Here is a 54,036-nt window from a genome sequence, read left to right on the forward strand (position 1 = left end):
TTTTCCCGATTTTTCCCCGACCCCTGGGGGGAGTGGGCCCAAAAGAGATTCGGCTGCGAGGCCCCCCCGCTGGGCGGGGGGGGGGTCCACCCCCGGGCCCCCACCCCGCCCCGACGGCCCTCCGACCCGGGGGCGGGCCGGGAGGGAGCCGACCTCAGGAGGTCAGCGAGGTCTTGCGGGTGGAGATGATCTGGTCGATCAGGCCGTACTCGGCGGCCTCCTCGGCGGTCAGGATCTTGTCGCGCTCGATGTCGTCGCGCACCTGCTCCGCCGTCCGGTTGGAGTGCTTGGAGAGCATCTCCTCCAGCTGCTCGCGCATCCGGAAGATCTCCTTGGCCTGGATCTCCAGGTCGGACACCTGGCCGCGGCCGGTCTCGGTGTACGGCTGGTGGATCAGGATGCGGGCGTTCGGCAGCGCCATCCGCTTGCCGGGGGTGCCGGCGGCGAGCAGCACGGCCGCGGCGGAGGCCGCCTGGCCCATGCAGACCGTGGTGATGTCCGGCTTCACGTACTGCATGGTGTCGTAGATGGCCGTCAGGGCCGTGAACGAGCCGCCGGGCGAGTTGATGTACATCTGGATCTCGCGGTCCGGGTCCATCGACTCCAGGCACAGCAGCTGCGCCATGATGTCGTTCGCCGAGACGTCGTCGACCTGCGAGCCGAGGAAGATGATGCGCTCCTCGAACAGCTTGGCGTACGGGTCGTACTCGCGGATGCCCTGCGTGGTGCGCTCGACGAAGCGCGGGACGATGTAGCGGCCCTCGGCGCGCATGTCCTCGACGCGGGCCTGGGCGGCCGACAGGCTGGGGATGTTCATGGGGTCCTTGTCCTCCGGGGCGTTGGGGCTGTGGTCTCGCGGGCCGGGCCGAGGCTCAGGCAGCGCCCGTGCCGCCGCCGCCGGGGACGTCCGCGGCGCTGTGCATGATCGCGTCGATGAGGCCGTACTCCAGGGCCTCCTCCGGGGTGAACCAGCGGTCGCGGTCGGAGTCGGCGGTGATCTGCTCGAAGGACTGGCCGCTGTGGTGGGCGATCAGCTCGGACATCCGCTTCTTGGTGCGGAGCAGCTGCTCGGCCTGGATGCGGATGTCGGTGGCGGAACCGCCGAGGCCCGCGGAGGGCTGGTGCATCAGGATGGTCGAGTTCGGCAGCGAGAAGCGCTTGCCCGGGGCACCCGCGGTGAGCAGGAACTGGCCCATCGAGGCCGCCATGCCCATCGCGATGGTGACGACGTCGTTCTTGATGTACTGCATGGTGTCGTAGATCGCCATGCCGGCCGAGATCGAGCCGCCCGGGGAGTTGATGTAGAGGAAGATGTCCTTGTCCGGGTCCGCGGCCAGCAGCAGCAGCTGCGCGGTGATCTTGTTGGCGATGTCGTCGTCGACCGCCTGGCCGAGGAAGATGATCCGCTCGTTGAGCAGCCGGTTGTAGACCTGGTCGCCAAGGCCGCCGAGCACGTCACCAGCGGCGGCGTGCGGCGCCATCGGGCCAGGCATCTGCATCTGCGGGAACGTCACTTAGCCACCTGCTCAGTCGGTTTGGACGGTCGCTCCACGGCCGTCACGATGTCGCACAGCTTCCGGGTATCACGTCGTGATTGGTGCTGTCCAAGGACCCTAACGCGCAGGCCGGGCCGCAGAATCCCTCACGCAGAACTGTTCGCTGTGAGCGCAGGGTCGCGGTGGTCGCGGGCGGGGACGACAGCGGGCCCGGACACCGTACGGCGTCCGGGCCCGCTGCAGCCTGGAGGGGCTACCGGGGCGCTCAGGCCTCGGTCTTCTCCTCGGCGGAGGTCTCCTCGGCGGCGGCCTCGACGGTCTCGGCCGTCTCGTCCTCGTCGTCGAAGTCGATCTCGTTGCCCTCGGTGTCGACGACCTTGGCGGCCTCGACCACGGTGGCCAGCGCCTTGCCGCGGGCGACCTCGCCGACCAGCAGCGGAACCTGGCCGCCCTGGACGACCTGCTGGGCGAACTGGTCCGGGGTGAGGCCGGAGCCGGCGGCGCGGCGGATGAGGTGCTCGGTCAGCTCCTCCTGGTTAACACCCAGCTCCTCGTCGGCGACGATCTGGTCCAGGACGAACTGGGTCTTGATGCCCTTCTTCGCCTGCTCCTCGATCTCCGCGTCCCACTCCTCGGCGGTCTTGCCCTGGGTCTCCAGGTAGGCGTCGAGGGTGAGGCCCATCGGCTGGAGCTGGTGGTGCTCCACGTTGTGCTTGCGGGTCTCGACCTCGTCCTTGAGGAGCTTCTCGGGGTACTCGATCTCAACCAGGGCGAGCAGCGCGTCCAGGACCTTCTCCTGGGCCTGGGTGGCCTGGTCGTACTCCTTCATGCGCTCCAGGCGCTTGCGGGAGTCGGCGCGCAGGTCCTCCAGGGTGTCGAACTCGCTGGCCAGCTGGGCGAACTCGTCGTCCAGCTCGGGCAGCTCCTTCTCCTGGACGGCGGTGACGGTGACGGTGACCTCGGAGGTCTTGCCCGCCTGGGTGCCACCCTTGAGCTCGGTCTCGAAGGTCTTCTCCTCGCCGGCCGACAGGCCGACGACGGCCTCGTCGATGCCGTCGATGAGGCGGCCCGAGCCGATCTCGTAGCTGACGCCGTTGGCGGTGCCGTCGTCCGGCACCTCGCCGTCGACCTTGGCGACCAGGTCCACGACCACGATGTCGCCCTCGGCGGCGGCGCGCTCGACGTCCTTGACCGAGGAGAAGCGCTCGCGCAGCTGCTCCAGCGACTTCTCGATGTCCTCGTCGGAGACGACGATCGGGTCGACGGTCACCTCGATGGACGAGAACTCCGGCAGGGTGACCTCCGGACGGACGTCGACCTCGGCGGTGAACTTCAGGTCGCCGCCATCGGCGATCTTCTCGACACCCTCGATGTTGGTGATGTCGGGCTGTCCGAGGACCTCGATCTTGCCCTCGTCGACGGCCTGCGTGTAGAAGCGCGGCAGGGCGTCGTTGACGGCCTCTTCCAGCACGGCACCACGGCCGAAGCGCTGGTCGATGACCCGGTTCGGGATCTTGCCCTTGCGGAAGCCCGGGACCGAGACCTGCTGGTTGATCTTCTTGTACGCCGCGTCGAGGCTGGGCTTGAGCTCCTCGAAGGGCACCTCGACGGTGAGTCGAACCCGGGTCGGGTTCAGAGTCTCGACGGCGCTCTTCACGGTTAGGTCTCCTAGGGGCTTGCGGTCAGGTTGTCTCCGCCCGTCCCCATCACCCGGCCGGAGCCGGAAAGGGGGTCGGACGAGACGGGCGATGGGCGGTTGGAGCTGCATCTCCCGTGGGGTGGACGGTGAGCTTGACTCCTCGCCCTCGTGCGGTTGACCTGGGTGGACGCCACAGGGACTACCGCCAGCGCCCCATCCTACCGGTACCACGAAAGGCGGACGCCAGGCGCCACCGTACCGCCGCCGGAGAGCTCCCACACAGAACAGGGCCCCGCCCCCGTCGGGCGAGACCCTGCCGCACTGTCGGGGTGACCGGATTCGAACCGACGGCCTTCCGCTCCCAAAGCGGACGCGCTACCAAACTGCGCCACACCCCGTGGTGCCGAGAGGAAGCGTACACGCCGGGCCTGCACGGCTCGCCGAGTTGTTCCGCGCGGGCGCGACCGCGACATATACCGCGCGGGCGCGAGGGGGTGCGCGCAGGGCGCCGGGCGAGGGGGCGTGCGCTCGGGCGGCCGGACCAGGTACGCTGTCCCCCGGACTTCCGGCCGGTGACGGCTGGGAGCGTCGTGCGGGCGTAGCTCAATGGTAGAGCCCTAGTCTTCCAAACTAGTCACGCGAGTTCGATTCTCGTCGCCCGCTCTCCGATCCGGCCCCGGTGCGCCCAGCGCACCGGGGCCGTCGGCGTTCCCGGGGCCGTCGCGGCCCCTTCCGCCTCAGAGTCCGAGCCGTGCGGCCCGGGCGGCGGCCCGGTCCAGCAGCTGGTGGACGTCGCCCTCCCGGGTGGTCGGGCGGTCGTTGTACTCGTCCGGGGAGCGCGCGGGGCGGCCGGTGGCGTGCAGCACCTCCATCAGCTGGACCCGGGCGGTGCGCACGGTGTCCGGGGTGCCGTAGCCGTGCGCCAGGACGGCGGCCTGCGCGCCGAGCAGGCAGACCCGGCCGGCCGCGTCCCACATCGCGCCCTGGAGCCAGCCGTGCGCCCCGATGTAGCGGGAGGCGAGCCGGAGGTGGTCGGCCGCGCCGACCGGCACGGGGCGGGCGGGCCGGCCCAGCGCCCGGTCGAGCAGGGTGGCCCGGGGCTCGGGGTGGCCGGCCTGCCAGGGCCGCAGGACGCTGCCGTGGGGGCAGACGTACGGCACCGGGGTACGCGCGGGGGCGGGCAGCGAGGCGAGGTAGGCCTCGATCTCGGCGACCAGTCCCGGGCCGGCCGGGCCGAACGGCGGCGGCCCGGGGGCGAGGAGGACGGGCGGGGGCGGGGCGGTGGTGCGGGGCATGCGGGTCCTCCGGGCGGACGGCCTTCAGGTTCCGCTGCCCAAAGTGGGGCATCCGGGACGTTTCCGCGACCGGAGGACCGCGGGGTCCGCATGGTTTCCCGGCGGGCTGTCGGGCCGATAGCCTCGGCGGCGTTCGAGCGCAGTTCGAGCGCGAGCTCAGCCGCCGCGCTCCCGAGGTGGAGGAGTCCCGGTGCATCCGCAGGAGCGACTGGCCGTCATTCAGCGCTGTGTGGTCCGGGAGATGGCGCGACTGGGCCAGGTGTTCCGCCCGGACGGCGAGGTGGTCCGCGGCCCCGGCACCACCGCGGTGGCGGTGCGCGAGCACCCCGGGGACGACGGCGCCGGGCACGTGGACCTCGGCTTCGCGCTCCACCTGGGCCGGGCGGACGCCCCGGTGGTGTGGGACTGCGCGGCAGGCCTCGGCAAGACCGAGGAGGAGAAGCTCGCCAACGCGGTGAAGATGTGGGCGACCACCACCGCCCCGGTGCTGGTCGAGGTCGCGGGGGGCCGCGGGATCCGCGCCGACCGCCCGGCCCTGCCCGGACTCCCGGGCTGGCACGCGGTGCAGGGGCCGGCCGCGGTGTTCGGCTTCGGCAACGAGCACCTGGCGGGCTGGCTCGCCGAGCACCGGGTGCTGCCGGCGCTGGCGCCCGCGCTGCGCGCCGGGTTGACCGGGCCCGGGCCGGTGGGCGTCAAGCTCTTCCTGGGCGGGAAGGCGGGGGACGACGTCGCCGAGGTCCGGGTGGGCGGCGAGGTGTCGGAGGCGGCGTCGGCGGCGCTGCGCGCGCTGGACTGGCCGCGGGGCGAACGGCTGTGCTGGGCACGGCTGTTCGTGCTGCTGACGGCCGAACCGACGGCATCGGGGCAGCACACGCCGGCGGGTGCGGTGGCACCCGCGCCGATGCGTGCCCCGGCCCCGGCGGCGCGCCCCCGGGGACTGTTCGCTCGCTGGCGGGAGGCCAGACGGGCCGACCGGTGACCCCTGGGCGAGGGTGCGGACGGCCCGGCCGGGTCAGCCGCCGGTGATGCCGGAGATGCTGTGCGCGAGGTTGGCCAGCAGGGAGTTGATGGAGCCGGCGACCGTGGTCTCGTGGAGCATGAAGCCGAACAGGGCGGCGACGATCGCGTGCGGGATCTTCATCTGCTTGTTGCGGATGAAGATGATGCACAGGATCGCGAACAGGACCAGTGCGGAGACGGAGAGTGCCACCCGGACTCACTTCCTCGTTTTCATAGCGGGGTGCCGCCGCCCGGCGGCACCTGCGAAAGCCGGACCCCGGCCTGTCCGACGGTCCCGAGGCGGAATCGCGGACCGTCCGGCGCAGCGCCGGCGAGGGAGCCCACAGTCGACCGCTGTCTGTCGTGCCGCACGTGACGCCCCCAATCCCCCGAATCCTGAACAGTCCCGCCCGGACTCAGTGTGGTCGACCGTGCCGATTGCGTAAAGGTCTGAAAGTCAGCCCAACGCCGATATCCTGCGATGCGAGACGAGTTTCCGCCGACCGGGACGATAGCGGAGCCGTCCTGACGAATCGTCGGCGGGGCCGTGCTGAGCGGCCGGAAAACGGCCGGGGGCGGGGAACGGAAGCCGCTGGTCCGCTCCGTCGACGGGGCCTGCGAATTGGCCGAAGATCAGCTGCCGGGCTTGACAGCGGCGGCTGCCCTTGGCATGTGCCCCGACGGCACCGTCAGTCGCGCCAGAGCAGCAGCACGGCGCGGTCGTCGTTGATGTCCCGGGCGACCGTCTCGATCAGCGCGGCCGCGGTGCCCGTGCCCGTCCCGGGTCCGCCGCCGGGCACCAGCCGGTCCGCCTCCCCCATCAGCCGGTCCATGCCCTCCCCGAGGTCCCGGCCCGGGGCCTCGACCATGCCGTCGGTGCACAGCATCAGCACGTCGCCCCGGTTCAGCCGGCCGCGCACGCCCTCGAACTTGGCGCCGTCGTAGATCCCGAGCAGCGGACCCTCGGCCTGCTTGACCTCCCAGCGCCCCTCCCCGGCCAGCCGCTGCATGCCCGGCAGGTGCCCGGCCGAGAGCAGCTCGTACTCCCCGGTGTCCAGGTCCAGCACCAGGTGGACGGCGGTGGCGAAGCCCTCCTCCCAGGACTGGCGCAGCAGGTAGCCGTTGGCGGCGGGCAGGAAGTCGTGCGCGGGCAGCGAGCCGACCAGGCCGCCGAAGGCGCCGGAGAGCAGCAGCGCGCGGGAGCCGGCGTCCATGCCCTTGCCGGAGACGTCCGCGAGGACCACCTCCAGCAGCCGCTGGCCGGGGCCGGTGCGGGCGGCGACCACGAAGTCCCCGGAGAAGGACTGGCCGCCGGCCGGGCGCAGCGCCATGTCCGCGTGCCAGCCCTCCGGCAGCTCGGGCACCCGGCTCTGCACCCGCAGCCGCTCGCGCAGGTCGAACAGCATGGTGGAGCCGCCCCACCAGGGCACGCCGACCCGGGCCCGGAACTGGGCGAGCAGCAGGCCGCCCACCCCGGCGGCGCCGACCACCAGGGCCGCGCCCGGGGTCACGCCGTAGATGTACGCCTCGGGGTTGTCGCTGGCGACCCGCTGGCCGGTGTGGATCACGGACTCGGAGGAGAGGCCGAGCGCGGCCAGCGCGTAGAGCACCACCAGGCTGCCGGGGCGCAGCAGCAGGGCGCCGGCCAGGATCGGCAGGACCAGGGAGGTGGGCGGGGCCCAGTCGGGCATCCAGATGTTGAGCAGGATCAGCAGCGGGACGAGCAGGGCGAGCGCGCAGAGCACCGGCCAGTCGGCGGCGCCGCCGCGGAAGTAGTCCACACCGGCTGTGCGCAGCCTTCGGCGGACCCGGCGGACCCTCTTGCGCAACCGGGCCGTCACGGACTCGGACGCCGTGGCGGCGCCGGGCCTCGTCGCAGTCGTCTGGGGCGGTGTGCCCGGCGCTCTGCCAGCCATGGGGTCCGACCCTATCCACGGGCACGGCCCGGCGTCGACGGGCCGGGGGCGGGCGCGGGTGCCGGAACGCGGGGCGCCCGGCGGGTTTCGGCCGATCGGCGGGGTTGCGGGCGTGCCGTCAGGAGGCGTACGCCGGTTGGGCGTACGGAGCCGTGCGGGCGGCGTGCGCGCCCCGCGTACGGGGGTGTCCGAGCGCCGGGGCCTGTGGCCGATCCCACAGGCGGAGTGGGCCGCCGCGGGCCCGTCGGGCGAGGTCCGGGGGCGTCCAGGGCCGTCCGGAGGTGTCCGGACACGGCGGCGGCCGGTCGCACGGGAGCGTGCGGCCGGCCGTCGGGGAGGGTGGGTGGCGGGATCAGCCCTGCGGGTGGTGGGCCGGGATCGGCGGGAGCTCGCCGGTGGTCTCGTACTCGCTCAGCATCTCGATCCGGCGGGTGTGCCGGGGCTCGCCGCTGTACGGGGTCTTGAGGAAGACCTCGACGAACTCGGTGGCCTCCTCCTGGGTGTGCATGCGGCCGCCGATGGAGATCACGTTGGCGTTGTTGTGCTGACGGCCGAGCTCGGCGGTCTGCACGCTCCAGGCCAGCGCGGCCCGGACGCCCTTGACCTTGTTGGCGGCGATCGCCTCGCCGTTGCCCGAGCCGCCGATCACGATGCCCAGGGCGTCCTCGTCGGCGGCGGTGCGCTCGGCGGCACGCAGGCAGAACGGCGGGTAGTCGTCCTCGGCGTCGTAGATGTGCGGCCCGCAGTCGACCGGCTCGTGGCCGGCCCCCTTGAGCCACTCCACGAGGTGGTTCTTCAGTTCGTATCCGGCATGGTCTGAGCCCAGGTACACGCGCATGCCATGAGTGTGGCATGCGCGTGCGCCCGGGCCCGACAACGGGGGCGCCGACCGGGTGGGACGGCGGCGCGGGGCGGCCGGGCGACGCGGGCCGGCCGGGCGGATCAGCGCCGGCCGAGCAGCTTCCAGGCCAGCGGCAGGGCGCCGGCGGCGAAGGCGGCCTTGACGGCGTCGCCGACCAGGTACGGGTAGAGGCCGAGCTCGGCGGCGCGGGCGAGCGACACGTGCAGCGACAGGGCGAGGTACGGGACGCCGACCGCGTAGATGGCGAGACTGCCGAGGACCATGGTGACGGCGGTGTTGACCGGGGTGCGGTCGGCGCCGCGGCGGGCCAGCGCACCGGTCACGGCGGCGGCGAGGACGAAGCCGATCACGTAGCCGAAGGAGGCCGTCGCCCAGCCCGAGGTGCCCTCGGCGAACCAGGGCAGGCCCGCCATGCCGGCCAGCAGGTAGAGCACCATCGAGGCGACGCCGCGGCGGGCGCCGAGCGCGGTGCCGACCAGCAGGGCGGCGAAGGTCTGGCCGGTGACGGGCACCGGCGAGCCGGGGACGTTCACCGACAGCTGGGCGGCCAGGCCGGTCAGCGCGGCGCCGCCGGCCACCAGGGCCAGGTCGCGGGCCTGGGCGCCGAGGCGGGTGGAGGCGGCGGGCAGCAGGTCGGCGAGGACGGTGCGGCGCGGTATCGGGGTGGTGGCAGTGGCCATCGGGGCTCCTCCGTGAGAGTCCAGGTGAGTGAACACCTGTGAACCTACGCGGTGATCCACTGGGCGAACGGCACGGTTTCGGACAAACCCCCGCCCTCGGGCATTGTCGGAACCGGACCGGAACAACTCCTGGTCACAGCATGATCACAGTAGGTTTCGGCAGGGTCCGCATGGTGGGCCCGAATCGAACATTCTTGGCATGGACAGGGGTGCCGCCGGATATTGGACAGCTCATGTCGCATACCGCACAGTCTGGAACCACCCCTATGGCCCCCACTTCCGCCCCGACGGCGACCGGGACCCCCAACGGCACCCAGCCGGCCGCAGGCCCGGCGTCGGGTGGTCAGCAGCTCTCGCACGGCCTGAAGCAGCGCCACCTGTCCATGATCGCCCTCGGCGGCGTGATCGGCGCCGGCCTCTTCGTCGGCTCCGGCGCCGGCATCGCGGCCGCCGGCCCGGCGATCATCCTGGCGTTCGTGCTCTCCGGCCTCCTGGTCATGCTGATCATGAGAATGCTCGGCGAGATGTCCGCCGCCCGCCCCGCCTCCGGCTCGTTCTCGGTGCACGCCGAGAAGGAGATCGGCCCCTGGGCCGGGATCACGGCCGGCTGGATGTACTGGGTGATGCTCTGCTGCGGCGTCGCCGCCGAGGCCACCGCCGCCGGGAAGATCGTCAACGGCTGGATCCCCGGCGTCTCCGCCTGGGTCTGGGTCGGCCTGTTCATGGCCTTCTTCTGCGCCAGCAACCTCACCGCGGTGAAGAACTTCGGCGAGTTCGAGTTCTGGTTCGCCGCGATCAAGGTCGCCGCGATCATCGCCTTCCTGGTCCTCGGCGGGCTCGGCATCGCCGGAGTGATCGGCCCCGGCGCCCCCGGCACGGCGAACCTCACCGGCCAGGGCGGCTTCCTGCCCAACGGCGTCGACGGACTGATCATCGGCCTGCTCGCCTCGGTCTTCGCGTACGGCGGCCTGGAGACCGTCACCATCGCCGCCGCCGAGTCCGACGACCCCAAGAAGAACGTCGCCAACGCCGTGCGCACCGCGGTGTGGCGGATCGCGATCTTCTACATCGGCTCGATGGCCCTGGTGGTCACCCTGGTCTCCTGGAAGGACCCGAAGGTCGTCGCCGACGGCCCGTACGTCACCGTGCTGAGCCACCTCGGGGTGCCCGCCGCCGGAACGATCATGCAGGTGGTGGTGCTGGTCGCGCTGCTGTCCGCGATGAACGCCAACATCTACGGCGCCTCCCGGATGGCGTACTCGCTGGTCGGCCGCGGCCAGGGCCCCAAGGCGCTGGCCAAGGTCAGCGGCGGGGTGCCGCGCAGAGCCGTGCTGATCTCCTGCCTGTTCGGCTTCGGCGCCGTGCTGGCGGCCAAGTTCTGGCCGGACACCGTGTTCACCTGGCTGATGAACACCACCGGCGTGGCGATCCTGGTGGTCTGGCTGTTCATCTGCGTCGTCCAGCTGCGGATGCGCCGCCGGCTGGAGCGCGAGGCGCCCGAGCTGCTCACCGTGAAGATGTGGGGCTACCCGTACCTCACCTGGGTCGCGATGGCCGCCGTGGCCGCCATCCTCGCCCTGATGACCACCACCGAGGGCAACCGCGACCAGCTGTACGCGGCCGGCGTGCTGGTCGCGCTGCTCACCGTCGCCGGGCTGCTCAAGCAGCGCCGGGACGCCGCCCTGCGCTGACCTTCCCGTCCACGCACGGCGAGGGCCCGGTACCGATCGGTACCGGGCCCTGCCGCGTCTGCGGGGAACTACGTACGGCTCACTCGAAGGACGGGCCGGCCGTGCGGGTGCGCTTGATCTCGTAGAAGCCCGGGGTGGAGGCCACCAGCAGGGTGCCGTCCCACAGCCGGGCCGCGGCCTCGCCCTTCGGGGCGGGGGTGACCACCGGGCCGAAGAAGGCCACCCGCTCGCCGTCCGCGCCCTCGACCGCGATCACCGGGGTGCCGACGTCCTCGCCGACCAGGGTGATGCCCTCCTTGTGCGAGGCGCGCAGGGCGTCGTCGTAGGCGTCCGTGCCGCCCGCGTCGGCCAGCTCCGCCGGCAGGCCCGCGGCCACCAGGGCGGCCTCGATGGTCTCCCGGTTCTGCGGCAGGCCCTGGTTGTGGAAGCGCACGCCCAGCTCGGTGTAGAGCCGGCCGAGCACCTGCGGCCCGTGCTGCTCCGCGGCGGCGATGCAGACCCGCACCGCGCTCCAGGCGTTGTCCAGCAGCTCCCGGTAGCTCTCCGGGAGGTCCCGGTGCTCGTTGAGCACCGACAGGCTCATCACGTGCCAGCGCACGTCGACCGGACGCAGCCGCTCGACCTCGACCATCCAGCGGGACGTCATCCACGCCCACGGGCAGGCCGGGTCGAACCAGAAGTCGGCGGTCTTGCGCTCAGTGGCAGTCGTCACTGGTGGTGTCCTTCGTGAGGCGATCCTGGGCAGGGAGGAGTTCCACCCCCGGAACGCCAACACCCGCCCGGGGCCGCTGATTCCGGCGCGAACGCGGCGGCCTGTGCAATGGTACTGACGGCGAGCGGCGTGAAAGGATGACCCCGCGCGCGGGGCACACCCCGCGCGAGACCGCACCACCCACAGGCGCACCACCGTGCGAGCCGGACAAAGGAGTACCGCCGTGCCGGGCAAGAACCTCAGCCGCGACGAGGCGCAGCAGCGGGCCAGCATCCTGACCGTGGACGGCTACCGGGTCCGGCTGGACGTGACCTCGGCCCCTGACCGGGCGGCCGGCACCTTCCGCTCCACCACCACCGTCACCTTCCGCTGCTCCCAGCCCGGTGCCGGCACCTTCCTCGACCTGCTCGCCCCCGCCGTCCGCTCGGTCACCCTGAACGGCCGAGCCCTCGACCCGGCCACCGCCTACGACGGCGCCCGGGTGCACGTCGACGGCCTGGCCGCCGAGAACGTGCTGACCGTCGAGGCGGACTGCGCCTACAGCCGCACCGGCGAGGGCCTGCACCGCTTCGTCGACCCGGTGGACGGCGAGACCTACCTCTACACCCACTACGAGCCGGCCGACGCCCGCCGGGTGTTCGCGAACTTCGAGCAGCCCGACCTGAAGGCCCCGTTCACCTTCACCGTGACCGCCCCGGCCGGCTGGAACGTGTGGTCCAACGCCCCCCACGAGAAGGTCACCGAGCAGGACGGCACCGGGCAGGACGCCGCCGAGCAGGACGGCGGCCGCACCTGGGAGTTCGCGCCGACCAAGCCGATCTCCACCTACCTCACCGCCGTCGTCGCCGGCCCGTACCACGTCGCCCGCGACCACTACCGCCGCGAGCTGGCCGACGGCACCGCGCTGGAGATCCCGCTCTCCGCGATGTGCCGCCAGTCGCTGGCCCCGTACTTCGACGCGGACGAGATCCTCGGCGTCACCAAGCTCGGACTCGACTTCTTCCACGAGGAGTTCGACTACCCGTACCCGTTCGGCAAGTACGACCAGGCCTTCGTTCCCGAGTACAACATCGGCGCGATGGAGAACCCCGGCTGCGTCACCTTCCGCGAGGAGTTCGTCTTCCGCTCGAAGGTCACCGACGCCGCGTACGAGGGCCGGGCCAACGTCATCCTGCACGAGATGGCGCACATGTGGTTCGGCGACCTGGTCACCATGCGCTGGTGGGACGACCTGTGGCTGAAGGAGTCCTTCGCCGACTTCATGGGCTCCTACGGCCTGATCGGCGCCCGCACCCGCTACTCCTCCGCCTGGGTCACCTTCGCCAACCAGCGCAAGGCCTGGGCCTACCGGCAGGACCAGTTCCCCACCACCCACCCGATCACCGCGGACATCCGGGACCTGGAGGACGCCAAGCTCAACTTCGACGGCATCACCTACGCCAAGGGCGCCTCCGTCCTCAAGCAGCTGGTGGCGTACGTCGGGTCCGAGGCCTTCTTCGAGGGCGCCCGCCGCTACTTCAAGCGCCACGCCTTCGGCAACACCGAGCTGGGCGACCTGCTGGAGGTGCTGGAGGAGACCAGCGGCCGCGACCTCAAGGCCTGGGCCGCCGCCTGGCTCCAGACCTCCGGGGTCAACTCGCTCACCCCGCAGGTCACCACCGACGCCGAGGGCCGGATCACCGAGCTGGCGGTGCTCCAGGACGGCGAGGTGCTGCGCCCCCACCGGATCGCGGTCGGCCTGTACGACCGGGACGCCGACGGCGCCCTGGTCCGCACCGGGCGGATCGAACTGGACGTCACCGGCGCCCGGACCGTCGTCGCCGAGGCCGCCGGCCTGCCCCGCCCGGCGCTGGTGCTGCTCAACGACGACGACCTGACCTACTGCAAGATCCGCTTCGACGAGGAGTCGCTGGAGAACCTGCGCGCCGGCCTCGGCGACATCCGCGACGAGCTGGCCCGGGCGCTGACCTGGTCCGCGGTCTGGAACCTCACCCGGGACGGCCTGATGCCCGCCCGCGACTACGTCGCCCTGGTGCTGCGGTTCGCCGGCCAGGAGGGCAACATCGGCGTGCTCCAGTCGCTGCACGCCCAGGCCAAGACCGCCGTCGACCTGTACGCGGACCCGGCCTGGCGCGGCGAGGGCGGCCGGCTGCTCGCCGACGGCGCCCTGCGCGAGCTGCGCGAAGCCGTCCCCGGCAGCGACCACCAGCTGGCCTGGGCCCGCTTCCTCGCCCAGACCGCGGGCGGCGCCGAGCACCTCGGCCTGGTCCGCGGCCTGCTGTCCGGCAGCGCCCGGATCGACGGACTGGAGGTCGACCAGGACCTGCGCTGGTCGCTGTGGCTGGCGCTGGCCGCCTCCGGCCAGGCCGCCGACGAGGAGCTGGCCGCCGAACTGGCCGCCGACAACACCGCGAGCGGCAAGCGGCACCACACCCAGTGCCTGGCCGCCCGGCCCACCGCGGAGGCCAAGGCCGCCGCCTGGTCGGCCGTGATCGACTCGGACGAGCTGCCGAGCGCCCTGGTCGAGGCCAACACCGCGGGCTTCTCGATCCCCTCCCAGCGCGACCTGAGCGCCCTCTACGCGGCGCCGTACTTCAAGCTGCTGGAGCGGATCTGGGCCGACCGGACCATCGAGATCGCGATGCGGATCGTCGGCGGCTTCTTCCCGATCGCCCAGACCGACGAGCAGACCCTGGCCGAGGCCGACGCCTGGCTGGCCGGGCACCCTCAGGCCGCGCCGGCGCTGCGCCGTCTGGTACTGGAGCGCCGCGACGACCTGGCCCGCGCGCTGCGGGCGCAGGCCTGCGACCGGGCCTGACGGACCGCCCCCGGGCCTGACCGGCCGTACGCCGCAACGGCCGTACGCCGAAAGGGCCTTCACCGCCACGGCCGGCTCGCCGGGACGGTACACGTCCGCGCGCGCAGCCGACGGCGTAGCGGGGGCCCGCCGCGGGTGCGTCCGCGGCGGGCCCTGGATGCGGGGCGGTCAGTCGCGGCGCAGACCGCGGTCCAGCGCGGCGATCGCGCTGCCCTGGGCGTCGTCGCCGTCCAGCGACCAGACCATCACCCCGGCCAGGTCGTTCCAGCGCGTGTACCGCGCCTTCTGGGTGAGCACCTCGGCGGTGTCGTAGCTGTAGAAGGTGGTGCCGTCGTACTTCCAGGACGCGCCGTGGTCACGGTCCAGGTAGACCTTGCCCGGCAGCGCGTTGATCTCCTGGTACGAGTGGTCGGGCGCGGCCGCGGTGGCGCTCTGGAAGAGGCCGCCGCGCTTGCCGGGGGCGACGCCGGTCCAGCCGTGGCCGTACAGCGGGGCGCCGAGGACGAGCTGCTCGGAGGGCATCCCGCGCTCCTGGTAGTGCGTCACGGCGGTGTCGGCGCTGCGCCGGCGCGGGTCCGGGTCGGTCGGGTCGGAGTACAGGTTGGCCTGGTGGTTGGCCGGGCCCTTGCCCTCCCACGGACCGTGCAGGTCGTAGGTCATCACGTTCAGCCAGTCCATCGACTCGCTGAGCCGGGGCAGTTCGAGCCGGTCGGCGACGGTCTCGTTGGCGGCCACGGCGGCGGTCAGCAGGTAGTGCTTGCCCTTCCTGCCGCTCAGGGCGTCCAGCTGGTCGCGGAACTCCTGCATCAGCAGGGTGAAGTTGCGGCCGTCCTCGGGCCGGACCACGTTGCCCGCGTCCCCGCCGCCGCCCGGGTACTCCCAGTCGACGTCGATGCCGTCGAAGACGCCCGCGGCCGCGCCCTTGCCGCCCTCCGGGGAGCCGGCCAGGACCGGCACGTCGCCCTTGAGGTAGAGGTCGATGCAGGAGGAGACGAACTTCTTGCGGGCCTCGGGGGTGGCGGCCGCGTCGGAGAAGTACTTGGACCAGCTCCAGCCGCCCAGCGAGACGACCGTGCGCAGCTGGGGGTTCTTCGCCTTGAGCTTGCGCAGCTGGTTGAAGTGGCCCTTCAGCTTCTGGCCCGGGGCGTCGGCCACGCCGTCCACCGACTCGGCCGCGGAGAAGGAGCGCTGGTAGTCGTTGTGGGCGTCACCCTGGCCGGCCTCGTTGCTCTCGAAGCAGGTGCCCTCGGCGGAGACGTTGCCGAAGGCGTAGTTGATGACGGTGAGCCTGGCCGCCTGGCCGGACTCCTGGACCCGCTTGGCGGAGCTGTCGGCGCCCCACTGGGTGAAGTAGCCGACCCGCTGGCCCTTCAGCTTCGGGCCGTGCCGTCCGTCGGCGGCGTTGGCGGTGGCGGGGGCGGCGAGCAGCGCGGCGACGGTGGCGGCGGCGAGCAGGGCTGAGGCGCGAGTGGGCATACCGGACCTGTTCTCTGAAGCGACGTCAAATGGTCTGGACCAGATGAGAGAGAGGTTTAGTCCATCTGCCGTTCACCGCACAAGGGGGCGGGCCCGGTCGGTGCAGCATGCAAAAGAGGGGCCGGACCGCGATGTGCGGTCCGGCCCCTCCTCGGGCCCGTGCGGGACTCGGCCGCCGTGCCCGGTCAGCCGATGAGCCCGATCAGCCGATGAGCGAGCGCAGCACGTACTGCAGGATGCCGCCGTTGCGGTAGTAGTCCGCCTCACCGGGGGTGTCGATGCGCACGACCGCGTCGAACTCGACGTCACCGGCCTTGACCTTGACGGTCTTCGGGGTGCGGCCCTCGTTGAGCTCGGTCACGCCGGTGAAGGAGAAGGTCTCCTCGCCGGTCAGGCCGAGGGACTCGGCGTTCTCGCCCTCCGGGAACTGCAGCGGCAGGACGCCCATGCCGATCAGGTTCGAGCGGTGGATGCGCTCGTACGACTCGGCGATGACGGCCTTGACGCCCAGCAGCGCGGTGCCCTTGGCGGCCCAGTCGCGGGACGAACCGGAGCCGTACTCCTTGCCGGCCAGGACGACCAGCGGGATGCCGGCGGCCTGGTAGTTCTGCGAGGCGTCGTAGATGAACGACACCGGCGCGTCGGCCTGGGTGAAGTCGCGGGTGTAGCCGCCCTCGGTGCCCGGCGCGATCTGGTTGCGCAGGCGGATGTTGGCGAAGGTGCCGCGGATCATCACCTCGTGGTTGCCACGACGGGAACCGTAGGAGTTGAAGTCGCGCTTCTCGACACCGTTGGCGGTCAGGTACTGCGCCGCCGGGGTGCCCGGCTTGATGTTGCCGGCCGGGGAGATGTGGTCGGTGGTGACCGAGTCGCCCAGCTTGGCCAGGACGCGGGCGCCGGCGATGTCGGTCACCGGGCTCGGGGTCTTGGCCATGCCCTCGAAGTACGGGGGCTTGCGGACGTAGGTGGACTCGGCGTCCCACTCGAAGGTGTTGCCGGTCGGGACCGGGAGCGACTGCCAGCGGTGGTCACCGGCGAAGACGTCCTGGTAGCCCTTGTCGAACATGGCCTCGTCGATGGAGCCGGCGACGGTGTCGGCGACCTCCTGCTCGGACGGCCAGATGTCGGCGAGGAACACGTCGTTGCCGTCGGCGTCCTGGCCCAGGGCGTCCTTGGTGATGTCGATGTTCATGTTGCCGGCGAGGGCGTAGGCGACCACCAGCGGCGGGGAGGCCAGGTAGTTCATCTTGACGTCCGGGTTGATCCGGCCCTCGAAGTTGCGGTTGCCGGAGAGCACCGAGACGACCGCGAGGTCGGCCTCGTTGACGGCGGCCGAGACCTCCTCGGGCAGCGGGCCCGAGTTGCCGATGCAGGTGACGCAGCCGTAGCCGACCAGGTTGAAGCCCAGCTTCTCCATGTACGGGAGCAGGCCGGCCTTCTCGTAGTAGTCCATGACGACCTTGGAGCCGGGCGCCAGGGTGGTCTTGACCCAGGGCTTGACGCGCAGGCCCTTCTCCACGGCCTTCTTCGCCAGCAGGGCGGCGCCCAGCATGACGGAGGGGTTGGAGGTGTTGGTGCAGGAGGTGATCGAGGCGATCACGACCGCGCCGTTGTCGATCTCGTAGGACGAGCCGTCGGGGGCGGTGACGGCGGTCGGCTTCGAGGCCTCGGCGGAGTAGGTCGGCAGCGCCTCGGCGAACCGCTCGGCGGCCTCGGCCAGGATCACGCGGTCCTGCGGGCGCTTCGGGCCGGAGATCGACGGGACGACGGTGGAGACGTCCAGCTCCAGGTACTCGGAGTAGACCGGCTCGTGCGACGGGTTGTGCCAGAGACCCTGCTCCTTGGCGTACGCCTCGACCAGGGCGAGCTGCTGCTCGTCGCGGCCGGTGAGCTTCAGGTAGTTGATGGTCTCGGCGTCGATCGGGAAGATCGCGCAGGTCGAGCCGAACTCCGGCGACATGTTGCCGATGGTGGCGCGGTTGGCCAGCGGGATGGAGCCGATGCCGTCGCCGTAGAACTCGACGAACTTGCCGACCACACCGTGCTTGCGCAGCATCTCGGTGATGGTGAGCACCAGGTCGGTGGCGGTGGTGCCGGCCGGCAGCTCGCCGGTCAGCTTGAAGCCGACGACGCGCGGGATCAGCATGGAGACCGGCTGGCCGAGCATGGCGGCCTCGGCCTCGATGCCACCGACGCCCCAGCCCAGCACGCCCAGGCCGTTGACCATGGTGGTGTGCGAGTCGGTGCCGACGCAGGTGTCCGGGTAGGCCTGGCCGCCGCGGACCATGACGGTGCGGGCCAGGTGCTCGATGTTCACCTGGTGGACGATGCCGGTGCCCGGCGGGACGACCTTGAACTCGTCGAAGGCGGTCTGGCCCCAGCGCAGGAACTGGTAGCGCTCCTTGTTGCGGCCGTACTCGATCTCGACGTTCTGGGTGAACGCGTCCTTGGTGCCGAACTTGTCGGCGATGACCGAGTGGTCGATGACCAGCTCGGCCGGGGCCAGCGGGTTGATCTTGGCCGGGTCGCCGCCCAGCTCCTTGACGGCCTCACGCATGGTGGCGAGGTCGACCACGCACGGCACGCCGGTGAAGTCCTGCATGATCACGCGGGCCGGCGTGAACTGGATCTCCTGGCTCGGCTGGGCGTTCTCGTCCCAGGCCCCGAGGGCGCGGATGTGGTCGGCGGTGATGTTCGCGCCGTCCTCCGTGCGAAGCAGGTTCTCCAGCAGCACCTTGAGGCTGTACGGCAGCCGCTCGGAACCCTCGACGGCGGAGAGCTTGAAGATCTCGTACGACTCGTCGCCCACCTGCAGCGAGCTGCGGGCGTCGAAGCTGTTCGCGGACACGACTGACTCCTTCTGGGTGCTTCGTGCGATATCCGGCCGCCACGCGGTGGTAAGGTCACCCTTACTTAGGCTGACCTTGCCCGCATCGCCGGCGAGCGCCTCTCGGCAAGTATCTTGATGTCGAGATATATCGTAAAGGGCAGTTATCTCGATGTCGAGATAAACCATAGTGCATGCCGTGGCTCACCGGTCGTCCGGGCCGCGCCGCTTGCGCTCCAGCCTGATCAGCCACACCGCACCCGCCACGACAGCCGCCGCCACCAGCAGCACCACCACAAGCTCACCACCGGAACCGCCGGTCGGCGAGGGGGCGATGTCGGCCAGCCGGATCGTCGTCACTCTTCCTCCTCCGTTCGCGCCCGGTTCGCTCCCGGGCCCAGAACCAGCATCAGCAGCACCGGGAACTCCAGATAGGCGTGGTAGCTCGCCAACGCGGCGTACACCGACCGGCCCCGGGCGTAATCCACCGCGAACAACAGGGCCAGCAGCAGCCCCAGGACCGCGCCCAGCCCCCAGGCCCGCACCCCGCGCAGCCCCGGCACCCGGGCGTCGAAGCGCTCCGCCGCCTCCGGCGCGTACCGCGGCAGGAACCACACCCAGACCACGTAGTGCATCGACTGGAGGAAGGCGAACACCGCCAGGAAGCGCAGCCCCGCCTGCGGCGTCAGCAGGGCCGGCGGGGTGTACGCCGCCGCCAGCCGGTCCGTCCAGCCACCGGGGCGCTCGGACAGCAGCCCGTCCAGCAGACCGCTCAACAACAGGGCCGGCACCAGCAGCACCCAGGCCGACTGCAACGCCAGGAACGCCGCACGGCCCCGCGCCAGCCGGCGCGACCACTCGGCCAGGAACAGCAGCGGCACCACGTTGTGCAGATGGGCCAGCACCACGAAGTGGTACGCGGGAAACGCCAGCGAGGCCGCGCCGGCCACCCCCAGCAGCACCACGCCCGCGAGCAGCAGCCGGGGACGGCCGCGCAGCCCGTACCGGCAGGCCGCCGCCAGCAGGCCGTACGCGAGCAGGACCTCCGCCGACTGGGCGGCCCGCGAGGGCGGCAGCAGGCGGCACAGCACGATGCCGGTCACCAGCGCCAGCAGCAGCCGCAGCAGCGGGCCGGTCAGCACGGCGGCGAAGCGGCCGGCCACGTAACGCAGCTCCAGCACGTTGTGCAGCAGGCCGAAGACGGCCAGGCCCAGCACCGCCAGGCCGGTCGGCGCCCGCAGCGCCAGTGCCAGGGCGAGGACGGCCGACAGGGCGAAGCCCGCGAACGGCGCGACGCCGGGCCGGGCGGCCGGGCCGGGCGCGGGCCAGGCGGTTCCCTCGGCGCCTGCGGTTCCTGCGGCGCCGGGGGCGCTGGTGGCGCTGGTGGCGCCGGGGACGCCGGTGGCGCCGGTGGTCGCGCCCGCGCTCGTGGTCGCCATGCTCCCCCTCTCCGTGGCACGATCCCCGCCGTGCGCTATCCGGTGGCCCTCGCCCTCACCCTGCTGACCGAGACGCCCGTCTACACCGCCGCCCTCGTCCGCGTGGGGCGGGTCCGACCCGGGCGGGCGGCCGCGGCCGCCGTCCTGGTCAACCTGGTGACGCACCCGCTGCTCTGGTGGACCCTCCGGCACTGGACCGACGGGCCGGCGGCAGCGTACTGGACGGGCTTCACGCTCGGCGAGGCCGCGGTCTGCGCCGTCGAGGCGCTGCTGCTGGGCCCGCTCGCCGGGCTCCGCCCGCGCGACCCGCTGCCCTGGCTCGCCGCCGGCACCGCCAACGCCGCCTCGCTGCTGGCCGGACTGCTGATCCTGCCCTGACCGCCGCCCCGCCCCCGCCCCGCCCCGCCCCGCCCGTGACGCGGCTTCCGGGCCCCGGCGTCCGGCCGTGCGGGGCGGGCGCGGCAGGCACGGCAGGCACGGCAGGCGGGGCGCCCACCTCGTCACGGGGCGCGAGGGGGCGGCAGGGATCCGCGGGACGCGCCCCCGGGCCGCCCCGGTACCGTGGCCGGTGACTCGACGTGCGGAAACGGGCAGGGGCCGACAGATGATCGTGGTGGACGCATCCGCGCTGGTACTGGCGCTCGCCGACCAGGGCCCGCGCGGGATCCGGGCCCGCGCGGAACTCGCCTCCGGCGGCGAATGGGTGGCGCCCGAGCACATCGTCATCGAGGTGATGCAGTCGCTGCGCGGGCTCTACCTGGCCAAGGAACTGACCGCCGAGCGGGTCGCCGAACTCACCGGAGAACTCGCGGCGGTGACGATCCGCAAGGTCGAGGTGGCGCCGCTGCTCGGCCGGATCTGGGAGCTCAAGGACAACCTCACCCCGGACGACGCCGCGTACGTCGCGGTCGCCGAGCGGTACGGGGTGCCGCTGGTCACCGCCGACCTGCGGCTGATGCGGGCCAGCGGGCCGCGCTGCGAGATCCGGGGGATCCGGCGCGACTGAGCCGCCACGGGCCGGGTGTCCTCGGAGCCCCGGCCGCGTTAGCAGGGCGACCCCCGCCCCGCCCGTGGAAGGCCCCGTCCCGATGACCGCTCCGCTCGCCGCCGCCCTGCTGCCACTGGCCCTGCTCGTCCCCGCCACCTCGCCGGTCTCCGTCGTCGAGGCCGACTTCGACCCGGCCACCGCCTTCGTCCCGCCGGCCGCCATCAGCTACGCGAGCGACCTGGTGCCGTACGGCTCGCACGTTCGGATCGTCACCGACCGCTCGATGCCCGGACGCACGGTGCTCACCCTGACGGCCTCCGGGCTCGCCCCCGACCACGAGTTCCCGGTGCACCTGCACACCGGCGGCTGCGGGGCCGACCCGGCCTCCTCCGGGCCGCACTACCAGGACGAGGTCGACCCGGTGCAGCCGTCCAGCGACCCGGTGTACGCCAACGAGCGCAACGAACTGCGGTTGGTGCTGCGCACCGACGGGCGGGGCGGGGGCAGCGCCACCACCGCGGTGGCCTGGCAGCCGCGGCCGGGCGAGGCCCGCTCGCTGGTGCTGCACGCGGGCACCCCGGCCGGCCCGCACGCGGCGGGCGACCGGGTGGCCTGCGTCAAGCTGGACGACTGAGGCCGGGCGCCGAGCCGGCCCCGGCCCGGCGGCTTCCGCGACCTCCGCGGCCTCCGGGCCGGTCAGGGCCGGGTCGGGGCCGGGTCGGGGCCGGTCAGGAGCCGAGGGTGGCGACCAGCACCGCCTTGATGGTGTGCAGCCGGTTCTCGGCCTGGTCGAACACGATGGAGTGCGCCGACTCGAACAGCTCGTCGGTGCACTCCAGCTCGGTCATGCCGGTCGCCTCGTGCATCTGCCGCCCGACGACCGTGCCGAGGTCGTGGAAGGCGGGCAGGCAGTGCAGGAACTTCACGTCCGGGTTGCCGGTGGCCCGGACGGTGTCCATGGAGACCTGGTACGGCTTGAGCAGCTCGATCCGCTCGGCCCAGACCTCCTTGGGCTCGCCCATCGAGACCCAGACGTCGGTGTAGAGGAAGTCGGCGCCGGCCACGCCCTCGGCCACGTCCTCGGTCAGGGTGATCCGGGCGCCGGTCGTCCCGGCCAGGGCCTGTGCCGACTTCTGCACCTCCTCGGTGGGCCAGAGCGCGCGCGGGGCGACGATCCGGATGTCCATGCCGAGCAGGGCGCCGGTGACCAGCAGCGAGTTGCCCATGTTGGAGCGGGCGTCGCCGAGGTAGGCGAGGGCGACCTCGGACAGCGGCTTGGCGGTGTGCTCGGTGACGGTGAGCACGTCGGCCAGCATCTGGGTGGGGTGCCACTCGTCGGTCAGACCGTTCCAGACCGGGACGCCGGCGTACTCGGCCAGCTCCTCGACGACCTCCTGGCCGTGGCCGCGGTACTCGATGCCGTCGAACATCCGGCCGAGCACCCGCGCGGTGTCCTTGATGGACTCCTTGTGGCCGATCTGCGAGCCCGCGGGGTCCAGGTAGGTGGTGGTGGCGCCCTGGTCGTGGGCGGCGACCTCGAAGGCGCAGCGGGTACGGGTGGAGGTCTTCTCGAAGATCAGCGCGATGTTCTTGCCGCGCAGCCGGGGCTGCTCGGTGCCCGCGTACTTCGCCGCCTTGAGCGTGGCGGCGAGGTCCACCAGGAAGCGGAACTCCTGGGGCGTGAAGTCGAGCTCCTTGAGGAAGTGCCTGTTCCGGAGGTTGAAGGCCATGCCGGGCTCCTGGGGTGACGGGACTACGGGAAAGCAGCAAGTCTATACGATGCCCGGAATTTCTATACAGAGGCGGGCCGGAGAAGGGGAGCCCACGGGGGCTCCCCTTCTCCGGCACCGCCCTCACAGCCGCGGGTCGACCGGCTCCGACTCCAGCGCGAGCACCGCGAAGACCGGCTCGTGCACCCGCCACAGCGGCTCCCCCGCCGCCAGCCGGTCCAGCGCCTCCAGGCCCAGCGCGTACTCGCGCAGCGCCAGCGAGCGCTTGTGGCCCAGCGCGCGCAGGCGCAGCCGGTCGAGGTGCTCGGTGTAGTCCGGACCGTAGATGATCCGCAGGTACTCCCGGCCGCGCACCTTCACGCCGGGCTGCACCAGGCCGCCCGGCCGGCCCTCGCCGCGCGCGGTGCGCACCAGCGAGGCCAGCGGCTTGACCACCATGCCCTCACCACCCGCCGCGGTCAGCTCCTCCCACCAGGCGGTGGCGGCGGCCGTCGAGGCCTCGTCCTCGGTGTCCACCAGGATCCGGCGGGTGCGGTGCAGCACCGGCTCCTTCCGGGGCTCCGGGCGCTCCGGGCGCTCCTGGTGCTCCGTGCCGTCGGCGGAGTCGGGCGCGCCAGGCCCGTCGGACGCGTCCGACGCGTCGGCGGCCACCAGGCGGTCGATCCAGGCCAGGTGCTCGTCGTGCGGGCGCACCGCGAGGTTCGCCCCTTCGGCCGCGAGCAGCTGGAACGGCGCGAGCCGGATGCCCGACAGGCCCTCGGTCGGCCAGCAGTAGCGCCGGTACGCCTCGGTGAACGCCCGCGCGTCGGCCGCGCGCTGCCGCTGGCGGGCGGTCAGACCGGCCAGGTCCAGGCCGCGCCCGGCCGCCCGCTCCAGCGCGGACAGCACCTCCGGCAGGGCCGCGCCCGCCGCCGCGCCGACCGCCGCGTACTGGCGGCGCAACAGCTCCACCGCCTTCAGCGACCAGGGCATCAGCTCGGCGTCCAGCAGCAGCCAGTCGGTGGCCAGCTCCTCGAACAGCCCGGAACGCTCGGCGGCCGCCCGGACCCGGTCGAGCACGGCGCCGGTCAACTCCTCGTCGGCGAGGAAGGCACGGCCGGTCCGGGTCCAGATCGCGCCGGGGCCGGCCACGCCGAAGCGGCGCTCCAGCGCGGCCCCGTCCCGGGCGACCAGCAGCACCGCGCGCGAGCCCATGTGCTTCTCCTCGCAGACCAGGTGCCGCACGCCGTCCGCCCGGTAGCCGAGGAACGCCTCCTCGGGGTGCTCCAGGTAGCCCTCCCGGCGGGAGGTGGCGCTCGGCGCCATCGTCGGCGGCAGGTAGGCGAGCAGCCGCGGGTCCAACGCGAAGCGGCTCATCACCTCCAGCGCGGCGGCCGCGTTCTCCTCCCGGACGGCCACCCGCCCGTGCAGCCCGGTCTCGACGGTCCGGCGCCCGGCCACGTCGGCGAGGTCCAGCGGACGGCCCTCGCGGGCGCCCGGCGCGTCGGTGATCAGCGGGCGGACCGGGGCGTACCACTCGCGCTCGGCCTCGACACTCACCAGCTCGCGTTCCGGGTAGCGCAGCGCGGTCAGACTGCCGCCGAACACGCAGCCGGTGTCCAGGCAGACGGTGTTGTTGACGAAGCTCGCCGACGGCACCGGGGTGTGGCCGTAGACCACCAGCGCCCGGCCCCGGTACTCCTCCGCCCACGGGTAGCGCACCGGCAGGCCGTACTCGTCGGTCTCGCCGGTGGTCTCCCCGTACAGCGCGTGCGAGCGGACCCGGCCGGAGTTGCGGCCGTGGTACCTCTCCGGCAGGCCGGCGTGGCAGACCACCAGGGCGCCGCCGTCCAGCAGGTAGTGACTGACCAGGCCGCGCATGAACGCGCGGGCCTCGGCCCGGAACTCCTCGCTCTCCCCGGCCAACTGGTCCAGCGACTCCTGGAGGCCGTAGGCGACGTTGACCTTCTTGCCGTCCAGCGCCCGGCCGAGCTTGTTCTCGTGGTTGCCCGGCACGCAGAGCGCGTGGCCGGCCGCCACCATGCCCATCACCAGGCGCAGCACGCCCGGGGTGTCCGGGCCGCGGTCGACCAGGTCGCCGACGAAGACGGCGGTGCGGCCCGCGGGGTGCGCGGCGTCCACCGGGCGGCCCTCGGCGTCCCGGGTGAGGGTGTAGCCGAGCCTGGTCAGCAGGGTCTCCAGCTCGGAGCGGCAGCCGTGGATGTCGCCGACGATGTCGAACGGGCCGGTGAGGTGGCGCAGGTCGTTGTAGCGCTTCTCCAGCTCGACCCCGGCCGCCGCCACCTCGGCCTCGCCACGCAGGACGTGCACCTTTCGGAAGCCCTCGCGCTCCAGGCCCCGGAGGGAACGGCGCAGCTCGCGGTGCTGGCGGGGGATCACGTGGGCCGGCAGCCGACGGTCCGGGCGGGAGCGGTTGCGCTCGGCGCACACCCCCGGCGGGACGTCCAGGACGATCGCGATCGGCAGCACGTCGTGCTCGCGGGCGATCGCGACCAGCTGACGGCGGGCCTCGGGCTGGACGTTGGTGGCGTCCACGACGGTCAGCCGGCCGGCCGCCAGTCGCTTGCCGACGATGTAGTGCAGGACGTCGAAGGCCTCGGCGGAGGCGGACTGGTCGTTCTCGTCGTCGGCGACCAGGCCCCGGCAGAAGTCGGAGGAGATCACCTGGGTGGGCAGGAAGTGGCGACGGGCGAAGGTGGACTTGCCCGCGCCGCTGGTACCGATCAGGACGACGAGGGAGACGTCGGTGACGGGGAGGCGGCGGGGGGTGGTGCTCTCCGCGTGGTCCTGGCCCTGGTCGTCGCCAGGGGTGTCGGTCGTGTCATCGGTCATCGGGGCTCGCCTCCTTCGGGCGTCGTGGTCGTGGTGAACAGGGCCAGCTGGGTCGGGGCGCCGACCTGCTCGTCCTCCGGACCGACCGGGCGCAGCTCCACGGTGTAGCCGTACGCGGCGGCGACCTTCCCGGCCCAGGCGCGGAACTCGGCCCGGGACCACTCGAAGCGGTGGTCGGCGTGCCGGACGGCGCCCGCCGGCAGGCTCTCCCAGCGGACGTTGTACTCGGCGTTCGGCGTGGTGACCACGACCGTCCTCGGCCTGGCGGCGCCGAACACCGCGTACTCCAGCGCGGGCAGCCGCGGCAGGTCCAGGTGCTCGATCACCTCGCACAGCACCGCCGCGTCGAAGCCCTTGAGCCGGGCGTCGGTGTAGGTGAGCGCTCCCTGTGCCAGCGCCACCCGGGCCGCCTGACGCTCCGACAACCGCTCCAGGCCCAGCTTACGACTCGCCGCCCGCAGCGCCCGGACGGAGACGTCCACGCCGAGGATCCCGGTGAACCGGGGGTCCTTGAGCAGCTCGCCGATCAACTCGCCCTGGCCGCAACCGAGATCGGCGACACGGGCGGCACCGCTCTCACGCAGCGCGGTGAGGATCGCGGCGCGGCGCCGCTCGGCGAGGGAGGGCTGCCGGGGCTCCGGCTGCTCCCCGGCCTCCTCCCCGGGCCCGACCTCCTCCTCGGGCCGGTCGTCGACCGCGTTGTCGATCTCCTCGACCTCGCGGTCGTCGGCCTCCGCCAGCCGGGCCAGCTCCAGGCGCTCCATCGCGGCCCGGGTCAGCGACCAGCGCCGGGCCAGGTAGCGGCGGGTGATCAGGGCGCGCTCCGGGTGGGCCGCCAGCCAGCCCTGACCGGCGGCGAGCAGCTTGTCCACCTCGTCCGGGGCGACCCAGTAGTGCTTGGCACCGTCCAGTACCGGCAGCAGCACGTACAGCTGCTGGAGCGCGTCGGCGAGCCGTACCGTTCCGGAGGAGAGCGCGACCCGCACGTAGCGGGACTCGCCCCACTCGGGGAACGACTCGTCCAGCGGGATCGCCGTCGCCTCGACCTGCCAGCCCAGCGGTTCGAACAGCCGGACCACCAGGGCCGGGCCGCCGCCCTCACCCGCGCCGTTGGCGGGCACGGCGGGCAGGTCGATGCGCAGCGGACGGGCCCGCCCGGGCAGTTCGGGCCGGGCCGGGCAGGCGCCCTTCATCGCGGACCGGAACACCGTCCGCAGCGCCACCGCGAGCAGCGAGGACGCCGCGTACGGGCGGTCGTTGACGTACTGGGAGAGCGCGAAGTCGGGCGAGCCGCCGCGCCCTCTGCCGTCGCCCCGGCCCTTGCGGACCAGTGCGATCGGGTCGATGTCCAGCAGCAGCGCCGCGGTGCAGACCTCGTCCCCCGCCTCGGGGTAGAAGACGTGGGCCTCGCCGTGCGACGTGGTGAACCGCTGGACCTTGTCGGGGTGCTTGTGCAGCAGGAACCCGAGGTCCGCGGCCGGGTCCTCGGCGCTGCCGGTGGTGGAGATCGACATGAACACCCGCTGAAGTATTGCCCAGCGCCGGGGCGGCGAGCACCGGGTTTTCCCGCCCCGCGGACCGCCGACCAGCAGGTCCGACGGGCGTGTCCGCCCGGCGGGCGTGTTCGGCACCGGGGCCCCGCATTGGTTAACGTGCACGGTGTGACTGCTGAATCCACCTCGCTCGAATCCACCTCCCCGGCGAACGGCGCCGTGGCCGCCGGTCTGGCCACCATCGCCGCCGACGGCACCGTCCTCGACACCTGGTTCCCCGCCCCCGTGCTGGCCGCCGAGCCCGGCCCGGCCGGCACCGTCCGCCTGACCGCCGAGCAGGCCGAGGCCGAGCTCGGCGCCGGCGCGGCCGAGGCGCTGCGCGCCGACGCGCGCCGTGGCGTCGAGGTGGTCGCCGTGCGCACCACCATCGCCTCGCTGGACGAGAAGCCGCTCGACACCCACGACGTCTACCTGCGGCTGCACCTGCTCAGCCACCGTCTGGTCAAGCCGCACGGCCAGAACCTGGACGGCGTCTTCGGCCTGCTGGCCAACGTCGCGTGGACCAGCATCGGCCCCGTCCCGGTGGACAAGGTCGAGCAGGCCCGCCTGGCCGTGCGCGCCCAGGGCGGCCAGCTGGCCGTGTACGGGATCGACAAGTTCCCGCGGATGACCGACTACGTCGCCCCGACCGGTGTGCGCATCGCCCACGCCGACCGCGTCCGGCTCGGCGCGCACCTGGCCGTCGGCACCACCGTGATGCACGAGGGCTTCGTCAACTTCAACGCCGGCACCCTGGGCACCTCCATGGTCGAGGGCCGGATCAGCGCGGGCGTCGTCGTCGGCGACCACAGCGACATCGGCGGCGGCGCCTCGATCATGGGCACCCTGTCCGGCGGCGGCAAGCAGGTCGTCTCGGTCGGCGAGCGCTGCCTGCTCGGCGCCAACGCGGGCATCGGCATCTCGCTCGGCAGCGACTGCGTGGTCGAGGCCGGCCTGTACGTGACCGCCGGCACCCGGGTCACCACCCCGAACGGCACGGTGGCCAAGGCCGTCGAGCTGTCCGGCCAGGACAACCTGCTGTTCCGCCGCAACTCGCAGAGCGGCGCGGTCGAGGTCATCGCCCGCTCCGGCTCCTGGGGCGGCCTGAACGCCGACCTGCACGCCCACAACTGACCTGCGGGCAGCGACTGTCGGGGTCCGGCGCCGGGCGGCGCCGGGCCCCGCTCGCGTCCCCGGGCCGCTCGCGCCTCGGGGTCCACTCCCGTCCCGGCGTCCGTTCCCGTCCCCGGCGTCCGGGCGCGAGTGGGATCCGGGCGCGGGTGGAGCGGCCCACCCGTGCGGACCTCAGGGCTTGCGGTGGCGCCCCGGCGCCTTCCTCGGCCGCCGCACCGAGCGCCCGGGCCGCGGTGCGCCGCCGCCCTCGATGCCGTGGAGGATCCGCTGAGCGGCGGCATAGTCCTCGGCCACCGTCTCCGGCAGCCACTGGTAGCCGTCCCAGCGCACGATCAGCCTCGGTTCGCCCGGCGCCACATGGGCGCCCCGCGGCCGCCCGTCCATCAGCCGTACGGCCCGCAACTGCCCGACCGGCCGCAGCTGTTGCTCCCGCCTGGCCGCCCACGACGCCAGCGGTTCCTCCTCGTCCATCGCCCCAGTCTGGCCCCCCTCAGCCGTCGCCCGACACTCGCGTCACCCGACCGGGCGATGCGCTTTTCGGCCCGTCCGCTCCCTCCTTCCGCAACCCGCTCCCTTCGCCGCCGCCGGCTCACGCACTCCTGAGGACCACCAGCCGCTGGGTCGCCCTGGTCATCGCGACATAGCGGTCGACCGCGCCCTCGACCCCACCGCCGAACGCCTCCGGATCGACCAGGACGACCAGGTCGAACTCAAGTCCCTTGGACAGCTCCGGGGTCAGCGACCGGACCCGCGGCCGCGCCTCGAACCCGGGGGCGCCGATCACACAGGCGATCCCCTCGGCATGCTCGGCGAGCCAGCCGTCCAGGACGGCGTCCAGCTCCGCCACCGACCCGTGCACGACGGGGATGCCGCTGCTGCGGACGGAGGTCGGCACGTTGGCGTCCGGCAGCGCGGCCCGGATCGCGGGCTCGGCCTCGGCCATGACCTCCTCCGGTGTCCGGTAGTTGATGCTCAGCGAGGCCACCGTGGTCCGGTCGAGCCCGATCCGCTCCAACCGCTCCTGCCAGGACTCCGTGAAACCGTGCCTGGCCTGCGCCCGGTCCCCGACGATGGTGAAGCTCCGGGACGGGCAGCGCAGCAGCAGCATCTGCCACTCGGCGTCGGTCAGCTCCTGGGCCTCGTCCACCACGATGTGCGCGAACGGCCCGGCGAGCGGTTCCGGGTCGGCGACGGGCAGGGCCGTCTCGTCGACCAGGGTGTCCTGGAGGTCGCGGCCGCGCAGCATCGTCACCGCGCCCTCGCCGTCGTCGTCGGCCCGCAGCAGGTCGCCGATGACGTCGGCCATCCGCGCGCGCTCGGCGGCGGCCGCGGCCTCCCGCCGACGCCGGCGCCGGTCCGCCTCCGGATCGCCCAGCCGCTGCCGGGCCGCGTCCAGGAGCGGCAGGTCGGACACCGTCCAGGCCTGGGGCGCGTCCTTGCGCTGGAGCCTGCGGACGTCCTCGGGTGCGAGCCAGGGCGCGCACATCCGCAGGTAGGCGGGCACCGACCAGAGGTCGCCGACCAGCTCGGCCGCGTCGAGCAGCGGCCAGGCCCGGTTGAGCGTCTCGACCAGCTCCCGGTCCTGCCGCAGCGACCGGCGGAACAGCTCGGGCGAGACCCCCTCGTCCTCGTCCAGCTTGTGCATCAGGATCGTGGCCAGCTCCTCCCAGATCTGCTCGCGGGCCTCGTTGTGCGGGGTGCCCGGGTCCGGCGCGTCGAACGCGTCGGACCAGTCCTCGGCGCTCAGCCAGAGGTCGGCCCAGTGGGTGGTGACCTCCAGCCCCTCGGTGGGCGGCTCCTCGTAGAACCGGACGGCCTTCTCGATCGCCCTCACCATGTCGGCCGAGGACTTCAGCCGGGCCGCCTCCGGGTCGGTCTCGGCCCCGGCCTTCGCCCCTTCGGCGACGAGGTCCCGCACGGTGCAGGTGCGCACCCCCTCCTCGCCGAGGCTCGGCAGGACGTCGGCGACGTAGGCCAGGTAGGGCTGGTGCGGGCCGACGAACAGCACCCCGCCCCGCCGGTGGCCGAGCCGGGGGTCGGAGTAGAGCAGGTACGCGGAGCGGTGCAGGGCGACGACCGTCTTGCCGGTGCCCGGGCCGCCGTCCACCACCAGGGCGCCCCGGGAGCCGGCCCGGATGATGGCGTCCTGGTCGGCCTGGATGGTGGCCAGCACGTCCCGCATCCGGGCCGACCGGCCGCCGCCCAGGCCGGCGATGAAGGCGGACTGGTCGTCCAGCGCGGCGTGCCCCTCCAGGGCCTCGGCGGTGAACACCTCGTCCCAGTAGTCGGCGATCCGGCCACCGGTCCAGCGGTACCGGCGCCGGCTCACCAGGCCCATCGGGTCGGCGTGGGTGGCCCCGAAGAACGGCTCGGCCGCGGGCGAGCGCCAGTCGACCAGCAGCCGTCGGCCCGCGCTGTCGGTGAGGCCGAGCCGCCCGATGTACACCGGCTCCGGGTCGTCGGCGAGGACGACCCGGCCGAGGCACAGGTCCAGGCCGAAGCGGCGCAGGGCGCGCAACCGACCGGTCAGCCTGTGCACCTCGATGTCCCGGTCCATCGCCTCCCGGCCGAGGCCGCCCGGCGCCCGGCGCAGCGCGTCGAGGCGGTCGGACAGGCCAGTGATCGCCTCTTCCAGGCTCTCCGCGACGGCCGCGAAGTGCCGCTCGTCCTCGCCGATCAGTGCCGGGTCGGCCTTGGCGGCGAGGCGGGCGGGAAGGTCGAACGCACTGGTGGTCCGGCTGTTCATGGCATCAGCTCCGATCTGAGGCCTGCGATTGTGCGCCAGCACGGGGGCCTTGCCGCAAGACCCCCCGTGCGCTATACGTTGAGAGTGGCAAGGGGTGGGTTCTCCCCCGGGTCGTCCCGGTTCATCCCCGGCTCCTTTCCGGGCATGTCGACCACGCCGCGCTCCGCATCACCGATCGCATCCCCGCTCCGCATCACCGATCGCATCCCCGCTCCGCGACGCCCGGGGCCCGCTCCGCAACGCGCCCGGGGCCGTTCCGCGCCTAGCCGAGGCGGCACCGCGACGGCAACCCCGGCTCACCCGGGAGGCTTACCCCGCAGCGGAGTTGGACCGCATCGGGTGGTGTCCGGGTGACGGCGTCCGGAGCGGTTCGTTGGGTGCTACGGCGGGGGTGGGTGCCCCGGTGGCGGGCGACTGCCGCCTCCCGCCGTGCGGTCCGAGCCACCGTCGGCCGCTCCACACCGCACCACCGATGCGAAGAGGTCCCGTCATGTCCGAACCATCTGCCACGCCGCAGTTCCCGAGCAGCCCGACGGGCTCGGCCGACGGCACCTCGGCCGGACCCGCCAGCCCCAAGAGCCTGCTGGAGCAGATGCAGGAACTGCTCGCCTCCGTCTCCGCGGACCTCGCCGAACTCCAGGGCTCCGTCCCCGGGAACGCCGACTCCACCGCCTATCCGACCGGCACGGACACCTCCGGGACCTCGGACACGCAGGGCACCCGGTAGCCCCCCACCGGTTCCTCCTCGGCCGGCCCGCCCTCACCGGGCGGGCCGCCGCCGGAGGGCGAGCCACTGCGGCTCGCGGCACCGCCACCTCCACCTCCACCTCCACCGCCCGACGGACCGGTGTCGCCCGGCGGGCCGAGCCGGACCACCAGTAACGGCGCCCCGCCGCCGACCTGCTCCCGCTCCCGCTCGGCCCCACCGAGCGCCGCGGGCTGCGCCTCCCCGGCCCGGACCGCCGCCTCACGCAGCCGTACGGTGAGGTCCTTGCACTCCGACACCGCGTCCACACCGTCGATGCACGTCCAGTAGAGGCTCTCGGTGTCCGCCCCGCAGGCGAGCACCACCAGCGTCTCGCCGACGTCCCGGAGCAATCCGTCCAGCGCCCCCAGGGCCGGCGCCAAGTCCCCCAGCTCGGTGAGCCGCGCCGCCCGGCCTCCGCTCACCAGGGCGGCCCGGACGACGGAGCGGTCCAGGCAGACCGCCGCGTGCGCCCCGGCCTCGGACAGTTGCTGCCCCAGCCCGGTCAGCTCCTCGTCCTCCGACTCCGCCAGCCTGGCGCCCACCGCCTCGGTGAGCAGCGCGGCCTGCCGCGCCTCGGCCAGCACGTCCGGTACGTGCCTGGCCTCGGCCAGGGCGTGCCGGGCCGTCTTGATCAGTCGCAGCGCCTCCATGGCCACCGCTCCCCTCGCTCGCTGTCGCCGTCGACCCGGGCCGCCGGGAGGGGCGGTCCGAGGGGCGACGGCTGGTCACGGCGAAAGCGTGCGAGGAAGAGCGCGGACGCGCATCCACGGTGTCAGAAGCTGTGGAAAAGTCGGGGGCTGTGGATGAATTCCTTCCCTCACAAGGGTTGGTCGCCCACGTCCGAGTTGACGCCGAGCACATTTTCACCGGCGCCGACCGCGTTTACACCGTCGGCGACCGCGTGTTCACCGCCGGCGACCGCGCCCTCCGGCGCCGGGAAGCGGAGTTCGTTCCGCTCGATCTTGGCCGCCAGGGCCTCCAGCGGATCCACCCCGACCGCGGTGCAGAACTGCAGCAGGTACGCCAGCACGTCCGCGACCTCGTCGTGCACCCGGTGCGCGCGGTCCGGGTCGGACATCACCGCGCCGGCCTGCTCGGGCGTCAGCCACTGGAAGATCTCCAGCAGCTCCCCCGCCTCCACGCTCAGCGCCGCCGCCAGGTTCTTCGGGGTGTGGAAGGGCTCCCACCGCCGGGCCGCCGCGAAGTCCACCAGCCGCTGCCGCAAGGCCTCGACGGTGGGCTCCGCCGGCCCCGTCACTCGTTCGCTCACCCCTCCAGGTCTACCGCATCAAGACCCGCCGCCCCACCGTCCACCGGAAACGCCCCGCTGCCGGCCGGAGCTCCCGCGAGCCCGGCCGGCCCCTCCTGCCCCGCCGACGCCCCCGCCGACGCCCCCGCCGGTGCCCCTGCCGATGACCTCGCCGACGGCTCCGCCGGCCCCTCCGTCAACCCCGCCGCCGACCGGCCCGCGCCCGCCGCGGCCCCCTCGTCGGCCCCACCCCCGGCCTCCCCGGCCGCCTCCCCGCGCCCGCCCTGGACCGGCACCCGCACCGTCTCCGTCCGCAGCACCGTGAACCCCGAGTCGGGATCCCGCCGGCACTCCACCAGCACCATCCCGCCCCCGGGCGTGCCGCCCAGCACCTCCCGCGCCGCCGCCGGCTCCTGCAGGGCCGCGACCACGCGCAGCTGGCGGCGCTCCGCCATGTCCCGGGCCAGCCGCAGCAGCGTGGCGGCCTGCTCCGCGGAGAGCCCCGCGCCCAGGTCCTCGGCCAGCACGGTGAGCTGCCGGTGCGCCCAGGGCACCTCGGCGGCCACGTCGAGGTCGAGCACCCCGGCCCCGGTCAGCAGCACCGCGGCGAAGGCGAGGTGGCGCAGCATGCCGTCGGAGGCCTGGTCGGCCCCGGTGCGCCCGAGGACGCCCTCGTCGAAGACGGCGAGGACCTTCCGCACGCCCGCGCTCTCCCGCTCGGCCAGGGTGAGCCCGAGCAGCGGGTGCGGCGCGGCGGACTGCACCGCGCGCAGCAGCTGCCCGTACCGGCGCGGGCACTCGTTGCTCAGCCGGGCCACGACGGCGGAGATGTTGGCGGCGTTGCCGCGCAGCCGGGCCTGCGGGTCGGCCCGGGCCCAGCCGCGCATCAGTGCGGGGACGGGGTGCAGCGGGAAGACCTCGCGCAGCGCCGTGAGCAGGTCCTCGGTGGCGGCGAGGACGAGGCACTCGCCGGCCGACGAGCCCGCGACCCGCAGCGGCAGCTGCGCGGTGATCATCGTCCCGCTGGGGAACGGCGCCCGGATGTCGCCCTGGCGGGTGTCGTTGTGCCAGCAGACGTTGACCCGCCGGTTGCGGACGTCCTGCTCCCCGGTGTCCATCAGGGTCCGGCCGTCGAGGGTGAGCGACTCCCGGGCGATCCGGACCGGGCCGTCGGTGCGGATCACCACGTCGAGCCGGATCAGGCCGTGCGGCGAGCGGACGGTGCAGCCGAGGATGATCGCGTCCCGCCCGTGCGGCACACACCCGTCCAGGCCTCCGCGGACGGGCTCGGCGAGCGGACCGGTGCGGTCGGGCAGCCCGTCCAGCGAGTCGGCGATCTCCTCGCCGAGGGCGAGCCGGGAGAGCACGGCCAGCGCGTCGAGGGCGTTGGACTTGCCGACCCCGGCGGGCCCGTGCAGCACGGTGAGGGGCGCGAGCGGCAGCACCGCGCGCCGGTAGGACTTGAACGAGGTGAGCCGGAGCTCCTCGACGGTGGGGCGCGGCACGGGCGGCCGGTCGGGCCGTGGGGCGCCCGTTCGGAGGTGGGACGGCCCTGCGGGCCTGGTGGCGTCGCGGTTCACCTGTCGGACGTTAGCCGCAGGCCGAACGGAAGAAACGTGCCTGCGCGGCAGATTCATCCCAACGTGGCGCTCAGCGCCGGTACGCGGCCACCGTCACCGAGGCCGTCACCTCGACCGGCTCCGGCAGCTCCGCGAGCGCGGCACCGAGCCGCTCCGGATCGGTGTGCCAGGCGCTCGGCCCCATGCCGACGACGGTGCGCACGTCCTGCGGGCCGAGCCGCAGGGTGAACTCGACCTCCCGCCGCCCGGCGGGCTCCAGGTACGGTCCGAGCTTCTCGTCGATCCGCCGCTGCTTCTCCTCGTCCACCGACAACAGGCCCAGTGCGTCGACGAGTTCGCGCAGGTGGCGGGCGGTCGGCGAGACCAGCAGCAAGGTGCCGCCGGGGCGCAGCACCCGGCGGATCTCGGGCCCGTTGCGCGGGGCGAACACGTTGAGCATCAGCTCGGCCGAGGCGTCCCGCAGCGGCAGCGGGCGCCAGGCGTCGCACACCACGGCGCCGATCCGGGGGTGCGCCTTGGCGGCGCGGCGCAGCGCGAACTTGGAGATGTCCAGGGCCGCGCCGACCGTGCCGGGCAGGGCGTCCAGGACGTGCGCCAGGTAGTGACCGGTACCGGCGCCGAGGTCGGCGACCAGCCCGCCGGGCTCACCGGCGACGACGGCGGAGGCCGCCCGCGCCAGCGCCTCGGCGATCGGCCGGTAGTGCCCGGCGGCGAGGAAGTCCGCGCGGGCCGCGACCATCTCGGCGGTGTCCCCGGTGCCGGTGTGGGCGTCGCCGGCGAGGAGGCTGACGTAGCCCTGCTTGGCGAGGTCGAAGCTGTGCCCGGCCGGGCAGCGCAGGCTGCGGTCGTGCCGGGTGAGGGCCTGCGCGCAGTGCGGGCAGGCCAGGTAGCGCTCGATGTCCTGGAGCAAGGTTCCGTCTTCTCTCGCCGTACGCCCCGGCCGGTCGGGGCGCCAGCCAGCCTAACGACCCCGACGGACCCGCGCCCCGGGCCGCCACCCCGGCCCAGCGCCGACGGGCCCACGCCCCGGCCACGCCTGCCGGCCCTACCCCACGCCCCTCCCGAGTCCTGCGAGCGCCCGCCCCGCGGGGCCCCGCCGCGCGCGGTCCTGCCCCGCGAGCACCGGCCCCCGCTGCGCCCCGACCCGCAGCGCCAGCGCCACCAGCGCCTCCGGCGCGCCGGGGCGGCCGCGCACCCCGGGAAAGGCGTTGACGTCCACGATGACCGGCTCGGCGGGCCCGTCGAGCAGGTCGACCCCGTACACGTCGAGCCCGAACACCTCGCCGACGCGCAGCGCGAGCGCGGCCCGCCGGGCGGACGGCTCCCAGTCCTCCGCCCGCCCCGACTTCCCCGTGCCGGTGGCGAGCTCGGACTGCCGCCGGGCCGCGAACACCTGACCGTCGACCACCCACAGCTTCTGGTCCCAACCCGTCCCCGGGACGAACGGCTGCGTGACGACCGGCTCCTCGGGCCAGCGCTCGGCGAGTTCGCGCAACCGGGCCGGGCCGTCCACCCGGGCGACCAGGTCGTGCCGCCTGCTGTGCCGGCTCTTGACCACGAACGGGTAGGCCGGATCGGCGAGGTCGCCCAAGCGTCCGGCCGCGTCCGTGGCCGCGAAGGGCAGCCCGGCGGCGCGGGCGAGGTCGGCCATCCGCACCCGGTCCTGGCACAGCCCGGTGGCCGCCGCCGAGTTGACCACCGGCACGCCCCGCCGCTCCAGCTCCCCGGCCAGCGCCAGCGCCTGAGGCGTGCGGGCCTTGAGCAGGCAGACGTCGGCGAGCCCGGTCACGGGCCCGGCGGGCGGGACGACCGCCACCTCGTGCCCCCGGCGCACCAGCAGTTCGGCCGCCGAGGCCAGCACCGGATGCCCCGGGTCGCCGGTGATCAGTCCGATCTTCACAGCAACTCCCCCTCACCGAAGCCGAGTTGACCGTAGGCGTCGCCGCCCGCGGACACCAGCTCGACCGGCCCGCCGGGCACCAGTTCGGCGGGCCCGCCGGGCACCGACACGGCCGTCCCGCTGCGCGCGAGCCGCAGCACCGCCCGGGAGACCCGGGCCACCGCGTCCGGCACCTGCCGGAAACTCGGGAAGTCGTTGACGTCCACCACCACCGGCCCGTCCGGCCCCAGCAGCACGTCGACCCCGTACAGGTCCAGCCCGAACACCTCGCCGACCTGCGCCACGATCCGCGCGACGCTCCCCGGCAGCGGCACCTGCCGTTCGCGCACGCCCTGCCCCGGGTGCAGCGGGGAGGAACGTTCCGTCGCGAAGAGCTCGCCGTCGACGCAGTACACCTTGAGGTCGGTCCCGGAGTTGGGCACGTACGGCTGGGCGATCAGCAGCCCCTCCCCCGCCAGCTCCGGCCCGACCTCCAGCAGCTGGTCGGGGCTGCGCACCAGCCGGACGGCACGCCCGGAGCTGCCGTCGGCGGGCTTGACCACGAGCGGGTACTCGGCGGCCGGGATCTCCGCCAGCCGTTCCCAGCGCGCGGCCGCGTACGTCACCGGGACGGGCAGCCCGCGGGTGCGGCCGATGACCGCGGCGAGCGCCTTGTCCCGGACCCCGCGGATCGAGCGCACGTCGTTCACCGTGGTGAGGCCGACGGCGGCGGCCGACTCCAGCAGGGTCAGCCCGGGCCCGCCGGACACGGTCTTGAGCACCCAGGCGTCGTGGCTGCCGGCCCGGACCTCCTCGGAGATCGCCAGCAGCGAGTCCCCGGGGCGCAGCACGTCCACCCGGTGTCCCCACGCCGTGAGTTGGCGTGCCACGTCGAGCGGCATGCCGTCGTGCCGGTAGTGTTCCTCCACCAGAAAGCAGAGCCTCATGGGCCTGTCTTCCCCCTTGCCTCGCCTAGTGCAGACGTCCGCCGTCCCCCTCGGCAGAGCTGTAAAGCCTTCAGCATGCACGCTGTGTTCGCACAAGATCGCTGCGAGCGGGTAAGCGTTCGGCAACAATCGGCCCCCGGGGAGACGCCGAGGGGCATCGGGGAGGCGGCGAGGGCCCCCGGGACGTGCCCCGGAAATCCGGTGGCACCGCGCCACAGCCCCTGCTTGGATGCACGCCGTGACCCCTGTTGATCATGTTCCCGACCGCCCCCTGCTCGACGAGATCGAGCGCTACTACGACGCCGTGCCGCGCAGCGCCGCCCGCACCGAGGACTTCGGACCGCTGACCCTGTTCGTCCGGGACGGGGGCGGCTGGCCGTACTACGCCCGCCCGACCCTCGGCCACCGCGGCTCGGCCGCCACCGCCGAGGACGTCCGCCGGGTGCTGGAGCGGCAGCGGGAGCTGGGCGTCCCGGAGGCCTTCGAGTGGGTGGCCGAGCAGACCCCGGAGCTTCGCGCGGCGGTCGAGGCGGCGGGCCTGACGGTGCACGAGCACCCGCTGCTGGTACTGGGCCCGCAGGACGAAGCGGCCCCGGCGCCCGAGCTGCCGGAGCCGGTGGAGGTCCGGGTGCTGGCGCCGGACGCGCCGGAACTGGCGGCCGCGCTCGCCGTCCCGCACCTGGCCTTCGGCGATCCGGGCACGGCGGTCGGCCCGACCGGTGCGGCCGAGCTGGCCACGGCCGCGGCGCGGCTGACGGCCGACGGCACGGCGGAGCAGGTCGCCCGGCGGATCGCCGCCGGCACCACCGTGCTGGCCGCGGCCCTGGAGGACGGCACGGCCCTGTGCGCCGGCCAGCACAACCCGGTGGGCCCGGTCACCGAGGTGGCCGGGGTGGGCACGCTCCCGTCCGCGCGCCGCCGCGGACTGGGCCTGGCGGTCACCGCGGCGCTGGTCGCGCACGCCCGGGCGAACGGGGTTCGGACGGTGTTCCTGTCCGCCGCCGACGAGGACGTCGCCCGGATCTACCGCCGGGCCGGCTTCCGCACCTTCGCGACGGCCCTGATCGCGGAACCCTCCGCCCAGCAGGAGCCCGCCCGGCAGCAGCCCACCGCCCAGTAGCAGCCCTGCGGCCCCGCCGCCCGGCGCCCCGGGGCCGGCCGAGGACGGCGCCGATCAGTCGTCGTCCTCGTCCTCCTCGTCCGCCCCGGTGACCTCCTCCCCTTCCGCCTCGTCCACCATCCAGGCCGCCAGCCGCTCGGCGACGCCCGACACCCCGAGCCGCCCCTCGCGGATGGCCCGGGAGAGGCTGCGCACCTCGCGGGCGGTGGTGGCAATGGTGCAGCCGCTGGCGACCAGGTAGGCGTAGGCGACGGCGGTCGCGAAGAGTTCGTTGGTCTTCTCCAGGGCGGGCACCCGGATCAGCTGGTGCATCAGCGCGGCGGCGCGGTCCTGTGGTTCGGGGTAGACCGCGATGTCGAATATCTCGGCCTGGTGGCGGGTGACGGCCGCGAGCAGCGAGCCGTAGTCGGTGACCTGCGGGTCACCGGGGGTGTACTGCTCGGCGGTCATGAGCAGCCACGAGAGGTCGACCTCCAGCTTCAACGGCGCACGTCCTGGAGGTCGCCGGGCTCCCCGAACTCGGCGAGGAAGGCCGACTCGTACTCCTTCATGAACTGCGCGGCCGCGTCCACGAAGGCCCGCCCGGACTCGCCCATGTCCTGTTGGACCAGGCGCTCGATGTACTGGTTCATGGAGATCCCCTGCTGCTCCGCCCGTTCCCGGGCCATCTCGGCGGTCGTGGCGTCGACCCGCACGTTCAGCTGCTTCTTACCCATGCCGTTCAAGCTAGCGCTCAAGTGCTAGCACAACAAGGGCGCGTGCACACCGCCCGCACACCTGCCGCACGCCCCCGCGCAACCTCGCCGTCACCGGGACGCCGAACGGCCGGGCCCGCGGCGGCTGCCACGGACCCGGCCCGCGCCGGAAGGGAGGCGGATCAGAACTGGGTGCTGACGGTCACCCCGCTGAAGTCGGTGTTCGCGTAGAGGCTCACGTAGCGGTAGCCCGCCGTCGGGTTGGTCACCGTGATGCTCTGGGTGGTGCCCGGGTTGGTGGACGAGGCGGTGTACGCGCTCGGCGAGGCCCAGGTGCTCTCGTTGTAGTACAGGGAGGCGGTGCCGGTGCCCCCGGAGGTGGTGATCCTCAGGGTGCTGGTGCCGGCCGGCAGGTAGACGTACAGGTAGTCCAGGTTGCCGGCGGTCGCCGCCAGATCGGCCCGCGAGCAGTTCTTGCCGAGCGCGTCGGCGCGGGGGTCGGTGCAGGCCGGCGGGGTGGTGGGGCCGCCGCCTCCGCCGGTGGTCACGGTGACGGAGGTCGGGGTGCTGGCGGTCCTGCCGGTGTCGTCGGTGACGGTCAGCGCGACGGTGTAGGTGCCGGCGGCCGCGTAGGTGTGGCTCGGGTTCTGCTGGTCGGACGAGCCGCCGTCGCCGAAGGTCCAGTGCCAGGCGGTGATCCGGCCGGGGCCGGTCTGGACGGACTTGTCGGTCAGGGTGACGGTCGGGCCGTTCACGGTCTGGCCGAACAGCGCGGTCGGGCCGGCCGCGTAGCAGGCGCCACCGGCGCAGGCGTCGAGCCAGGCGTCGAAGTCGGCGTCGTAGCCGGTGCCGATGCCGTTGTAGACCGCGTAGCCGCCCTGGTAGTCGCCGGTGCGGAAGTGCGCGAGCACGGAGTCGATGTCGGCCGGGTGCTTCTCGAACATGTACCGGACCGCCAGGTAGCCCCACGGGTAGGTGCGCACGGTGTCCGAATTGCCGTACGTGTTCTGGAAGATCGTGCTCAGCTTGTACGTGTGCCTGGCGGCCTCGGCCATCGCCTGGGTGTCGGTGGTGCCGCGGTAGGCGTAGGACTCGTACTCGGCGACGCCCTCGATCCACCAGATGTCCGGGACGGAGATCTCGGTGGAGAAGTTGCCCTTGAGGTCGTAGATGTTGTCCAGGTAGTGGGTGTACTCGTGGTTGAGGTTCCACACGTTGGCGGTGAAGCCGTCGTTCCAGGACTTCTGGTACATCACGCACACGGCCCGGTTGTTCGGGTCGGTCGGGTCCATGACGGTCTGTCCGCCGTTGTCGGTGGAGTTGTTGAAGATCGCCCAGGAGTAGGTCAGGTAGTCGGCCTGGTTGGCGAAGACCGCGAGGGTCAGCTCCTTGTCGTACTGGCCGGGGATCGGCCCGTTGTCCTTCACCAGCTTGTGGAAGAAGGTGTCCTCGCCGCGCAGGCTGGCGCAGACCGCGGACAGGTCGGCGGGCGGGAGCGCCTCGGTCAGGATGGTGCGGTTGTCGCAGACCAGCTGGTTCGGCAGCACCGCGGCGGTCAGCTTGGCCGGCAGGTCGCAGGTGCCGTAGTACGAGCACTGGCCGGGGTCGAAGCTGTTGGCCTGGTACGCGGTGTGGACGTACAGCGGGCCGGTGGCGCCGGTGATCCGGGCGCCGTCGAGGACGGCCTTGACCTTGCCCTTGACCGCGGCCTCGACCGCCGGGCCGTCGCCGGCCATCCGGCCGAGGTCGTTGCCCGCGTTGACGTCCAGGTAGGCGTTGGCGGTGCCGAGCAGGTCCTTGTGGTTCAGGGCGAAGTCGCCCAGGGTGGCGCCGATGCTCGGGTCCGCGCCGACCGCGCTGACGAAGTCGGGGTTCCAGTTGCCCCGCCACAGCGGAGCGGAGAGCACCGCGTTGACCGCCTTGAGCATCTTCGGGAAGGCGTTGTACGCGTTGTCGTACGACGTCAGCACCTGCTTGTAGACGCCCAGGTAGCTGCCCTGGAGGTTGGCGCTGTCGGTGAGCACCAGGACCTCGTTGAGCACGGTGCCGTTGCCGTCGCTCACGTCGGTGCGGTGCGGCGCGGCGAAGAACGCGTCCAGGGCGGCCTTGGAGGCACCGGTCAGGGCCGCGTCGTACGGACCGACCGCCCCCGCGTTGTTCGACTGCACGTACCAGCCGGCCCGCTGGAAGAGCACGAGTTGCAGGATGCCGGTCGAGTTGTCGCCGGTGTAGCCGCCCGCCGCGTTCTGGAAGGCGTTGGCGACGGTGAGCATCTTCGCTTCCTTGAAGACGGCGCCCGCGTCCGTGCCGGTGACGTTGAACAGCGTGTTGACGCAGTCCGGGGTCGAGGCCTCCAGGAAGGAGACCAGGTCGGCCCCGCTGCGGCTGCCGAAGTCGGCCGGGGTGCAGCTCTGCGCGGTGGCGGCCGCGGCGGCGGCACCGCGGGCGGCGAGGGGCTGCTTGACCGGGGACGTCTTCGGCCCGGCCGGGCGCTGCGTGGTCTGCACGGCGGTGCCGGCCGGCTGGCCCATCACGAGCTGCCCGAGCAGCGCCGGGGGCAGCGGCTTGGCGACGGGGGCGGGTTCCTCGGCCGCACGGGACTGCTCGGCCGGGTCGACCGTGAGGAAGGCGCCGAGCGGCTTCGGCAGGGCGGAGCCCGGGTCGGCCGCCGGGGCGCCGGCCGCGGGCCGGGCGCTCGACCCGGAGGCGGCCGCGGCGGCGGAAGCAGCCGGGGCGGCGAAGGCGGCCGTGGCGGGCAGCAGCGTGGCGGCGGCACAGCAGCCGGCGACGAGGCCGGCCAGCAGGGTGGGGAGTGGTATCCGTGGGCGCACTGGTGGGTCCTTCTCCTGTGGGGGGAGGCGCTGGGAGGACTGCCGAGGCGTTGGGGGAACGCGTCATGATCCTGCCAGCGGCGGAGAGTCGGAACAATGTCACAGGTCATATGACATATCCCTGTCCAGCCATAACACCGCCCGCCGCGGCCGCTAAGGCCGGTACGTCCGTGCGGCCCACGCCTGGAAGCTCGGCGCCGCCGCGATCAGGTCCCGGTACGCCGCGGCGGCCGCCCCGAGCAGCGTCTCCACCACCTCCCCGCCCACCCCGGCCGGCCTCCAGACCAGCAGTTGCCGGACCCAGATCGGCGTCCCCGCGAGCGGTTTGACGACCACCTCGGCGAGCGGCCGGGTGGTGGCCTGGACGACGGAGATGCCGAGCCCGGCGGCGATCATCTCCTGGAGCTCCAGCCGGCCGCCGAGGAACTCGTGGACGGTCGCCGGGGCGAACCCCGCCGCGGCGCAGGCCCCGTGGAACACGCCGTGCCAGCCGGCCCCGTCGTCGGGGGTCAGGAACCACTCCTCCTCCGCCAGTTCCGCCAGCGCCACCTCGGTGCGGTGCCGCAGCCGGTGGCCGGCCGGCAGCGCGACGAAGACGGGCTCGGTGACGATGCCGCGGTGCGCGACGGACGGCGCGTGGCGCAGTTCCCGGCCCGGGTAGTCCACGGCCACCGCGGCGTCGGCCTCGTCCCGCTCCAGCAGCTCGACGATGTCGGAGGAGCGGTGGACCGACGTCAGGGTGAGGCGCTGTCCGGGCCGTTGGTGCCGCGCCCTGGTGACCAGTCCGGGCAGCAGCGGCGAGTTGGTCGCCGCCAGCCGCAGCTCGCGCGGGACGGGCCCGGCCGGGGCCTCCGGGCGGCGGCCCAGGCCGTCGGCGCGGGTGAGCAGCTCCCGGGCCGCGGCCACCACCTCCGCCCCGAAGCCGGTCGGCGCGACGCCGACGGTGGTGCGTTCGAACAGCGGGGCGCCCAGGTGGCGCTCGATCCGGCGCAGCTGGGTGCTGGTCGCCGGCTGCGAGGCGCCGAGCAGGACGGCGGCCCGGCCGACGCTCCCGGTGTCGGCGATCGCGCACAGCACGCGAAGGTGCCGCAGCTCCAGCTCCATGACGCTCCCCCTCGCGCACCCGGCCGGCCCCGGCCGACGGCGTGGGGCGGCTGCCGTCACGGGCGGTGCGACGGCGCACCGGCGCAACGGCAGGCCGGTACAACGGCACACATCACATGTCAGCGGCTCACCTTCGCCCCGGGGAATGACCTCGTCAAGCCCTCTCCCGGGGCCCGACGGCCTTGCGCGCACCATCTTTTACCAGCGCATTGCCGGCACCTGACCTTCCGCCCGGTCCGGGCCGCCCGCGCCCGCTCCGCCCCACCCCGCCCCGCCGGGAGGGGCGGGACTTGAAGACCGACCCGCCGTCCGGGAGGCTGAAGGCCCCCCTGCGTTCCCCCGAGCGGGCGCCGACCGGTGCGGAGGCCTACCGATGACAGCCATGTTCGACCAGGAGCTGCGCGAGCAGCTCGCCCAGGCCCGTCGGGACCTCGCGGCGGCCCGGGCCGAGGAGGACGCCGACGGCGTCCAGGCGTACGAGGGCCGGGTCGCCGCGCTCCTGCGGCTCGCCGCCCAGCACGGCATCGACCTGCCGCACAGCGTCGACGAGGAGGAGCACAACGAGTAGCCGGCCCCGGACGCGGCAGGAGGCGGCCACCCCGAACGGGTGACCGCCTCCTGCCGTGACTCCCGACGCCCGGGATCAGCCCGGGATCACTGCCCGACCGGCTCCAGGATCGCCACGCACTCGAAGTGGTGGGTCATCGGGAACAGGTCGAAGGCCCGCAGCGACACCGGCCGGTAGCCGCCCTCGCGGAAGAACTTCAGGTCCCGCGCGAGCGCCGCCGGGTCGCAGGCCACGTACGCGATCCGGCGCGCCTCCAGGCCGACCAGGTGGGCGACGGTCTCGCGGCCGGCGCCCGAGCGCGGCGGGTCCAGCACGACCAGGTCGGTGGCGGTGATGCCGGTGCGCGGCAGCAGCGTCTCGACCCGGTCGCACTCGATCTGCACGTTGTCCAGCGCGGCCAGGTTGTGCCGGGCGTCGACCACGGCCTGCTTGGCGGACTCGATGCCGAGCACCGCACCGTCCTCGCCGACCCGGTCGGCCAGCGCGCCCGCGAACAGGCCGACGCCGCAGTACAGGTCGAGCGCGTTCTCGCCCCACTGCGGGTCCAGCCCGTCCAGCACGGCGTCGACCAGGGTGTCCGGCGCCTCCGGGTGGATCTGCCAGAAGCCGCCGTTGCTGATCCGCCAGGTCCGCCCGGCGGCCCGCTCGCGCACGAAGCCGCGCCCGTGCACCTTGTGCACGTCGCCCTGCTCGTCCACCCGGGCGATCGACACCGGCTTGTCCAGCTCGACCAGCGGCAGCTGGGCGCCCGGCCGCGGGGTGAGCACCACCTGGCGGTCCGAGGAGCCGGTCGCGGCGATCACCTCGACGCTCGCCACCCCCGGCCAGTCGCGGGCCTCGATGCCCAGCTCGGTGACGCCCTCGGCGGCGATCAGGCAGCGGTCCACCGGCTGCACCTCGTGCGAGCGGTGCTTGCGCAGGCCGACCTTCCCGGTCCCGGCGTCGACCGCGTACTGCACCCGGGTGCGCCAGGCCGGCACCTGCCCGGCCGGAAGCTTGCCGCCGACCGGCTCGACGCTGCCGTCCCAGCCCGCCTCGGCCGGGGTGAGCCCGGCGAGCTTGGCCAGCTGCTCGGTCAGCACCGCCGCCTTGAGCTTGCGCTGCCCGCCCGGGGTGACGTGCTGCCAGTCGCAGCCGCCGCACTTGCCCGGACCGGCGAACGGGCAGGGCGCCTCGATCCGGTCCTTGGACGGCTCCAGCACCTCCACCGCGTCGGCCCGCAGGAACCGCGAGGTGGTGGTCCCGTCGGTCACCAGTGCGACGACCTTCTCACCGGGCAGCGCGTGCCGCACGAACAGCACCCGGCCCTCGTGCCGGGCCACGCAGTGCCCGCCGCCGTGCGCGACCGGGCCGACCTCGACCTCGTAGCGCTGCCCGGCCAGCGGCTCCCCGGACGGCGTCTCGGGCCGCGACGGCCGCGCGGCACCGGCGCGCAGCGCCTTGGGCGGCCGCACCGCCTGCTTGCGCGGCGCCTTCCGGCCGGCCCCGGCAGCGCCCTTCGGCGCGTCCTGGGCGGCACCCTTGCCGGCGCCCTTCGGCGCGCTCTTGCCGGAGGCCTTGCCGGCGGACGCCTTGCCTGCGGACGTCTTGCCCGCGGCGCCCTTGCCGGCGGCCGGCCCGGCGGGCTCCCGGTCCTCCCGCTCGCCCGGGACGATCGGCGCGGTGCGCGCGGTGAGGCCGTCGCGGTCGGTGGCCTCCGGACGGGCCGGCCGGCCCCAGCGCGGCCGGGAGACCTGCCCGGGCTGGGAGCCGCCCCGGCGGGCGCCCTTGCCGGAGGAGCCCGAGGAACGGGGCGGAGTGTTGCGGGTCACTGGGAGGAGTCCTTGCTGCGGTCGGAGGTGTCCCCGGCGTTCGAACCGGTGGAGACGGAATCCTTCGACTTTACGGCCTTCGGCGCGCGTGGCTCGCCACGCCGGACGGCACCCGGCGCCGACCAGGCCTTCTGCGGCTTGCGCCGCTCCGAGGACTCCAGCTGCCACGGTACCGAAGTGACCATCACACCGGGCTTGAACAGCAGCCGCCCCTTGAGCCGCAGCGCGCTCTGGTTGTGCAGCAGGTGCTCGTACCAGTGGCCGACCACGTACTCCGGGATGTAGACCGAGACCACGTCCCGCGGGCTGCTGCGCCGCAGGTTCTTCACGTAGTCCAGGACCGGCCCGGTGATCTCGCGGTACGGCGAGTCCAGCACCTTGAGCGGCACCTCGATGCCGCGCTCGTCCCACTCCCGCCGCAGCGCCGCGGTGTCCGCCGGGTCGACGTTGACCGTGACGGCCTCCAGCGTGTGGGCCCGGGCCAGCCTGGCGTACGCCAGGGCGCGCAGCGCCGGCTTGTGCAGCTTGGAGACCAGCACGATGGCGTGCACCCGGGTGGGCAGCACCACGTCGTCCGGCTCCTCGGCGGCGATGAGCTCGTCGGAGACCCGGTCGTAGTGCCGCCGGATGCCCTTCATCATCACGAACAGCACGGCCATCGCGGCGATCGCGATCCAGGCGTGGCTGATCTTGGTGACCAGGACGACGATCAGCACGGCCATGGTCATCACCAGGCCGAAGGCGTTGATCGCCCGGCTGCGCTGCATGTGGCGGCGCTTGGCCGGGTCGGTCTCGGTGCGCAGCAGCCGGGTCCAGTGCCGGATCATGCCGGACTGGCTCATGTTGAAGGCGACGAAGACGCCGACGATGTAGAGCTGGATCAGCCGGGTCGGGTCGGCGTCGAAGGCGAGGATCAGCAGGATCGCGGCGATCGCCAGCAGGATGATGCCGTTGGAGAAGGCCAGCCGGTCGCCGCGGGTGTGCAGCTGGCGCGGCAGGTAGCGGTCCTGGGCGAGGATCGAGCCGAGCACCGGGAAGCCGTTGAAGGCGGTGTTGGCGGCGAGCACCAGGATCAGCCCGGTGACGGCCGCGACGAAGTAGAAGCCGGGCGTGAAGTTGTTGAACACGGCCTCGCTGATCTGCGCCAGCGCGGTCTTCTGGTGGTAGTCCGGCGAGGTGCCGACGAGCTGTTCGGCCGGGTTCTCGGCCATCTGGACACCGGTCAGCCGGGCCAGCCAGATGATGCCCATGAACATCACGACGGCGATGCTCGCCATCATCAGCAGCGTGGTGGCCGCGTTCTTGCTCTTGGGCTTGCGGAAGGCCGGCACGCCGTTGGAGATCGCCTCGACACCGGTGAGCGCGGCACAGCCCGAGGAGAACGCCTTCAGCAGCAGGAACACCATCGCGAAGCCGGCCAGCGAGTCGTTGCCGGGAGTGGCGGCGAGGTGGAACCCGGCGCTCTCGGCGGGCATGTCCTGGCCGAGCACGAAGTGCCGGAACACCCCGTAGCCGACCATCCCGATCACGCCGACCATGAAGGCGTAGGTGGGAACGGCGAAGGCGCTCCCGGACTCGCGCACGCCTCGCAGGTTCATGCCCATCAGCAGCACGACCACGATCACCGACAGGACCGGTTCGTGGCCGCGCAGCGCGGGCACCGCGGAGACGACGTTGGCGACGCCCGAGGTGGTCGACACGGCCACGGTGAGCACGTAGTCGACCATCAGGGCGCTGGCGACCACCAGACCGGCGGCCGGACCGTGGTTGACGGTCGCGACCTCGTAGTCACCGCCACCACTGGGGTAGGCGTGCACGTTCTGCCGGTACGAGGCGACCACGGCGAGCATCACGATCGCCACGACGACGCCGATCTGCCAGGAGAAATGGATCGCCGAGGCGCCCGCGATGGAGAGGGTGAGCAGGATCTCCTCGGGGGCGTACGCGACCGAGGAGAGCGCGTCCGAGGCGAACACGGGCAGCGCGAGCCGCTTGGGCAGAAGCGTCTCGCCCAGCTTGTCGCTGCGTAGGGCGCGCCCGATCAGGATGCGTTTCGGAAGGTCAGTCGGCATAGGCACGTTAAGGAATCGTAGGGGCTCCCCGGTCAAGGCTCCGCCGTTTGTCCCCCCCTTCGTCGCGACTGCGTTCGGTGGACCGGCTAGCGTGTCGGATACGAGTCGGCGGGCAACACTCTGGTTGTCGAGCGTTGCCGGGTCGGCGCCCCCACGAGGAACCTCGTCCCGGACGACCGGGCGGGAAACGGAGCTGAACGGTGTTTGCGCAGGTCAAGGCCCCTTCGGGACGGGTGAGGTAAGCGCCGGTGCACATCGTGATCATGGGCTGCGGCCGCGTGGGCTCCGCCCTCGCCAGAGCCCTGGAGAAACAGGGCCACTCGGTGGCCGTGGTCGACCAGGACCCGACCGCGTTCCGCCGGCTGGGCGCCGGGTTCAACGGCCGCCGGGTCACCGGCGTCGGCTTCGACCAGGACACCCTGCGCGAGGCGGGCATCGAGGAGGCCGGCGCCTTCGCCGCGGTCTCCAGCGGCGACAACTCCAACATCATCGCCGCACGGGTGGCCCGGGAGAACTTCGGCGTCGAGAACGTCGCCGCCCGGATCTACGACCCCCGCCGCGCCGAGGTGTACCAGCGCCTGGGCATCCCCACCGTCGCGACGGTCCGCTGGACCGCCGACCAGATGCTGCGCCGACTGCTGCCGAGCGGCGCCGAGCCGCTGTGGCAGGACCCGAGCGGTGGCGTGCAGCTCGCCGAGGTCGCGTACGACCCGCGCTGGATCGGCCACCGGATCAGCAGGCTGGAGGAGGCCTCCGGCACCCGGGTGGCGTTCGTCACCCGGCTCGGCGAGGGAATGCTCCCCTCGCCGCAGATGGTGGTGCAGGAGGGCGACCTGGTGCACGTGATGCTGCGCCGGGCCGACCTGACGGCCGTCGAGGCCGCGTTCGCGCAGGGACCGAAGGAGGAGGGTCACTGATGCGGGTCGCCATTGCCGGGGCCGGTGCCGTGGGCCGCTCGATCGCGGGCGAGCTGCTGGAGAACGGCCACGAGGTCCTGCTGATAGACAAGAACCCCAACTCCATCTCGGTGGAGCGGGTTCCGATGGCGGAGTGGCTGCTGGCCGACGCCTGCGAGATCACCTCGCTGGACGAGGCCGCGCTCCAGCGCTGCCACGTGGTGATCGCCGCGACCGGTGACGACAAGGTCAACCTGGTCGTCTCGCTGCTCGCCAAGACCGAGTACGCGGTGCCGCGGGTGGTCGCCCGCGTGAACAACCCCAAGAACGAGTGGCTCTTCAACGAGTCCTGGGGCGTGGACGTCGCCGTCTCCACCCCGCGGCTGATGTCCGCGCTGGTCGAGGAGGCGGTCAGCGTCGGCGACCTGGTCCGCCTGATGCGCTTCAGCCAGGGCAACGCCAACCTGGTCGAACTGACCCTGGCCTCCGACACCGAGCTCGTCGGCATCCGGGTCGGCGACGTGGCCTGGCCGCAGGACACCGCGCTGGTGACCATCATCCGCGAGGGCCGGGTGCTGGTGCCGGGCAAGGACGACACCCTGGAGGGCGGCGACGAGCTGCTCTTCGTCGCCGCGCAGGAGCGCGAGGAGGAGCTGGAGCAGCTCCTCTCGGCGACCTCGGGCGCCCAGTAGCCCCGCGGGCACAGCGGAAGGGCCCGCACCCCTCGTCGGGGTGCGGGCCCTTCGCCGTCGTTCGGACCGGCCTCCCGGCCGGCCGGGAGGCGGCTACTTCGCCGGCTCCTCCTCGTCCAGCTGCGCCTTGATCGGCGGCGGCGCCTTCAGCAGGATCTGCCAGGTCACGTACATCGCCAGCAGCATCGGCGGGATGCCGAGGGCGACCTTCAGCCAGCCCAGCAGGTTGACGTTGTGGGTGAAGTACAGCGGGAAGAGGATCACCGGCTTCAGGCCCATGATCAGCACCCAGGCCCAGGTCGCCTTGGTGTAGGCGGCCAGGCGGCCCGGGTTCTCCTTGCGCCAGGTGAACATCTCGCCGGTGATCGGGCCGAGCATCACCCCGATCATCGGCCAGCGCGCCAGCGCGGAGGCCGCCAGGGCGATGCAGTAGCCGACGTTCCAGAGCAGGCCGGGCAGGTAGAAGTCCTCGGCCTTGCCGCTCTTCATCGAGATCCAGGCGCCGAGGGCGACACCGAACACCCCGCTGAAGGCGTGCTGGATGGTCTGCCGCTTCGCCAGCCGGGCCACCACGAACAGGGCGCTCAGGCCCAGCGCGGCCCAGGCCGAGGTGCTGACCTGGTGGGTCAGGTTGTAGGTGACGATGAAGACCAGGCCTGGCAGCGTCATGTCGATCATGCCGCGCACGCCGCCGAAGGCCTGGAGCACGGTGTCGGCGGCCTCCTTGGAGGCGGCCCTGCGGGCGGCCTCCGCGTCCGCGGGGTCGACGGCCAGGTCGAGCTGGGCGGCGGCCTCGCCGCCGGGCTGGTTGCTCACGCTCATTCGCTCCCGTGTCCGACCGGACGCAGCTCATAGCGGGGGTTGAACAGCACGCGGCGCCCGCGTGCGTGACCGATGCGGCCGCTGGCGACCAGCCGGCGGCCGGGCTCTATCCCTGCGATCGAACGGCGGCCGAGCCAGACCACGTCCAGCGCCTCGGTACCGTCGAAGAGTTCGGCCTCCAGGGCGGGCACACCCGCCCGGGGGCGCAGCGTCACCGTGCGCAGCGTGCCCGCGACGGTGACCAGATCACGGTCCCCGCAGCCGGCGATCGGCGTGCAGCCGGACTCCGCGGCGATCTCCTGACGCAGCTCCTCGGCGTCCAGCTCCTCGGCCGAGGAGGTCAGCCGGCTGAGCATGCGGCGGAACCGCCCCTGCGGCTGGCCGCTGCTGTTGTCACCACTCATGTCGGAAGGGTACCGGGTTCCGGCCCCCCGGCGGCAGGTCGCTCGACCGCCGGGGGCGGCCGGGGTCAGCTCTCGAACCGGTATCCCATGCCCGGCTCGGTGATGAAGTGGCGCGGGTGCGAGGGGTCGCGCTCCAGCTTGCGGCGCAGCTGGGCGAGGTAGACCCGCAGGTAGTTGGTCTCGGTGCGGTACGCCGGGCCCCACACCTCCTGCAGCAGCTGGGTCTGGCTGACCAGCCGCCCGGCGTTGCGGACCAGTACCTCCAGCAGGTGCCACTCGGTCGGGGTGAGGCGGACGTCGGCGCCGTCCCGGTTGACCTTCTTGGCCGCGAGGTCGACGGTGAAGGACTCGGTGACGACCAGCGAGTCGGCCTCCCCGGCCACCGGCTCGGCCCGCCGCACGGCGGCCCGCATCCGGGCGAGCAGCTCGTCCATGCCGAACGGCTTGGTGACGTAGTCGTCGGCGCCGGCGTCCAGGGCCTCGACCTTCTCGTCCGAGGCGTGCCGGGCCGACAGCACGATGATCGGCACCCGGGTCCAGCCGCGCAGGCCGCGGATCACCTCGACCCCGTCCATGTCGGGCAGGCCCAGGTCGAGGACGACCACGTCCGGATGGCGGGCCGCGGCCAGCTCCAGGGCGCTCGCGCCGTCATGGGCCGCGTCCACCTCGTACTTGCGGGCCTTGAGGTTGATCACCAGCGCGCGGACGATCTGCGGTTCGTCGTCCACGACGAGGACCCGGGTCATGTGCGGGCTCCGCCTTTCGGGGCTGTCTGACTTACGGACTGGGGACTGGCTCTACGACTTTCGCTGCGGCGCGCGGCCCCGGGGAGGGGCGCCCGGCCCGGCCGGTGCGCCGCCGGTTCTCAGGTGATCAGCTCCGGGAGCGGACCGCCACCCTCGCCGCCCGGCTCCCCCGTTTCGGGCGGCCGGTCGACCACGGGCAGGCTGACGACCATGGTGAGGCCGCCGCCCGGGGTGTCCTCGGCGGTGACGGTACCGTCCATCGCCTCGACGAAACCGCGCGCCACCGCGAGTCCGAGGCCCACCCCGGCACCGCGCGGCGCGTCCCCGTACCGCTGGAACGGCGCGAAGATCTTCTCCTTCGCCTCTTCCGGCACCCCCGGGCCGCGGTCCACGATCCGCAGCTCGACCCGGGCCGGCCGCCCCGGCCGCCGCAGCTCGTCGGCCTTGACCAGCACCTTGACGCCGTCCGGGCTGTACTTGACGGCGTTCTCCACCAGGTTGGCCAGCGAGCGCTCCAGCAACCCGCCGTCGGCCCGGACCATCGGCAGCGTCTCCGGCACCTCCAGCCGGACGGACTCCAGCGGCACCCCGCCGAGCGCGAACGGCACCACCTCGTCCAGGTCGGTCTCCTGGATCAGCGGGGTGACGGTACCGGTCTGCAGGCGGCTCATGTCGAGCAGGTTGTTGATCAGGTGGTCCAGCCGGTCCGCCCCGGCCTCGATGCCGGCCAGCAGCTCGGCCTCGTCCTCCGGGTCCCAGTCGACGTCGGCCGAACGCAGCGAGCTCACCGAGGCCTTGATGCCCGCCAGCGGGGTGCGCAGGTCGTGCGAGACCGCCGCCAGCAGAGCCGTCCGGATCCGGTTGCCCTCGGCCTCCCGGCGGGCATCGGCGGCCTCCCGGGCCAGCCGGCGGCGCTCCAGCACCACGGCGGCCTGCGCGGCGAACGCCCCGAGCAGGCGCCGGTCCGCCCCGGGCAGCACCCGGCCGCGCAGCACCAGCGCCAGGCTGTCGCCGACCGGGACGTCCACGTCGGCCTCCTCCGGCCGCCCCGGCGGGCGCGGGCCGGCGGAGGCCACCGGCACCCAGGGCGCGAGCGGATCGGGCCGCTCCAGCAGCGCGGCGCTCTCCTGCCCGAAGGTCTCCCGCACCTGTTCCATCAGCGCGGTGAGCACCCCGTCGCCATTGGGCGCGCCGCGCAGCACCGTGCCGGCCAGCGCGCTGAGCGTCTGCGCCTCGGTCTGGCTGCGGGCCGCCTGCTGGGTGCGCCGGGCCGCGAGGTCCACCACCGACGCCACCGAGATGCCGACGATGGTGAATATCGCCACCGCCATGATGTTCTGCGGCTCGTTGATGGTGAAGGTGTGCAGCGGCGGGGTGAAGTAGTAGTTCAGCACCGAGGAGGCGACCAGCGCCGAGCCGATGGCCGGCAGCAGCCCGCCGACCAGCGCCGCGCACACCGTCAGCGACAGGAACAGCAGCATGTCGGTGGAGAGCCCCAGCCCGCCGATCGCGGTCAGCACGATCGCCAGCACCGGGGGGCCGACCAGCCCGATCAGCCAGCCGGCGACCGTCCGGGTACGGCCCAGGTCGGTGATCCGGCGGACCGGTATCTTGCCGCGCCGCCCGTGCCCGGCGTGCTCGTGGGTGACCATGTGCACGTCGATGTCCCCGGCCTCCCGGGTCACCGTGGTGCCGACGCCCGGCCCGTACAGGTACTGCCAGGCGGGCCGCCGACTGGTGCCCAGCACGATCTGGGTGGCGTTCACGCCCCGGGCGAAGTCCAGCAGTCCGCCGGCCGGGTCGTCGCCGAGGACCGCGTGGAAGGAACCGCCGAGGCTCTCCACCAGCACGCGCTGCTCGATCAGCGTCTGCGGCGAGCCGGAGCCCACCAGCCCGTCCGAGCGGGAGATGTGCACGGCGAGCAGCTCACCGCCGGAGACCCGAGCGGCGATCCGGGCCGCCCGGCGGATCAGCGTCGCCCCCTCGGGCCCGCCGGTCAGGCCCACCACGATCCGCTCCCGGGCCTGCCAGGTGCCCTCGATTCCCTGCTCGGCCCGGTACTTCTGGAGGTACTCGTCCACCCGGTCCGCGGTCCACAGCAGCGCCAGCTCGCGCAGCGCGGTCAGGTTGCCCGGACGGAAGTAGTTCGCGAGGGCGGCGTCGATCTTCTCCGGCGCGTACACGTTGCCGTGCGCCAGCCGCCGCCGCAGCGCCTGCGGGGACATGTCCACCAGCTCGATCTGATCCGCCCGCCGGACCACCTCGTCCGGCACGGCCTCGCGCTGGCGCACCCCGGTGATGCCCTCGACCGCGTCGCCGAGCGACTCCAGGTGCTGGACGTTGACGGTGGAGATCACGTCGATCCCGGCCGCCAGCAGTTCCTCGACGTCCTGCCAGCGCTTCTCGTTGCGGCAGCCGGGGACGTTGGTGTGGGCCAGCTCGTCCACCAGGGCCACCTGCGGGCGGCGGGCGAGGACGGCGTCCAGGTCCATCTCGGAGAAGCGGGCGCCGCGGTGCACCACCTGCTGGCGCAGCACCACCTCCAGCCCGGCGACCATGTCCGCGGTCCGTCGGCGGCCGTGGTCCTCCACGAACGCGACCACGACGTCCGTGCCACGCTCCTGGCGCCGGTGCGCCTCGGCGAGCATGGCGTACGTCTTGCCGACCCCGGGGGCTGCCCCGAGGTAGATGCGCAGCCTGCCTCGTCCCATGAGCACCATTCTTGATCCGACCCGGCCCGGAGGACACCCCCGGACACCTGTTCCCCTTGCCTTCGAGACTACGGTGTGCGACGCGATTTTCCGCTGATCAGTGCGCTGATCAGGCGGTTTTAGCGGCATATTGACGGTGGACCAGCCACTCGGCGGGGGTCGTCCGGGAGGGTTCGGAGGCACCGGAGCCGGCCTGTCGGGCCCGTCCGGCCCGGAAATGCGAAAAGCCCCTGATCCGAGTGGATCAGGGGCTTTTCTGAATAATTGTTCGGCGGCGTCCTACTCTCCCACAGGGTCCCCCCTGCAGTACCATCGGCGCTGTAAGGCTTAGCTTCCGGGTTCGGAATGT

Annotated in this window: 46 protein-coding genes, 2 tRNA genes and 1 rRNA gene; 13 read left to right on the forward strand and 36 right to left on the reverse strand. The window is 73.2% G+C overall.

Annotation, left to right across the window (positions count from 1 at the left end; translation table 11 throughout):
• Positions 1 to 154 precede the first annotated feature (154 nt).
• From ACZ6EM_RS35675 to ACZ6EM_RS35690, 4 genes are all read right to left on the reverse strand, one after another.
• On the reverse strand, positions 155 to 817 hold the full coding sequence (locus tag ACZ6EM_RS35675) for an ATP-dependent Clp protease proteolytic subunit (RefSeq protein WP_380546627.1): 663 nt from the start codon (positions 815 to 817) through the stop codon (positions 155 to 157).
• Positions 818 to 872: 55 nt separating this feature from the next.
• Positions 873 to 1,493: an ATP-dependent Clp protease proteolytic subunit gene (locus ACZ6EM_RS35680; RefSeq protein ID WP_380353544.1), complete on the reverse strand. Its 621-nt coding sequence runs from the start codon at positions 1,491 to 1,493 to the stop codon at positions 873 to 875.
• 268 nt (positions 1,494 to 1,761) lie between these two features.
• Positions 1,762 to 3,153, reverse strand: coding sequence for a trigger factor (gene tig, locus ACZ6EM_RS35685; RefSeq protein ID WP_401054011.1), 1,392 nt, complete (start codon positions 3,151 to 3,153; stop codon positions 1,762 to 1,764).
• Positions 3,154 to 3,459: 306 nt separating this feature from the next.
• A tRNA-Pro gene (locus ACZ6EM_RS35690) sits at positions 3,460 to 3,533 on the reverse strand.
• Between the two features lie 194 nt (positions 3,534 to 3,727).
• Between ACZ6EM_RS35690 and ACZ6EM_RS35695 the strand changes: the two genes are divergently transcribed.
• Positions 3,728 to 3,798, forward strand: a tRNA-Gly gene (locus ACZ6EM_RS35695).
• Positions 3,799 to 3,872: 74 nt separating this feature from the next.
• Here the strand turns inward: ACZ6EM_RS35695 and ACZ6EM_RS35700 are convergent.
• Positions 3,873 to 4,430 (reverse strand): DUF6197 family protein, encoded by a 558-nt coding sequence (locus ACZ6EM_RS35700; protein WP_359914831.1) that lies wholly within the window; start codon positions 4,428 to 4,430, stop codon positions 3,873 to 3,875.
• 190 nt (positions 4,431 to 4,620) lie between these two features.
• On the opposite strand from ACZ6EM_RS35700, the gene ACZ6EM_RS35705 reads away from it, so the two are divergent.
• A complete protein-coding gene (locus tag ACZ6EM_RS35705; protein WP_401055723.1) occupies positions 4,621 to 5,409 on the forward strand; it encodes a DUF6348 family protein in 789 nt (262 codons plus the stop codon).
• A 33-nt stretch (positions 5,410 to 5,442) separates the two neighbouring features.
• On the opposite strand, the gene ACZ6EM_RS35710 is transcribed toward ACZ6EM_RS35705, so the two are convergent.
• The 4 genes from ACZ6EM_RS35710 to ACZ6EM_RS35725 form a co-directional block, all read right to left on the reverse strand.
• A complete protein-coding gene (locus ACZ6EM_RS35710) occupies positions 5,443 to 5,640 on the reverse strand; it encodes a hypothetical protein (protein WP_359914825.1) in 198 nt (65 codons plus the stop codon).
• 478 nt (positions 5,641 to 6,118) lie between these two features.
• Positions 6,119 to 7,345 (reverse strand): PP2C family protein-serine/threonine phosphatase, encoded by a 1,227-nt coding sequence (locus ACZ6EM_RS35715; RefSeq protein WP_359914822.1) that lies wholly within the window; start codon positions 7,343 to 7,345, stop codon positions 6,119 to 6,121.
• Positions 7,346 to 7,697: 352 nt separating this feature from the next.
• Positions 7,698 to 8,183, reverse strand: coding sequence for a ribose-5-phosphate isomerase (locus ACZ6EM_RS35720; RefSeq protein ID WP_359914820.1), 486 nt, complete (start codon positions 8,181 to 8,183; stop codon positions 7,698 to 7,700).
• A 104-nt stretch (positions 8,184 to 8,287) separates the two neighbouring features.
• Positions 8,288 to 8,887: a biotin transporter BioY gene (locus tag ACZ6EM_RS35725; protein ID WP_380546621.1), complete on the reverse strand. Its 600-nt coding sequence runs from the start codon at positions 8,885 to 8,887 to the stop codon at positions 8,288 to 8,290.
• Between the two features lie 266 nt (positions 8,888 to 9,153).
• Between ACZ6EM_RS35725 and ACZ6EM_RS35730 the strand changes: the two genes are divergently transcribed.
• Complete coding sequence (locus tag ACZ6EM_RS35730; protein WP_380546619.1) at positions 9,154 to 10,578, forward strand: amino acid permease; 1,425 nt, start codon at positions 9,154 to 9,156, stop codon at positions 10,576 to 10,578.
• A 79-nt stretch (positions 10,579 to 10,657) separates the two neighbouring features.
• On the opposite strand, the gene ACZ6EM_RS35735 is transcribed toward ACZ6EM_RS35730, so the two are convergent.
• Positions 10,658 to 11,290, reverse strand: coding sequence for a mycothiol-dependent nitroreductase Rv2466c family protein (locus tag ACZ6EM_RS35735; RefSeq protein WP_380546617.1), 633 nt, complete (start codon positions 11,288 to 11,290; stop codon positions 10,658 to 10,660).
• Positions 11,291 to 11,513: 223 nt separating this feature from the next.
• Here ACZ6EM_RS35735 and pepN point away from each other — a divergent pair, with 223 nt between their 5' ends.
• Positions 11,514 to 14,108, forward strand: a complete 2,595-nt coding sequence (gene pepN / locus ACZ6EM_RS35740) for an aminopeptidase N (RefSeq protein WP_452179543.1) — start codon at positions 11,514 to 11,516, stop codon at positions 14,106 to 14,108.
• Between the two features lie 168 nt (positions 14,109 to 14,276).
• On the opposite strand, the gene ACZ6EM_RS35745 is transcribed toward pepN, so the two are convergent.
• The 4 genes from ACZ6EM_RS35745 to ACZ6EM_RS35760 all read right to left on the reverse strand — a co-directional run bounded on the left by ACZ6EM_RS35745 (position 14,277) and on the right by ACZ6EM_RS35760 (position 19,850).
• Positions 14,277 to 15,584, reverse strand: a complete 1,308-nt coding sequence (locus ACZ6EM_RS35745) for a glycoside hydrolase family 18 protein (protein WP_380546613.1) — start codon at positions 15,582 to 15,584, stop codon at positions 14,277 to 14,279.
• Between the two features lie 202 nt (positions 15,585 to 15,786).
• Positions 15,787 to 18,432, reverse strand: coding sequence for an aconitate hydratase AcnA (gene acnA / locus ACZ6EM_RS35750; protein ID WP_380546611.1), 2,646 nt, complete (start codon positions 18,430 to 18,432; stop codon positions 15,787 to 15,789).
• A gap of 183 nt (positions 18,433 to 18,615) precedes the next feature.
• Complete coding sequence (locus ACZ6EM_RS35755; RefSeq protein WP_359909976.1) at positions 18,616 to 18,771, reverse strand: hypothetical protein; 156 nt, start codon at positions 18,769 to 18,771, stop codon at positions 18,616 to 18,618.
• Entirely contained in the window at positions 18,768 to 19,850 is a 1,083-nt protein-coding gene (locus ACZ6EM_RS35760) for a hypothetical protein (RefSeq protein WP_465774227.1), read from the reverse strand. The genes ACZ6EM_RS35755 and ACZ6EM_RS35760 overlap by 4 nt, the downstream gene beginning before the upstream one ends.
• Positions 19,851 to 19,880: 30 nt before the next feature.
• On the opposite strand from ACZ6EM_RS35760, the gene ACZ6EM_RS35765 reads away from it, so the two are divergent.
• The 3 genes from ACZ6EM_RS35765 to ACZ6EM_RS35775 all read left to right on the forward strand — a co-directional run bounded on the left by ACZ6EM_RS35765 (position 19,881) and on the right by ACZ6EM_RS35775 (position 21,472).
• Complete coding sequence (locus ACZ6EM_RS35765) at positions 19,881 to 20,228, forward strand: hypothetical protein (protein ID WP_465774228.1); 348 nt, start codon at positions 19,881 to 19,883, stop codon at positions 20,226 to 20,228.
• A 226-nt stretch (positions 20,229 to 20,454) separates the two neighbouring features.
• Positions 20,455 to 20,856, forward strand: coding sequence for a type II toxin-antitoxin system VapC family toxin (locus ACZ6EM_RS35770; RefSeq protein WP_380353518.1), 402 nt, complete (start codon positions 20,455 to 20,457; stop codon positions 20,854 to 20,856).
• An 82-nt stretch (positions 20,857 to 20,938) separates the two neighbouring features.
• On the forward strand, positions 20,939 to 21,472 hold the full coding sequence (locus tag ACZ6EM_RS35775; RefSeq protein ID WP_452179546.1) for a superoxide dismutase family protein: 534 nt from the start codon (positions 20,939 to 20,941) through the stop codon (positions 21,470 to 21,472).
• Positions 21,473 to 21,566: 94 nt separating this feature from the next.
• On the opposite strand, the gene argF is transcribed toward ACZ6EM_RS35775, so the two are convergent.
• The 3 genes from argF to ACZ6EM_RS35790 all read right to left on the reverse strand — a co-directional run bounded on the left by argF (position 21,567) and on the right by ACZ6EM_RS35790 (position 26,920).
• Positions 21,567 to 22,568: an ornithine carbamoyltransferase gene (argF, locus tag ACZ6EM_RS35780; RefSeq protein ID WP_465774229.1), complete on the reverse strand. Its 1,002-nt coding sequence runs from the start codon at positions 22,566 to 22,568 to the stop codon at positions 21,567 to 21,569.
• Positions 22,569 to 22,691: 123 nt separating this feature from the next.
• The gene (locus ACZ6EM_RS35785) at positions 22,692 to 25,400 is read right to left on the reverse strand and encodes a polynucleotide kinase-phosphatase (protein ID WP_465774230.1); all 2,709 of its coding nucleotides are present in this window, start codon (positions 25,398 to 25,400) and stop codon (positions 22,692 to 22,694) included.
• Positions 25,397 to 26,920 (reverse strand): 3' terminal RNA ribose 2'-O-methyltransferase Hen1, encoded by a 1,524-nt coding sequence (locus ACZ6EM_RS35790; RefSeq protein WP_401048980.1) that lies wholly within the window; start codon positions 26,918 to 26,920, stop codon positions 25,397 to 25,399. Before ACZ6EM_RS35790 ends, ACZ6EM_RS35785 begins: the two co-directional genes overlap by 4 nt.
• A 141-nt stretch (positions 26,921 to 27,061) precedes the next feature.
• Between ACZ6EM_RS35790 and dapD the strand changes: the two genes are divergently transcribed.
• Positions 27,062 to 28,066: a 2,3,4,5-tetrahydropyridine-2,6-dicarboxylate N-succinyltransferase gene (gene dapD, locus ACZ6EM_RS35795; protein WP_401048978.1), complete on the forward strand. Its 1,005-nt coding sequence runs from the start codon at positions 27,062 to 27,064 to the stop codon at positions 28,064 to 28,066.
• 171 nt (positions 28,067 to 28,237) lie between these two features.
• Here the strand turns inward: dapD and ACZ6EM_RS35800 are convergent, their stop codons facing one another.
• Complete coding sequence (locus tag ACZ6EM_RS35800; protein ID WP_401048976.1) at positions 28,238 to 28,537, reverse strand: DUF6087 family protein; 300 nt, start codon at positions 28,535 to 28,537, stop codon at positions 28,238 to 28,240.
• 118 nt (positions 28,538 to 28,655) lie between these two features.
• The gene (helR, locus tag ACZ6EM_RS35805) at positions 28,656 to 30,812 is read right to left on the reverse strand and encodes an RNA polymerase recycling motor ATPase HelR (RefSeq protein ID WP_401048974.1); all 2,157 of its coding nucleotides are present in this window, start codon (positions 30,810 to 30,812) and stop codon (positions 28,656 to 28,658) included.
• Positions 30,813 to 31,302: 490 nt separating this feature from the next.
• Here helR and ACZ6EM_RS35810 point away from each other — a divergent pair, with 490 nt between their 5' ends.
• A complete protein-coding gene (locus tag ACZ6EM_RS35810) occupies positions 31,303 to 31,539 on the forward strand; it encodes a hypothetical protein (RefSeq protein WP_380546594.1) in 237 nt (78 codons plus the stop codon).
• Here ACZ6EM_RS35810 and ACZ6EM_RS35815 read toward each other — a convergent pair.
• From ACZ6EM_RS35815 to ACZ6EM_RS35840, 6 genes are all read right to left on the reverse strand, one after another.
• Positions 31,485 to 32,210 carry a DUF6099 family protein gene (locus ACZ6EM_RS35815; protein ID WP_465774231.1) on the reverse strand — a complete coding sequence of 242 codons (726 nt, stop codon included), beginning with the start codon at positions 32,208 to 32,210 and terminating at the stop codon, positions 31,485 to 31,487. The two genes, ACZ6EM_RS35810 and ACZ6EM_RS35815, sit on opposite strands and share 55 nt — an antisense overlap.
• Positions 32,211 to 32,377: 167 nt before the next feature.
• A complete protein-coding gene (locus ACZ6EM_RS35820) occupies positions 32,378 to 32,818 on the reverse strand; it encodes a nucleotide pyrophosphohydrolase (protein WP_465774234.1) in 441 nt (146 codons plus the stop codon).
• Between the two features lie 8 nt (positions 32,819 to 32,826).
• The gene (locus ACZ6EM_RS35825) at positions 32,827 to 34,314 is read right to left on the reverse strand and encodes an AAA family ATPase (RefSeq protein ID WP_452179552.1); all 1,488 of its coding nucleotides are present in this window, start codon (positions 34,312 to 34,314) and stop codon (positions 32,827 to 32,829) included.
• Between the two features lie 145 nt (positions 34,315 to 34,459).
• Positions 34,460 to 35,299, reverse strand: coding sequence for a putative RNA methyltransferase (locus ACZ6EM_RS35830; RefSeq protein WP_359909934.1), 840 nt, complete (start codon positions 35,297 to 35,299; stop codon positions 34,460 to 34,462).
• A 135-nt stretch (positions 35,300 to 35,434) separates the two neighbouring features.
• Positions 35,435 to 36,289, reverse strand: coding sequence for an ATP-grasp domain-containing protein (locus tag ACZ6EM_RS35835; protein ID WP_465774232.1), 855 nt, complete (start codon positions 36,287 to 36,289; stop codon positions 35,435 to 35,437).
• The gene (locus ACZ6EM_RS35840; protein ID WP_401050784.1) at positions 36,286 to 37,215 is read right to left on the reverse strand and encodes an ATP-grasp domain-containing protein; all 930 of its coding nucleotides are present in this window, start codon (positions 37,213 to 37,215) and stop codon (positions 36,286 to 36,288) included. The genes ACZ6EM_RS35835 and ACZ6EM_RS35840 overlap by 4 nt, the downstream gene beginning before the upstream one ends.
• A 238-nt stretch (positions 37,216 to 37,453) precedes the next feature.
• Between ACZ6EM_RS35840 and ACZ6EM_RS35845 the strand changes: the two genes are divergently transcribed.
• Positions 37,454 to 38,335: a GNAT family N-acetyltransferase gene (locus tag ACZ6EM_RS35845; RefSeq protein ID WP_401050787.1), complete on the forward strand. Its 882-nt coding sequence runs from the start codon at positions 37,454 to 37,456 to the stop codon at positions 38,333 to 38,335.
• A gap of 54 nt (positions 38,336 to 38,389) precedes the next feature.
• Here ACZ6EM_RS35845 and ACZ6EM_RS35850 read toward each other — a convergent pair whose 3' ends face one another.
• From ACZ6EM_RS35850 to ACZ6EM_RS35865, 4 genes are all read right to left on the reverse strand, one after another.
• Positions 38,390 to 38,818, reverse strand: coding sequence for a fic family toxin-antitoxin system, toxin component (locus ACZ6EM_RS35850; RefSeq protein WP_359909922.1), 429 nt, complete (start codon positions 38,816 to 38,818; stop codon positions 38,390 to 38,392).
• Entirely contained in the window at positions 38,815 to 39,051 is a 237-nt protein-coding gene (locus ACZ6EM_RS35855; RefSeq protein ID WP_049659744.1) for a toxin-antitoxin system HicB family antitoxin, read from the reverse strand. The genes ACZ6EM_RS35850 and ACZ6EM_RS35855 overlap by 4 nt, the downstream gene beginning before the upstream one ends.
• 161 nt (positions 39,052 to 39,212) lie before the next feature.
• Positions 39,213 to 41,861 (reverse strand): collagenase, encoded by a 2,649-nt coding sequence (locus ACZ6EM_RS35860; protein WP_452180496.1) that lies wholly within the window; start codon positions 41,859 to 41,861, stop codon positions 39,213 to 39,215.
• Positions 41,862 to 42,014: 153 nt separating this feature from the next.
• Positions 42,015 to 42,965, reverse strand: a complete 951-nt coding sequence (locus tag ACZ6EM_RS35865; protein ID WP_465774233.1) for a LysR family transcriptional regulator — start codon at positions 42,963 to 42,965, stop codon at positions 42,015 to 42,017.
• A 373-nt stretch (positions 42,966 to 43,338) separates the two neighbouring features.
• Here ACZ6EM_RS35865 and ACZ6EM_RS35870 point away from each other — a divergent pair, with 373 nt between their 5' ends.
• Positions 43,339 to 43,533, forward strand: coding sequence for a hypothetical protein (locus tag ACZ6EM_RS35870; protein ID WP_380456687.1), 195 nt, complete (start codon positions 43,339 to 43,341; stop codon positions 43,531 to 43,533).
• Positions 43,534 to 43,619: 86 nt separating this feature from the next.
• On the opposite strand, the gene ACZ6EM_RS35875 is transcribed toward ACZ6EM_RS35870, so the two are convergent.
• Together ACZ6EM_RS35875 and ACZ6EM_RS35880 are read right to left on the reverse strand one after the other, a co-directional pair.
• Positions 43,620 to 44,969, reverse strand: a complete 1,350-nt coding sequence (locus ACZ6EM_RS35875) for a class I SAM-dependent RNA methyltransferase (RefSeq protein ID WP_387695368.1) — start codon at positions 44,967 to 44,969, stop codon at positions 43,620 to 43,622.
• Positions 44,970 to 45,340: 371 nt separating this feature from the next.
• On the reverse strand, positions 45,341 to 47,416 hold the full coding sequence (locus ACZ6EM_RS35880; protein ID WP_380546579.1) for an APC family permease: 2,076 nt from the start codon (positions 47,414 to 47,416) through the stop codon (positions 45,341 to 45,343).
• Between the two features lie 248 nt (positions 47,417 to 47,664).
• Between ACZ6EM_RS35880 and ACZ6EM_RS35885 the strand changes: the two genes are divergently transcribed.
• On the forward strand, positions 47,665 to 48,333 hold the full coding sequence (locus tag ACZ6EM_RS35885) for a potassium channel family protein (RefSeq protein WP_359909907.1): 669 nt from the start codon (positions 47,665 to 47,667) through the stop codon (positions 48,331 to 48,333).
• Positions 48,333 to 49,004 (forward strand): potassium channel family protein, encoded by a 672-nt coding sequence (locus ACZ6EM_RS35890; RefSeq protein WP_359909904.1) that lies wholly within the window; start codon positions 48,333 to 48,335, stop codon positions 49,002 to 49,004. Before ACZ6EM_RS35885 ends, ACZ6EM_RS35890 begins: the two co-directional genes overlap by 1 nt.
• Before the next feature lie 93 nt (positions 49,005 to 49,097).
• Here ACZ6EM_RS35890 and ACZ6EM_RS35895 read toward each other — a convergent pair whose 3' ends face one another.
• From ACZ6EM_RS35895 to rrf, 5 genes are all read right to left on the reverse strand, one after another.
• Positions 49,098 to 49,820: a DUF3159 domain-containing protein gene (locus ACZ6EM_RS35895; protein WP_359909901.1), complete on the reverse strand. Its 723-nt coding sequence runs from the start codon at positions 49,818 to 49,820 to the stop codon at positions 49,098 to 49,100.
• A 2-nt stretch (positions 49,821 to 49,822) separates the two neighbouring features.
• Entirely contained in the window at positions 49,823 to 50,230 is a 408-nt protein-coding gene (locus ACZ6EM_RS35900) for an OB-fold nucleic acid binding domain-containing protein (RefSeq protein ID WP_359909898.1), read from the reverse strand.
• 65 nt (positions 50,231 to 50,295) lie between these two features.
• Positions 50,296 to 50,976, reverse strand: coding sequence for a response regulator (locus ACZ6EM_RS35905; RefSeq protein WP_049657530.1), 681 nt, complete (start codon positions 50,974 to 50,976; stop codon positions 50,296 to 50,298).
• Between the two features lie 119 nt (positions 50,977 to 51,095).
• Entirely contained in the window at positions 51,096 to 53,687 is a 2,592-nt protein-coding gene (locus ACZ6EM_RS35910) for an ATP-binding protein (RefSeq protein WP_452180499.1), read from the reverse strand.
• 266 nt (positions 53,688 to 53,953) lie between these two features.
• Positions 53,954 to 54,036 (reverse strand): 5S ribosomal RNA (gene rrf, locus ACZ6EM_RS35915); the annotation flags it as partial.

The sequence above is a fragment of the Kitasatospora sp. NPDC041917 genome, assembly GCF_055589745.1.

Excerpts from the sequence above, each read along its gene's own strand:
- ACZ6EM_RS35675 (WP_380546627.1), bottom strand. The coding sequence starts at position 817 with ATGAACATCCCCAGCCTGTCGGCCGCCCAGGCCCGCGTCGAGGACATG.
- ACZ6EM_RS35680 (WP_380353544.1), bottom strand. The coding sequence starts at position 1,493 with ATGCCTGGCCCGATGGCGCCGCACGCCGCCGCTGGTGACGTGCTCGGC.
- ACZ6EM_RS35700 (WP_359914831.1), bottom strand. The coding sequence starts at position 4,430 with ATGCCCCGCACCACCGCCCCGCCCCCGCCCGTCCTCCTCGCCCCCGGG.
- ACZ6EM_RS35715 (WP_359914822.1), bottom strand. The coding sequence starts at position 7,345 with ATGGCTGGCAGAGCGCCGGGCACACCGCCCCAGACGACTGCGACGAGG.
- ACZ6EM_RS35720 (WP_359914820.1), bottom strand. The coding sequence starts at position 8,183 with ATGCGCGTGTACCTGGGCTCAGACCATGCCGGATACGAACTGAAGAAC.
- ACZ6EM_RS35725 (WP_380546621.1), bottom strand. The coding sequence starts at position 8,887 with ATGGCCACTGCCACCACCCCGATACCGCGCCGCACCGTCCTCGCCGAC.
- ACZ6EM_RS35730 (WP_380546619.1), top strand. The coding sequence starts at position 9,154 with ATGGCCCCCACTTCCGCCCCGACGGCGACCGGGACCCCCAACGGCACC.
- ACZ6EM_RS35745 (WP_380546613.1), bottom strand. The coding sequence starts at position 15,584 with ATGCCCACTCGCGCCTCAGCCCTGCTCGCCGCCGCCACCGTCGCCGCG.
- ACZ6EM_RS35760 (WP_465774227.1), bottom strand. The coding sequence starts at position 19,850 with ATGGCGACCACGAGCGCGGGCGCGACCACCGGCGCCACCGGCGTCCCC.
- ACZ6EM_RS35770 (WP_380353518.1), top strand. The coding sequence starts at position 20,455 with ATGATCGTGGTGGACGCATCCGCGCTGGTACTGGCGCTCGCCGACCAG.
- ACZ6EM_RS35775 (WP_452179546.1), top strand. The coding sequence starts at position 20,939 with ATGACCGCTCCGCTCGCCGCCGCCCTGCTGCCACTGGCCCTGCTCGTC.
- argF (WP_465774229.1), bottom strand. The coding sequence starts at position 22,568 with ATGGCCTTCAACCTCCGGAACAGGCACTTCCTCAAGGAGCTCGACTTC.
- ACZ6EM_RS35785 (WP_465774230.1), bottom strand. The coding sequence starts at position 25,400 with ATGACCGATGACACGACCGACACCCCTGGCGACGACCAGGGCCAGGAC.
- ACZ6EM_RS35800 (WP_401048976.1), bottom strand. The coding sequence starts at position 28,537 with ATGGACGAGGAGGAACCGCTGGCGTCGTGGGCGGCCAGGCGGGAGCAA.
- helR (WP_401048974.1), bottom strand. The coding sequence starts at position 30,812 with ATGAACAGCCGGACCACCAGTGCGTTCGACCTTCCCGCCCGCCTCGCC.
- ACZ6EM_RS35810 (WP_380546594.1), top strand. The coding sequence starts at position 31,303 with ATGTCCGAACCATCTGCCACGCCGCAGTTCCCGAGCAGCCCGACGGGC.
- ACZ6EM_RS35815 (WP_465774231.1), bottom strand. The coding sequence starts at position 32,210 with ATGGAGGCGCTGCGACTGATCAAGACGGCCCGGCACGCCCTGGCCGAG.
- ACZ6EM_RS35840 (WP_401050784.1), bottom strand. The coding sequence starts at position 37,215 with ATGAGGCTCTGCTTTCTGGTGGAGGAACACTACCGGCACGACGGCATG.
- ACZ6EM_RS35855 (WP_049659744.1), bottom strand. The coding sequence starts at position 39,051 with ATGGGTAAGAAGCAGCTGAACGTGCGGGTCGACGCCACGACCGCCGAG.
- ACZ6EM_RS35865 (WP_465774233.1), bottom strand. The coding sequence starts at position 42,965 with ATGGAGCTGGAGCTGCGGCACCTTCGCGTGCTGTGCGCGATCGCCGAC.
- ACZ6EM_RS35870 (WP_380456687.1), top strand. The coding sequence starts at position 43,339 with ATGACAGCCATGTTCGACCAGGAGCTGCGCGAGCAGCTCGCCCAGGCC.
- ACZ6EM_RS35880 (WP_380546579.1), bottom strand. The coding sequence starts at position 47,416 with ATGCCGACTGACCTTCCGAAACGCATCCTGATCGGGCGCGCCCTACGC.
- ACZ6EM_RS35890 (WP_359909904.1), top strand. The coding sequence starts at position 48,333 with ATGCGGGTCGCCATTGCCGGGGCCGGTGCCGTGGGCCGCTCGATCGCG.
- ACZ6EM_RS35900 (WP_359909898.1), bottom strand. The coding sequence starts at position 50,230 with ATGAGTGGTGACAACAGCAGCGGCCAGCCGCAGGGGCGGTTCCGCCGC.
- ACZ6EM_RS35905 (WP_049657530.1), bottom strand. The coding sequence starts at position 50,976 with ATGACCCGGGTCCTCGTCGTGGACGACGAACCGCAGATCGTCCGCGCG.
- ACZ6EM_RS35910 (WP_452180499.1), bottom strand. The coding sequence starts at position 53,687 with ATGGGACGAGGCAGGCTGCGCATCTACCTCGGGGCAGCCCCCGGGGTC.